Origin of the sequence: Fictibacillus macauensis ZFHKF-1 (genome assembly GCF_000269865.1) — a bacterium.
Classification (GTDB): Bacteria; Bacillota; Bacilli; order Bacillales; family Fictibacillaceae; genus Fictibacillus_C; species Fictibacillus_C macauensis.
This window is the reverse complement of the sequence record NZ_AKKV01000042.1, coordinates 1-57,671: the sequence shown is the minus strand read 5'-3', so window position 1 is coordinate 57,671 and position 57,671 is coordinate 1. Positions and strand designations below refer to the sequence as shown.

General features: G+C 42.6%; 54 protein-coding genes (1 of these 54 running past the window's edge). 15 read left to right on the top strand and 39 right to left on the bottom strand.

What is annotated here, in order from left to right; translation table 11 throughout:
- The 4 genes from A374_RS19675 to A374_RS17790 form a co-directional block, all read right to left on the bottom strand.
- Window positions 1-1,130, bottom strand: partial view of a hypothetical protein gene (locus tag A374_RS19675; RefSeq protein ID WP_007203639.1) — the 5' portion only. 400 nt of this gene lie to the left of the window's left edge; the window shows 1,130 of its 1,530 coding nt (coding positions 1-1,130); the start codon lies at window positions 1,128-1,130; its stop codon lies beyond the left edge, outside the window.
- 218 nt (window positions 1,131-1,348) lie between these two features.
- Complete coding sequence (locus A374_RS17800; RefSeq protein WP_007203638.1) at window positions 1,349-2,281, bottom strand: pseudouridine-5'-phosphate glycosidase; 933 nt, start codon at window positions 2,279-2,281, stop codon at window positions 1,349-1,351.
- Window positions 2,282-2,302: 21 nt separating this feature from the next.
- Complete coding sequence (locus tag A374_RS17795; RefSeq protein WP_007203637.1) at window positions 2,303-3,391, bottom strand: carbohydrate kinase; 1,089 nt, start codon at window positions 3,389-3,391, stop codon at window positions 2,303-2,305.
- 139 nt (window positions 3,392-3,530) lie between these two features.
- Window positions 3,531-4,007 carry a sigma-70 family RNA polymerase sigma factor gene (locus A374_RS17790; RefSeq protein ID WP_007203636.1) on the bottom strand — a complete coding sequence of 159 codons (477 nt, stop codon included), beginning with the start codon at window positions 4,005-4,007 and terminating at the stop codon, window positions 3,531-3,533.
- Between the two features lie 274 nt (window positions 4,008-4,281).
- On the opposite strand from A374_RS17790, the gene A374_RS17785 reads away from it, so the two are divergent.
- The 4 genes from A374_RS17785 (at window position 4,282) to A374_RS17770 (ending at window position 6,022) form a co-directional block, all read left to right on the top strand.
- Window positions 4,282-4,497, top strand: coding sequence for a DUF1659 domain-containing protein (locus A374_RS17785; RefSeq protein WP_007203635.1), 216 nt, complete (start codon window positions 4,282-4,284; stop codon window positions 4,495-4,497).
- 27 nt (window positions 4,498-4,524) lie between these two features.
- The gene (locus A374_RS17780; RefSeq protein ID WP_007203634.1) at window positions 4,525-4,743 is read left to right on the top strand and encodes a DUF2922 domain-containing protein; all 219 of its coding nucleotides are present in this window, start codon (window positions 4,525-4,527) and stop codon (window positions 4,741-4,743) included.
- A gap of 65 nt (window positions 4,744-4,808) precedes the next feature.
- Window positions 4,809-4,949 carry a YvrJ family protein gene (locus A374_RS17775; RefSeq protein ID WP_007203633.1) on the top strand — a complete coding sequence of 47 codons (141 nt, stop codon included), beginning with the start codon at window positions 4,809-4,811 and terminating at the stop codon, window positions 4,947-4,949.
- A gap of 80 nt (window positions 4,950-5,029) precedes the next feature.
- A complete protein-coding gene (locus A374_RS17770) occupies window positions 5,030-6,022 on the top strand; it encodes a serine hydrolase domain-containing protein (RefSeq protein WP_007203632.1) in 993 nt (330 codons plus the stop codon).
- A 907-nt stretch (window positions 6,023-6,929) separates the two neighbouring features.
- Here the strand turns inward: A374_RS17770 and A374_RS17760 are convergent.
- The 4 genes from A374_RS17760 to manA form a co-directional block, all read right to left on the bottom strand.
- Window positions 6,930-7,292, bottom strand: a complete 363-nt coding sequence (locus A374_RS17760) for a DUF1304 domain-containing protein (protein ID WP_007203630.1) — start codon at window positions 7,290-7,292, stop codon at window positions 6,930-6,932.
- 105 nt (window positions 7,293-7,397) lie between these two features.
- Entirely contained in the window at window positions 7,398-7,691 is a 294-nt protein-coding gene (locus A374_RS17755) for a hypothetical protein (protein WP_007203629.1), read from the bottom strand.
- A 92-nt stretch (window positions 7,692-7,783) separates the two neighbouring features.
- Complete coding sequence (locus A374_RS17750) at window positions 7,784-8,659, bottom strand: ROK family protein (protein ID WP_007203628.1); 876 nt, start codon at window positions 8,657-8,659, stop codon at window positions 7,784-7,786.
- Between the two features lie 33 nt (window positions 8,660-8,692).
- On the bottom strand, window positions 8,693-9,646 hold the full coding sequence (gene manA / locus A374_RS17745; RefSeq protein ID WP_007203627.1) for a mannose-6-phosphate isomerase, class I: 954 nt from the start codon (window positions 9,644-9,646) through the stop codon (window positions 8,693-8,695).
- A gap of 169 nt (window positions 9,647-9,815) precedes the next feature.
- Between manA and A374_RS17740 the strand changes: the two genes are divergently transcribed.
- Window positions 9,816-10,142, top strand: a complete 327-nt coding sequence (locus A374_RS17740; protein ID WP_007203626.1) for a DUF4306 domain-containing protein — start codon at window positions 9,816-9,818, stop codon at window positions 10,140-10,142.
- A 24-nt stretch (window positions 10,143-10,166) separates the two neighbouring features.
- Here A374_RS17740 and panF read toward each other — a convergent pair whose 3' ends face one another.
- From panF to A374_RS17725, 3 genes are all read right to left on the bottom strand, one after another.
- Window positions 10,167-11,615 carry a sodium/pantothenate symporter gene (panF, locus tag A374_RS17735; protein ID WP_007203625.1) on the bottom strand — a complete coding sequence of 483 codons (1,449 nt, stop codon included), beginning with the start codon at window positions 11,613-11,615 and terminating at the stop codon, window positions 10,167-10,169.
- A complete protein-coding gene (locus A374_RS17730) occupies window positions 11,612-11,887 on the bottom strand; it encodes a YhdT family protein (RefSeq protein WP_007203624.1) in 276 nt (91 codons plus the stop codon). Before A374_RS17730 ends, panF begins: the two co-directional genes overlap by 4 nt.
- A 96-nt stretch (window positions 11,888-11,983) precedes the next feature.
- A complete protein-coding gene (locus A374_RS17725; RefSeq protein ID WP_050979775.1) occupies window positions 11,984-12,397 on the bottom strand; it encodes a CHRD domain-containing protein in 414 nt (137 codons plus the stop codon).
- A 292-nt stretch (window positions 12,398-12,689) separates the two neighbouring features.
- Between A374_RS17725 and A374_RS20240 the strand changes: the two genes are divergently transcribed.
- Window positions 12,690-12,851, top strand: a complete 162-nt coding sequence (locus tag A374_RS20240; protein WP_083842082.1) for an aspartyl-phosphate phosphatase Spo0E family protein — start codon at window positions 12,690-12,692, stop codon at window positions 12,849-12,851.
- Between the two features lie 19 nt (window positions 12,852-12,870).
- On the opposite strand, the gene A374_RS17720 is transcribed toward A374_RS20240, so the two are convergent.
- Window positions 12,871-13,266 (bottom strand): thiol-disulfide oxidoreductase DCC family protein, encoded by a 396-nt coding sequence (locus A374_RS17720; protein WP_007203622.1) that lies wholly within the window; start codon window positions 13,264-13,266, stop codon window positions 12,871-12,873.
- A gap of 227 nt (window positions 13,267-13,493) precedes the next feature.
- Here A374_RS17720 and A374_RS17715 point away from each other — a divergent pair, with 227 nt between their 5' ends.
- The gene (locus A374_RS17715) at window positions 13,494-14,078 is read left to right on the top strand and encodes a lysophospholipid acyltransferase family protein (protein ID WP_007203621.1); all 585 of its coding nucleotides are present in this window, start codon (window positions 13,494-13,496) and stop codon (window positions 14,076-14,078) included.
- A gap of 56 nt (window positions 14,079-14,134) precedes the next feature.
- Here the strand turns inward: A374_RS17715 and A374_RS17710 are convergent, their stop codons facing one another.
- The 4 genes from A374_RS17710 to A374_RS17690 all read right to left on the bottom strand — a co-directional run bounded on the left by A374_RS17710 (window position 14,135) and on the right by A374_RS17690 (window position 18,825).
- Window positions 14,135-15,613, bottom strand: a complete 1,479-nt coding sequence (locus A374_RS17710; RefSeq protein ID WP_007203620.1) for a sodium:solute symporter family protein — start codon at window positions 15,611-15,613, stop codon at window positions 14,135-14,137.
- Complete coding sequence (locus A374_RS17705; RefSeq protein WP_007203619.1) at window positions 15,606-15,806, bottom strand: DUF3311 domain-containing protein; 201 nt, start codon at window positions 15,804-15,806, stop codon at window positions 15,606-15,608. The genes A374_RS17710 and A374_RS17705 overlap by 8 nt, the downstream gene beginning before the upstream one ends.
- A 1,133-nt stretch (window positions 15,807-16,939) precedes the next feature.
- Window positions 16,940-17,902 carry an ABC transporter permease subunit gene (locus A374_RS17695; RefSeq protein WP_007203617.1) on the bottom strand — a complete coding sequence of 321 codons (963 nt, stop codon included), beginning with the start codon at window positions 17,900-17,902 and terminating at the stop codon, window positions 16,940-16,942.
- Complete coding sequence (locus tag A374_RS17690) at window positions 17,899-18,825, bottom strand: ABC transporter ATP-binding protein (RefSeq protein WP_007203616.1); 927 nt, start codon at window positions 18,823-18,825, stop codon at window positions 17,899-17,901. The genes A374_RS17695 and A374_RS17690 overlap by 4 nt, the downstream gene beginning before the upstream one ends.
- A 146-nt stretch (window positions 18,826-18,971) precedes the next feature.
- Between A374_RS17690 and A374_RS17685 the strand changes: the two genes are divergently transcribed.
- Window positions 18,972-19,448, top strand: a complete 477-nt coding sequence (locus tag A374_RS17685; RefSeq protein ID WP_007203615.1) for a GNAT family N-acetyltransferase — start codon at window positions 18,972-18,974, stop codon at window positions 19,446-19,448.
- 72 nt (window positions 19,449-19,520) lie between these two features.
- Here A374_RS17685 and A374_RS17680 read toward each other — a convergent pair whose 3' ends face one another.
- The 5 genes from A374_RS17680 to galT form a co-directional block, all read right to left on the bottom strand.
- Window positions 19,521-21,530: a beta-galactosidase gene (locus A374_RS17680; RefSeq protein WP_007203614.1), complete on the bottom strand. Its 2,010-nt coding sequence runs from the start codon at window positions 21,528-21,530 to the stop codon at window positions 19,521-19,523.
- Window positions 21,531-21,624: 94 nt separating this feature from the next.
- Window positions 21,625-22,704 (bottom strand): M24 family metallopeptidase, encoded by a 1,080-nt coding sequence (locus A374_RS17675; protein WP_007203613.1) that lies wholly within the window; start codon window positions 22,702-22,704, stop codon window positions 21,625-21,627.
- Window positions 22,701-23,705: a UDP-glucose 4-epimerase GalE gene (gene galE, locus A374_RS17670; RefSeq protein ID WP_007203612.1), complete on the bottom strand. Its 1,005-nt coding sequence runs from the start codon at window positions 23,703-23,705 to the stop codon at window positions 22,701-22,703. The genes A374_RS17675 and galE overlap by 4 nt, the downstream gene beginning before the upstream one ends.
- A complete protein-coding gene (locus A374_RS17665; RefSeq protein WP_007203611.1) occupies window positions 23,705-24,895 on the bottom strand; it encodes a galactokinase in 1,191 nt (396 codons plus the stop codon). The genes galE and A374_RS17665 overlap by 1 nt, the downstream gene beginning before the upstream one ends.
- A complete protein-coding gene (gene galT, locus A374_RS17660; RefSeq protein ID WP_007203610.1) occupies window positions 24,892-25,878 on the bottom strand; it encodes a galactose-1-phosphate uridylyltransferase in 987 nt (328 codons plus the stop codon). Before galT ends, A374_RS17665 begins: the two co-directional genes overlap by 4 nt.
- A 192-nt stretch (window positions 25,879-26,070) precedes the next feature.
- On the opposite strand from galT, the gene A374_RS17655 reads away from it, so the two are divergent.
- Entirely contained in the window at window positions 26,071-27,255 is a 1,185-nt protein-coding gene (locus tag A374_RS17655; RefSeq protein WP_007203609.1) for an ROK family transcriptional regulator, read from the top strand.
- 52 nt (window positions 27,256-27,307) lie between these two features.
- Here the strand turns inward: A374_RS17655 and A374_RS17650 are convergent, their stop codons facing one another.
- Both A374_RS17650 and A374_RS17645 read right to left on the bottom strand, forming a co-directional pair.
- The gene (locus A374_RS17650; RefSeq protein ID WP_007203608.1) at window positions 27,308-27,790 is read right to left on the bottom strand and encodes a hypothetical protein; all 483 of its coding nucleotides are present in this window, start codon (window positions 27,788-27,790) and stop codon (window positions 27,308-27,310) included.
- A gap of 492 nt (window positions 27,791-28,282) precedes the next feature.
- A complete protein-coding gene (locus A374_RS17645; protein WP_007203607.1) occupies window positions 28,283-32,035 on the bottom strand; it encodes a S8 family serine peptidase in 3,753 nt (1,250 codons plus the stop codon).
- Window positions 32,036-32,298: 263 nt separating this feature from the next.
- Between A374_RS17645 and A374_RS17640 the strand changes: the two genes are divergently transcribed.
- The 5 genes from A374_RS17640 (at window position 32,299) to asnB (ending at window position 39,023) form a co-directional block, all read left to right on the top strand.
- Window positions 32,299-33,855: a hypothetical protein gene (locus tag A374_RS17640; RefSeq protein WP_007203606.1), complete on the top strand. Its 1,557-nt coding sequence runs from the start codon at window positions 32,299-32,301 to the stop codon at window positions 33,853-33,855.
- Window positions 33,856-33,859: 4 nt separating this feature from the next.
- The gene (locus tag A374_RS17635) at window positions 33,860-34,552 is read left to right on the top strand and encodes an OmpA/MotB family protein (protein WP_007203605.1); all 693 of its coding nucleotides are present in this window, start codon (window positions 33,860-33,862) and stop codon (window positions 34,550-34,552) included.
- Between the two features lie 219 nt (window positions 34,553-34,771).
- Window positions 34,772-35,860 carry a response regulator aspartate phosphatase gene (locus A374_RS17630; protein ID WP_007203604.1) on the top strand — a complete coding sequence of 363 codons (1,089 nt, stop codon included), beginning with the start codon at window positions 34,772-34,774 and terminating at the stop codon, window positions 35,858-35,860.
- The gene (locus A374_RS17625; protein ID WP_007203603.1) at window positions 35,857-36,327 is read left to right on the top strand and encodes a hypothetical protein; all 471 of its coding nucleotides are present in this window, start codon (window positions 35,857-35,859) and stop codon (window positions 36,325-36,327) included. The genes A374_RS17630 and A374_RS17625 overlap by 4 nt, the downstream gene beginning before the upstream one ends.
- 875 nt (window positions 36,328-37,202) lie before the next feature.
- Window positions 37,203-39,023, top strand: coding sequence for an asparagine synthase (glutamine-hydrolyzing) (gene asnB / locus A374_RS17620; RefSeq protein ID WP_007203602.1), 1,821 nt, complete (start codon window positions 37,203-37,205; stop codon window positions 39,021-39,023).
- 385 nt (window positions 39,024-39,408) lie between these two features.
- Here the strand turns inward: asnB and fabZ are convergent, their stop codons facing one another.
- The 8 genes from fabZ to spoIIID form a co-directional block, all read right to left on the bottom strand.
- A complete protein-coding gene (gene fabZ, locus A374_RS17615) occupies window positions 39,409-39,837 on the bottom strand; it encodes a 3-hydroxyacyl-ACP dehydratase FabZ (protein ID WP_007203601.1) in 429 nt (142 codons plus the stop codon).
- Between the two features lie 76 nt (window positions 39,838-39,913).
- The gene (locus A374_RS17610; protein ID WP_007203600.1) at window positions 39,914-40,876 is read right to left on the bottom strand and encodes an alpha/beta fold hydrolase; all 963 of its coding nucleotides are present in this window, start codon (window positions 40,874-40,876) and stop codon (window positions 39,914-39,916) included.
- Window positions 40,877-40,930: 54 nt separating this feature from the next.
- Complete coding sequence (locus tag A374_RS17605; protein WP_007203599.1) at window positions 40,931-41,218, bottom strand: DNA-directed RNA polymerase subunit beta; 288 nt, start codon at window positions 41,216-41,218, stop codon at window positions 40,931-40,933.
- A gap of 15 nt (window positions 41,219-41,233) precedes the next feature.
- The gene (locus A374_RS17600) at window positions 41,234-42,040 is read right to left on the bottom strand and encodes a flagellar hook-basal body protein (RefSeq protein ID WP_007203598.1); all 807 of its coding nucleotides are present in this window, start codon (window positions 42,038-42,040) and stop codon (window positions 41,234-41,236) included.
- A 17-nt stretch (window positions 42,041-42,057) separates the two neighbouring features.
- Entirely contained in the window at window positions 42,058-42,852 is a 795-nt protein-coding gene (locus tag A374_RS17595) for a flagellar hook-basal body protein (RefSeq protein ID WP_040340725.1), read from the bottom strand.
- 873 nt (window positions 42,853-43,725) lie between these two features.
- Window positions 43,726-44,061 carry a hypothetical protein gene (locus tag A374_RS20740; RefSeq protein ID WP_007203595.1) on the bottom strand — a complete coding sequence of 112 codons (336 nt, stop codon included), beginning with the start codon at window positions 44,059-44,061 and terminating at the stop codon, window positions 43,726-43,728.
- Between the two features lie 115 nt (window positions 44,062-44,176).
- The gene (gene mreB / locus A374_RS17580) at window positions 44,177-45,178 is read right to left on the bottom strand and encodes a rod shape-determining protein (protein WP_007203594.1); all 1,002 of its coding nucleotides are present in this window, start codon (window positions 45,176-45,178) and stop codon (window positions 44,177-44,179) included.
- 185 nt (window positions 45,179-45,363) lie between these two features.
- Complete coding sequence (spoIIID, locus tag A374_RS17575) at window positions 45,364-45,630, bottom strand: sporulation transcriptional regulator SpoIIID (RefSeq protein ID WP_007203593.1); 267 nt, start codon at window positions 45,628-45,630, stop codon at window positions 45,364-45,366.
- A gap of 398 nt (window positions 45,631-46,028) precedes the next feature.
- On the opposite strand from spoIIID, the gene A374_RS21330 reads away from it, so the two are divergent.
- Window positions 46,029-46,817 carry a M23 family metallopeptidase gene (locus A374_RS21330; protein WP_007203592.1) on the top strand — a complete coding sequence of 263 codons (789 nt, stop codon included), beginning with the start codon at window positions 46,029-46,031 and terminating at the stop codon, window positions 46,815-46,817.
- A 45-nt stretch (window positions 46,818-46,862) separates the two neighbouring features.
- On the opposite strand, the gene spoIIQ is transcribed toward A374_RS21330, so the two are convergent.
- The 8 genes from spoIIQ to A374_RS17530 form a co-directional block, all read right to left on the bottom strand.
- Window positions 46,863-47,687, bottom strand: coding sequence for a stage II sporulation protein SpoIIQ (gene spoIIQ, locus A374_RS17565; protein WP_007203591.1), 825 nt, complete (start codon window positions 47,685-47,687; stop codon window positions 46,863-46,865).
- A 94-nt stretch (window positions 47,688-47,781) separates the two neighbouring features.
- Complete coding sequence (spoIID, locus tag A374_RS17560) at window positions 47,782-48,798, bottom strand: stage II sporulation protein D (protein ID WP_007203590.1); 1,017 nt, start codon at window positions 48,796-48,798, stop codon at window positions 47,782-47,784.
- A gap of 154 nt (window positions 48,799-48,952) precedes the next feature.
- The gene (locus tag A374_RS17555) at window positions 48,953-50,554 is read right to left on the bottom strand and encodes a M4 family metallopeptidase (protein WP_007203589.1); all 1,602 of its coding nucleotides are present in this window, start codon (window positions 50,552-50,554) and stop codon (window positions 48,953-48,955) included.
- 277 nt (window positions 50,555-50,831) lie between these two features.
- The gene (locus tag A374_RS17550; RefSeq protein ID WP_007203588.1) at window positions 50,832-52,958 is read right to left on the bottom strand and encodes a bifunctional glycosyltransferase/CDP-glycerol:glycerophosphate glycerophosphotransferase; all 2,127 of its coding nucleotides are present in this window, start codon (window positions 52,956-52,958) and stop codon (window positions 50,832-50,834) included.
- A gap of 160 nt (window positions 52,959-53,118) precedes the next feature.
- On the bottom strand, window positions 53,119-54,669 hold the full coding sequence (locus tag A374_RS17545) for a glycosyltransferase (RefSeq protein WP_007203587.1): 1,551 nt from the start codon (window positions 54,667-54,669) through the stop codon (window positions 53,119-53,121).
- 118 nt (window positions 54,670-54,787) lie between these two features.
- Window positions 54,788-56,107: a UDP-N-acetylglucosamine 1-carboxyvinyltransferase gene (murA, locus tag A374_RS17540; RefSeq protein ID WP_007203586.1), complete on the bottom strand. Its 1,320-nt coding sequence runs from the start codon at window positions 56,105-56,107 to the stop codon at window positions 54,788-54,790.
- Window positions 56,108-56,137: 30 nt separating this feature from the next.
- Window positions 56,138-56,887, bottom strand: coding sequence for a YwmB family TATA-box binding protein (locus A374_RS19670; protein ID WP_007203585.1), 750 nt, complete (start codon window positions 56,885-56,887; stop codon window positions 56,138-56,140).
- Window positions 56,888-57,041: 154 nt separating this feature from the next.
- On the bottom strand, window positions 57,042-57,245 hold the full coding sequence (locus tag A374_RS17530; RefSeq protein WP_420794954.1) for a DUF1146 family protein: 204 nt from the start codon (window positions 57,243-57,245) through the stop codon (window positions 57,042-57,044).
- Window positions 57,246-57,671: the final 426 nt, after the last annotated feature.

Genomic DNA, 57,671 nt, shown 5'->3' with positions numbered 1-57,671 from the left:
TCACCTTTTGAATACGACCATTCATCACCTGTATACGATGAGTCTCCTTCCCGTTCGCCAGTGCTATAGGACGTGTCGCCTCCCCATTCGTCTCCGCCGATGGTTTGGCCGCCGTCCCACTCGCCAGTGCTTAAAGACGTGTCGCCTCCCCATTCGTCTCCACCAATGGTTTGGCCGCCGTCCCACTCGCCAGTGCTAAAGGACGTGTCGCCTCCCCACTCGTCTCTGCCGATGGTTTGGCCACCGTCCCATTCGCCAGTGCTAAAGGACGTGTCGCCTCCCCACTCGTCTCTGCCAATGGTTTTGCCTCCGTCCCACTCGCCAGTGCTAAAGGACGTGTCGCCTCCCCACTCGTCTCTGCCGATGGTTTGGCCGCCTCCCCATTCGTCACCGACAAAGGTTTTGCCTCCATTCCATTCGCCTCCGCTAAAGGATGTGCCGCCATCCCATTCGTCACCGACAAAGGTTTTGCCTCCGTCCCAATCGCCTCCGCTAAAGGATGTGCCGCCATCCCATTCGTCACCGACAAAGGTTTTGCCTCCGTCCCAATCGCCTCCGCTAAAGGATGTGTCGCCTCCCCATTCGTCTCTGCCAATGGTTTGGCCGCCATCCCACTCGCCTCCGCTAAAGGATGTGCCTCCGTCCCATTCGTCACCGACAAAGGTTTTGCCTCCGTTCCACTCACCAGTGCTAAAGGACGTGTCGCCTCCCCATTCATCGCCAGTGAAAGCTCTTGGATCGGTTTCCCACTGTTCTCCAGCATTAACTTCTTGATGAGTCGTAGCATTCATGTGATTTCCATATAAACGCTTAGCCCAATCATCGTCATGTGACGCAACATGATGACCACCTGACTGCTCATCCTCTGCCTGGTACCGCCCATTTTCACCATACGACCCATTGTAGCTTTCTCCACCAGAATCTACGATGGTTTTGCACTTACTACTATATCCTCCACAACCGTAGTCTGTTTTGGCTGGTTTGTAATATTCCCACTTCGTATTTGAACAATATGTTTTCGATGCTTCTTTCGTTCTTTCTTTACTTTTTCTGTGTTTACGGTGTGATTTGCTAGCATGACGATCTTTTCTATAATCATGCGATTTTGATTTTTTTTTCGAATTACTCATTATTAACCTCCTACTATAAAATTGATCGGAGAATAACCAAAGAATCACTTTGTTCTTAGACGCCTGTCTGTCCTTTATCTCTTTTACAAACATTCTTTGGCATTATTCATATTGCATACTATTCTCGTCACCCTTTTTGGTGTGGGTAGCCGCCCCCCGTGCGTACCGGATTTTAAAGCGCAAAAAAAGCACCCGAGATTACTCGGATGCTTGTTCATTTAGGCTAGTTGATGTGTTGTTTTCAATGCGCTATAGGCAATGGCAATCTCGGCCGCTACAAATGCATTATGTTTTACGAGTGCTATATTTGTGGCAAGGCTTGCTCCGCCTGTCCGTTCCTTCAGTGCATTTAGTAAAAATGGCGTAACCGCTTTGCCCGCAATCTGCTGTTCGTCCGCATCGTTTAATGCTTGAACGATCACTTGTTCAATCTCATGAAAAGCCATAGCATAACCCGTTGGCACCGGATTAGCAATGACCGCTCCTCCTTGTAAGCCTAATGCCCATTTCGTGTGCAGTAGCTGTGCCGCCTCTTCTGCCGTTTGACACGTAACGTCCACACCAAAGCCACTTTCGCGGGCAAAGAACGATGGAAAGTCACTCGTCTGATACCCTAAAACGGGAACGCCTTGCGTTTCTAAATATTCTAATGTACGACCAATATCTAAAATGGACTTGACCCCAGCACATACGACCGCCACATCACTTTGTGCTAACTCTGTTAAATCTGCTGAAATATCCATCGAAACTTCACCACCACGATGCACCCCGCCGATACCTCCCGTTGCAAAAACCGCAATGCCTGCAAGTTTAGCAGCAATCATCGTAGCAGCTACCGTTGTTGCGCCAATTTTCCCACTCGCAACGACGGCTGGCAAATCGCGCCGACTCACTTTTTCCACGTAGGGATTTGTAGCAAACTCTTCTAACTCTTCGCGCGTTAAGCCGATTTTAATCACACCATTCATAATTCCAATGGTTGCTGGTATGGCACCTTGATCGCGTATAATTTGTTCAACCTCTAGTGCCATTTCTACATTTTGTGGATACGGCATGCCGTGAGAAATAATCGTCGACTCTAAAGCAACAACAGGCAATCCTTCTGTAAGCGCTTTCTTTACTTCGTCTGTATAGCTTAAAAATGGCTTCATTTCTCTGTTCCCCCTTTTTACTTACAACGCAACGACATGATTGTGAATCTTTTCTTTTGAAAGATGTACATGAACAGATGTACTCGTTTGAACAGTTAATGCAGCAATCGTCATGCCGTACCGACATGCTTCTAGTAAGTCTTTATTATGAGATAAGCCGTATAATACACCCGCACTAAACGCATCGCCTGCACCAGTAACATCTACAACTGTTGTTGCTTGAACGGGAAGATGTTGCTTGACCGTTTTGGAGGCTACATATGCACCATCACCACCAAGTGTAATAATTACATTGCGCACACCCATTCGTAGCATGCGCTGCGCTGCTTGCTCACAATCAGCGATTGCGTTAATTGGCATGCCTGCTAACACTTCCGCTTCTTCTCGGTTCGGTAAAATCGTATGAATATGTTTCAGACGCTGATGTAGCTTTTTCGCTTTTGCACTCGAAACCGGATCAATAACGACTGGAATACTTTCCTGAGCGGCGCGATCAATGCAATAGTGCAGCGTATCTTCTGGTATATTCGTATCAAGAACCATCCATTCAGCATGAGCAATATGTGACCATTTTTCTTCAATAAAAGCAATCGTCATTTGCTCATAAATGGCCATATCCGCCATGGCGACGGCCAAGTCTCCTTTTGCATCCAGCAAGGCCGTATACGTACCGGTTGCCTCCTGACTCAGTCGTTTTACTTGCGTGGTATCTACGCCTGCCTGCGCGGTCTTCTCAAGAACAATGTCTCCTGCCTTGTCTTTTCCGACAGCGCTAATGAGTGATACATTGCTTCCTAGGCGCCCTAAATTTTCACTAATATTACGCACAACGCCTCCACACATTTCTGACACCGATACGGGATTCGATGTTTCATAGCGAATCGGTGCCTTGCAGCTTGCTTTACGATCAAGATGCGCGCCGCCAATGCAGACAATGCCTTTCATTTCTGGGAGCACGTATGCTCGCCCTTTAATTCTGCCGCTTTTCATTAAGTTTGAAATATGCCCAGCCACCGCTGAACGCGACATGCTCAGCTCATCGGCAATCACTTGTTGGCTAATAAACGGGTTTTGCTGAATCATCGCAATAATTCGTGCTTCTTTTTCCATGTTAGCCACCCCTATCCCCTTACTTTTTCCAATTTCTCAACAACAGTTTACCTCCGCAACTTTTGTTTGTCATTATATTTTTTCAGAAAATTTTAAATAGTGTAATTTTATTTAAAAGTGATCGAACAGCGCTTTTCTGTTATGCGTGTAGTAACTTTCGTAAATGAGTCAGTGCTTGTCTGCGCCACGATTTAACGGCCCCGATCGTTACTCCTGCTGCTTCAGCAATCTCAGACTCTTTCATGCCATAGATGATTTTTTTTATCACCCATTGTTGTTGGTTTGCAGTTAATTGAGCTAAATAGTAGGACCACTCTTCAAGATCCGAAGGCATGCTTACAGATGGTGCACTGATTGCATCAGCTTGTTCAGCCGTAAGCGTTGTTTCCTGCTGATGTTTACGCTCGTTTCGTAAATGTGAGAGCATCATACCTCGCACGGTTTGATACGCAAAGGGACCGAAATCTCCTTTTTCTTCCTTAAATCGTGTAGAAGCCTGCCATAGGGCAATGAGACCTATTTGATAATACTCTTCGAATTGACGAGCCACACCGAGTTTACGAATTTGTGATTTTATCAATGGTTCAAACTGCTCCGCAAGTGTTTCAAACTCCATTCTTGCATTCCTTTTGGAAAAGGCCTTTTCATATATTCCGCCGGTATCTCTACGATAGCTTGTTCGTTAGACAAGGTCATTTTTACAAATGGAACAAAATGGACATTACAAGAAACTGCATATTCCAGTAACTGTAATTTCGACATTTTTAGCAGAACAGGTAGGTAACGGACGACGAAGCCCCTTCTTCTTTTCCATATCTAAAAAGTTTTTTAACGAGATGCTACTTTTTTTACGTAAGCTGCTACTTATGAATTGAAAGGAGGTGATACACATGGCTTCAATCAGCTTAATGGGTTCCGATCTTCGTCTCGTCTTTGACGCTGGCATGAAAGGTGAAAAACAAATTTTCAAAAGTAAAAACTTGCCGCACATTAAAACAACCGCTTCGCCACAACAATTAGTAGATACAGCAAACGCCATTGCTTCTCTACAAAAACTGCCATTGTTTAGCGTAGAACGTAACGACACAAACAGCATTCTTGCTTAATCATTCTTTTAAGAGGAGGAACAACTCATGGCCAAAACGTTAGAGCTTCAATTTATTAACGAACAAGAAAAAGTCGTCACACTGTCAATTGACTCACCAAAAGAGCCGGTGAACGGCGCTGCTGTTAAAGCGGCGATGGAGACGATCATCGCGCAAAACGTCTTTAACTCCAAAGGCGGCAATTACGTAAAAGCCAAAGGCGCACGTCTCGTCGAACGAAACGCAAGCGACGTCGCTTTTTCATAAACCATAAAGAAACCCGTGATTTCTCTACATCACGGGTTTCTTCTTATAGAAAGGAGGCACTTCTCATGGAATCTTGGCTCTCCATTATAAGTGACGTCGGCTTTCCAGTCGTCGTCACCTTATACTTGTTGCACCGGATTGAAGGGAAGCTCGATACACTTAACACCTCAATTCTCGCCATGGCTGAGCAACTGAGACGATCATGAAAAAAGAGGAGATTTTCCTAATAACGGGAAATCTCCTCTTTTTTCATGATACACTATCGAGTATTACAGGAGGGAAATCCATGCAACAGTTACTGAATTTTGTTGAAGATCTTAAGATTCGCAACCGCTCATCAGCTAGCGCACTACTACTCATTCACAACGGGCAAATCATTCTTGAGCATTATAGTGGTTATCATGATTTTCGTAAAAATAGCCGTCCCATTGATCAGCGTTCACTCTTTAACGTTGCCTCTGTTCGAAAAAGTTATTTAGGACTTGCCGTTGCTTTTGCTCTATATGATGAGAAAATCAAAAGCTTAGACGAGCGCGTCGCTCCCTATTTTCCAAACGTTGATGAACAACTGCTCGGCGACACTACACTACGCCATCTACTTACGCATTCACACGGCTTAGAAGAAGATGAACATGGGCACCTTTTTCGCGAGTTTCCACCTGGTACAAACTGGGCCTATCGCGATGTGAACGTTGAAATGATGGCACAACTTCTAGACCGTTTGTATGGCATACCGTTTACACAGTTGCTTGCACAACGTGTATTTCAGCCATTGCAATGGCATGATACGCGCTGGCCTCAAGCCCCTTCGAATGACCTCGTACCCATCATCGATCGCTTAGATGAACCAGCTACAGTTCCCCTTGGCAATCTACAAAATGGACGAGGCCTATACGTGAGTACCCGTGATCTCGCAAAGTGGGGCATGCTTCATCTAAATCAAGGCGTTGTTGATGACGTACAAGTCGTACCGAAAGACGTTATATCACTCGCAACCTCTCTACAAAGTCCAACGTATTCTGATGAAAGTTTACCGCAAAATGGCTTGTTCTGGTTTCTTCAACATAAACCTGCTAGCAAAAGTGAAATAGGTGAAAAAGTTCCGATTGGCTCCTTCCAAATCATCGGCGTCAACGGTCCAACTCTTCTCGTCATTCCAGAACAGCGCCTTGTTGCCGTTAAAATGTATAACAAACGCTACAATTACGGTCAAAGCAACTATCTTCATTATTTGCGCAAGTTTAGTAACCTAGTGAGCGAGAGTGTCGGCAAGGGATGATGCTCAACAATCCAAAAGAACTTGGATCATGATTTGCTCTCTTTTTGATTTCTTGCACACACGTAGAGGCGGCCATTTGTTTTGTTTGCGCGTGAACTGAGTGCGCCTGCGCGCGAATCGCGATTCGGAGCTTAGCCTCTAATTCGGTCCTTCTTCCACATGTTATTTGGAGCTTTTTACGTGAATTTGATGTGCTTTATGCGTAATTTTGAGCTCTTTTTTTGAAATTTTGATACGATGTACTCGACATCCGGGCCTTTGAAGGTGATTGGGAGGTCTCTGCGTGTGAATTGAAGGTCCCTGCGCGCGAATCGGAGGTCCCTGCGCGCGAACAGGAGGTCCCTGCGCGCGAACGGAGTGCGCCTGCGCGCGAATCGCGATTCGGAGCTTAGCCTCTAATTCGGTCCTTCTCCCACATGTTATTTGGAGCTTTTTACTTGAATTTGATGTACTTTATGTGTAATTTAGAGTTCTTTTTTGAAATTTCAATACGATATACTCGACATCCGGGCCTTTGAAGGTGATTTGGAGGTCACTGCGTGTGAATTAAAGGTCCCTGCGCGCGAACAGGAGGTCTCTGCGCGCGAATCGAAGGCTCCTGCGCGCGAACCGGGGGTCTCTGCGCGCGAATCGGAGGTCTCTGCGCGCGAACAGGAGGTCCCTGCTCGCGAATCGAGGGTCTCTGCGCTCGATCCGACCACTCCTGATCGCGATCCAACTACCCCTGCACACAACTCACTCCCGGCACTCTTTAAAGAGCTTGCACCCTATTTTTACACCTATATGGGGCGTTGCGCGTTCACGACAGGAAACTTGCATCCAAGACAATCTATCCTTAAACGAACAAGCAACATAAAAAAATGGCTTCACCACCAAAATTGATGATGAAGCCCTGTTCTAGTGTCTCTTATGGTGTAGCGTATACGACAGCAAGCAATGCTAGTAATGCTGGAATTCCTTGCACAATGAGAATGCTTCGTTTGATTGTTAATGAGCCATAAAAAGCTGCAATAACGATACATACTAAGAAAAATGTTTGTAGTTGGAGCGCAAACTGCGGGTTTGGGTGCACTAAGCTCCATGCAAGTGCTGCAGCTAAAAAGCCATTATACAATCCTTGGTTAGCGGCCATTGCCTTCGTTTCTTCTGCAAGCTCTTTTGAAAGGCCAAATGCTTTTAACGCACGCGGGCTCGTCCAAGCAAACATTTCTAAATATAAAATATAGAGATGCTCTAATGCTACGAGTGCTACTAATATGGTAACGATCATGCTGTATCCAATCTCCCATTCTTGTTAAATTCCTACCTATTTTACAACAAAGATAGAAAAAACATACGATGAGAGAAGCAGAGATTATGACAGCTTTCTTAATTCTTAGTGATAACCAACAGGTTGTGCAAAAAACAAAATGCCCACTTTTTTCACTTTATAATTATGTTGAGGCAATGCGTCATCATGGGGTTCATAAGTCATATGATATGCTTCTTCATTCATAGAAAGATCCTTAACAGAGGCTTCATACCAGCCTTGTTCAATGGGTGCAGTCACCGCTGCAATAAGATGCAAATCACTAGCGGCGTTACTTCGAATTGCTGCGTGCGGCGTTATGTGAAGCAAGAGAAAGGCAAGAAGCAATGTAGAAAACAGAATTAGCAATCTTTTTTTCATAACAAGCCTACCTTCCATTTATTTCTAAAAATTATATCAAAAAAAGCACAATGCGTATACTAGAAAAATAGCATACCATTGTGCTTCTTTCTTTAAAACATGACCGTTTTTGCTAGAGCAAGTCCACCACATAAGCCAGCCTGATCGCCAAGCGCCGGTGGCACGATGTAGTCACCAATGTTTTCTGGTGTAAGCTCCGAAAGGTTTAAATACCCATTTAACGCTTCTAAAACATGATCATGAATGAGCGGAAACAGTTGTGTTTGCTTCATCACACCGCCACCAAGAATGATTTTTTTTGGAGATAGTGTAAGCATATAATTAACGAGTGCTTGTGCTAAATAATACGCTTCAAATTCCCATGCTTGCTTATGATCGCTCAATTCTTTACCCGCTACACCCCAGCGTTTTTCTAATGCTGGACCGGCAGCCATTCCTTCTAAGCAATCTTTATGAAACGAACAATTGCCGACAAAGTCATCATCGGGATGACGGCGTGTATAAATATGACCCATCTCTGGATGCATTAAGCCGTGGACGAGCTTGCGTTCAGTAATCGCACCAACACCAATTCCTGTCCCAACCGTCATATATAAACAGCTATCAAGCCCTTTGGCTGCACCCCATTCCAATTCACCAAGCGCAGCCGCATTCACATCGGTATCAAAGGCAAGCGGAACGGAAATGGCCTTTTGGATAGTACCCACAAGGTCAAATTGCGACCAATGAGGTTTCGGCGTGCTCGTAATATAACCGTATGTGTCACTTTTTCTATTTAAATCCACAGGCCCGAAAGACCCGATTCCAATCGCACTCACTGCCTTATGACGGAAAAAATCGAGAACATGTGGAATCGTCTCTTCAGGAGTTTTCGTTGGAATGGTAATCTCTTCGTGAACATTTCCTAGATCGTCACCAATTCCACAAACAAACTTCGTCCCTCCAGCCTCAATCGATCCTAATTTCATATGGAGATGCTCCTTTCATTTTTCCGTAGTGTCTTAGTTGCTCTTAGAAGCAATCATCGTTGCATTGCCGCGTAACGTAAACTTTTTCACAGTTGATGGGATGATAAAATGATCTCCTTTTTTAATAGAAGAAACACCATTTTGCGTTTCAATTTCCCCTTCGCCATCAATGACGCTGACAAGCATGTATAATGGGTTATCCATCACGTGAGACGTACCATTAATGTGCCAATGATACACGGTAAAATATGCTTCTTGAATTAATTTCTTAATATGAAGGTCCCCTGCTTGGCGCTTCACGGGCGCAAAATCCGCATCTTCATGTGGAATCATCGCCACTTCAATGGACTTTTTAATATGGAGCTCGCGTTTGTTGCCATGCTCATCGCGGCGGTCATAATCATAGACGCGATAGGTAACGTCTGAGCTTTGCTGTGTTTCTAAAATCATCGTTCCAGCACCAATTGCATGAATCGTCCCATTTGGCACATACACAAAGTCACCTGGTTTAATTTTCACAGTGCGCAATAGCTCATTCCACTTACCTTCATTCACGAGCGTTTGAAATTCATCGCGCGATTTAGCATGATGGCCGTACACAAGCTCGGCACCTTCTTCACAATCAATAATGTACCAGCACTCGGTTTTGCCAAATGCTTCGTTTTCCACGCGCTGCGCATAATCATCATCAGGATGCACTTGAACCGACAAGTCTGTCTTGGCATCTAAAATTTTAATTAATAGCGGAAAATCCTCACCTGACTGACCACCAAAAAGACCTCGGTGCTTTTGCCATGCTTGATCGAGTGTCATTCCTTGCAGCGGTCCATTTAAAATAGTGCTCGGTCCATTGGGATGCGCAGAAATGCCCCAGCATTCTCCTGTTGTATGAGAGGGAATGTCGTAGCCGAATACATCTTTCAGCTTCGTGCCTCCCCAAATTCGATCTTTAAAAACTGGCTGTAAAAAAAGCGGTTCCCCGTACATGCATTACGTCCTTTCATTTATCATCCAACATACGTCTATTTTAACGCTACACCTCTCAGAATGAAACCGAAAACAAAATGCTCATCCTTACTTAGGAATATTTTAACTATACGATGAATTTTTCGCATGGTACAGTTTAACTAACATCATTTGTATTAGGAGGTGTACAATGAGTCGTTTATGGCTTATGGTCCATTGTCTCTTTTCACTGTTTCTTTTTGTACTTTTTACGCTTGTCAATTGGTATCAGGGAAGTGCACTCGTAGAAGATCCTTTTGAATGGCAATATACCGCGAAACTATCAAAGCTCCTGAACGGTAACCCTGTTATAGCAACCGCTGATCAAATTTCTCAGTTCGATTATTTTATCTATTCAGCGAAGCACTATCCTGTCATTACACTGCTTATGCTTGGCGCTCTTTTGTATTTGCTCATCTCACTCTATGGCATTGTAAGAACCAGGCATGTGAACACAGCTTTAATAGATTCGAAGTAAAGTTACATCAGCAAAACATCCGCCCTACAGAAGTTCTGAGAGCGGATGTTTTTTCGCAAATAATAAGCTGCCGACAATATAGGCAATCAAGGAAAGTAGCACGGGTAAAACGACCGTGTGCATACCAAAAGCATTTGGATAAAATTGATCAAGTGCAATGTAGGAAAGCACGCCAACGAGAATGGAGCTTAAGGCTCCGGAGGCATTGCCTCTCTTCCAATAAAGACCGAGAACGACTGGCCAAATAAAGGATGCTTCTAGGCCGCCAAATGAAAATAAGTTTAACCAAATTAATAAATCTGGTGGTTTAATGGCTGCCAAGAACACTAAAACACCAATAGCGGCAGTCACAGAAAAACTTAACTTCTTAATATGAGCTTCACTTGCATCTGGTTTAATGTAGTTAATGTATACGTCTTTTACAATCGATGAGCTAACAATTAATAAGATGGAATTTACTGTCGACATGACGGCCGCAAGTGGCGCGGCAAGGACGATGCCGGCAAGCCATTCTGGTAATACTTTTAAAGCTAATAGTGGCATAACTTTGTCACCCACAGTAATACCCGGCATGACTACACGTGCAAATACACCGGTTAAATGCATACCAAGCATGATAAAACCGACGACGAAAGTCCCGATGATCATAGCTTGATGCATGGCTTTCGAGTTGCGATAGCTCATGGCGCGTACCGCAATTTGCGGCAAGCCAACCACACCAATTCCTACTAATAACCAAAAAGAAGATACATACAGTGGACTTAACGAATGATCCGCTCCAAATGGCGTAATGAGATTCGGGTTTTCAATCGAAAGCTTGTGAATAATAGTTGGTACACCGTGACCGGCAATGATCGTCCCTGCCAATATCACAAGTGTCCCTACAAACATGACAATACCCATGAGCGTATCGGTAATCACAACAGCCCGAAAACCACCCGCAATCACATAAACGAGAACTGAAAAAGAAAAGATAAAGAGAGCAACTCCATACGATACACCTGTAAACGATTCAATTAAACGGCCACCGCCCACCCATTGGGCTGCTGTTGCTGAAAATAAAAAAATACTAATGCTTGCGGCTGCTAAAATAACAACCCATTTGCTTTCATAACGCGCTTTTAGAAAATCAATGAGCGTTACAGCATTAATTTTGCGGGCAATAATCGCAAATTTCTTTCCTAACACAGCAAGTGTAAAATACCCCGTCACAAGCTGTGCCATGGAAAGAAGTACCCAGCCAAGGCCCATATTGTAAGCAATCCCTGGTCCTCCAATAAAGCTTGAGGCACTTCCGTACGTGGCAACCATCGTTAGCGCCAGTACAAATCCACCTAAGTGGCGACCTCCTAGAAAATAATCTTGTAAAAAGCCTTCGCTCCCGCGCGCCGCTCTTGCTGTATACATGCCAACAAGAAACATTAACACTAAAAACGCAATGAGCGGAACAATCACTTGCCAGTTAGCATTCATCGCACGCGCTCCTTCTCTTTCTCTTCGGGTTCATCAAAAGGTACTTCTTTAAACAGAAACGTTACCATGAGAAACACGAGAAATGAAAACAATAAAAAGCCCGCTACACAGCTATAAAAAAACCATGCAGGAAGCCCTAAGATATATGTATATTCCTTAACCGGCTTGCTGCCAAGGCCATAAGCAAAGGCATACCACCATACAAAGTTCAAAACAGCAAGACCTGTTCCGAGCCATGCTTCACGACGAGAAATTTTAAATCGATGATCCATCGCTACAACCCCTTTTCGTAGTTCATTATGCCACAATCTCTATAAAATCAAAACAGGAGATGTGCAGGGGCTGTGCCCCATTCCTGTAATCATTTATTAAGATTGGGGATGAATTGGGCCGCGCAGCTCACCGCTGCTACAAAATTCACTATAAACAATCACATACGCTCGACCGGCTTTAATCTCCTCTAGAAGCTCGCTAATCGAAGCTCCTTGAAGAGGGCCAATTAAGTCGGCGGCCATTAGTTGTCCAGTAATAATGCCAGATGTTACACTAATTCCGGGCTTTGTATTGCCAAATAAATAAGCAACAGCTGGACCATTTTTCCAATGATCGCCAAGGTGAATTCTTGCTTGCGTAAACTTTTTCATATTTTTCACTTGTAAGCGAAAATGAAGCTTGTTCCCATTTGAGCTCAACACAAATTCTGTACTGCCGCTAGCTCTTGTAGCAACCGCTGGCACTGCATGCTCGCCTTTTAGTCTACTGAAAAATTGTTTTAACATCATCTAGCCACTCCTTTCCTCAAGTACTGACACTATATGTCGTGCAGAGGAAAAGGCTTGTTCATTTAACTATCTTTCTAAAGTTTTTTTCATAAATAGCGTGCGCCCTCTAAATTTCTACAAAAAGATACACCATTCCTGTCTTTACACTCTTTTTCGCATTGAAAAATACGTAAAAAAATACTATATATAGGTAAAATTCAATAGACTTTTTTCAATATATAGTATAAAATGAAATTAATATAATATTCTGATAGAAAATAATTGATAGATACCTGTATAGGGGGAATGGTTCATGGTACAAACAAATACACGCTCGTTAACTCAAGAAATTGATGCGATTCGCTTAACGATGTATGTCATGAGCACCCGTGTTGATACCCTCACAGACCCGCTTCTTGTACAGTTAAGCCAACTCTTAGATCAAAAGTTAAATGAACTGAATCAATGTGCCTAACCTACATAGCAAAGGCCACTCACTTTAAAAAGCGATGGCGAACGTTAGGTGCCGGCAGCATGCAGTGCTCGTTTTTACCAAACCACTTATAACGGTTTCGTGCAATTAAATCGTACACAGCATCGCGAACCGGTCGGGGAACGACCCGAAAAAGGCGCATCGGCTGCCACCATACGCCCAGCTCTTGCACAAGCTCTAGCGCTGCATCTGACTTTTTGTAAATGCGATGATCTTTTATAACAAGTAACGATTGAAATTCTTGTTGTGGCAAGCCATATGTTTGCAGCAGTGCCTGTCCTTCTTCTGATTGAAGCGCACCGAACTGCATGCGCTCTTTACGATCATGCCGCAATAAAAACTGCACGGCTCCGTTACAAAACGTACATATGCCATCAAACAATACAATGGGTGCCATGAAAGCTCCCTCCTTTTTTTATAATGAAAACGGCTTTAATAATGGCTGTAGATTATCCCACTTCGATCCTATCCTTTCATTATAAATCAATGGATTTGAAAAGCATGCTTTGGCGCTTATTTCCTTATTATTTACTGTTTTTAAAGGATTTGTACTTGTAGTATTACCCTCATTTTCTGTATAATTAGTACCAGGTATTAAAATCTGGTGTTACAGAAGGGGATTCTATGTATACGTTTGTTGCAACAATTGCTAAAATCATTCTTCGTCTTTTTGGAAAAATAGAAGTACGAAACAAAGAGCTTCTACCAACTGAAGGCGGCTATATTATCGCTTGTAATCACCGGGGATGGGTGGAAATTATCGTATTAGGTACGAAATCACCAAAACCCGTTCATTTTATGGCAAAAAAAGAATTGTTTACGAAACGTCTGATTGGCTGGTTTCTTACGAGCATTAAAGCCTTTCCGGTTAACCGTGAAAATCCATCTCCAGGTAGTATTAAAAAGCCTGTTAAATTATTAAAAGAAGGACACGTCGTCGGCATTTTCCCTAGTGGAACGCGCACTGCTGAAGATGCCTCTTTAAAGCGCGGCGCCGTAACCATTGCCAACTTAGCAAAAATGCCAATCGTACCAGCTATTTATGAAGGACCTGGCACTCTTAAAGGGCTATGGAAAACACGCAAAGCAACGTTAACTTTCGGAGAACCGTTTTACGTTTCATCGAAAAATAAAGACGAACTTGCCGCCTTTACGGAACGGCTTTCACGCTCCACCAATGAAATTAACTATTTAAACAAAGCCCAATAACGAAATGGCCCCCGAAAGATTGCATATCGCGATCTTTCGGGGGTTTGTTTGATGTTCTAGGTTGTTCGATTCATCTCTTTTAGTGTGGATTGTGAGGCAGTGCGTGTGATGATGCTGACCGTAAACATCAGTAAGAGATTAACGAACAGCGCGATGATTCCGATGTTTAGATCTTTAATGACTTGCGGCAACATCGGCACCCATTGTGCAATCGTCGTTCCTGTTATATACACATACGCAACAATCGCCACGCCGCTTGCCACACCAGCAAACGCTCCATATTTATTCACAAGGGGCGTTTTGCCCAATGAGAACAACAGCGGTGGAAATAGCTGCGTGACGAGGCTATAGCCCATGAGAAGCAACATGACAATCGCTTCGCCACCTTGTAACGTAAAGTAAACCGCAATCAAGGCAATAACAGGAACGAGCCATTTAGCAAGGATAGCGACTCTTTTTTCAGTCGCACTCGGTACGATTACTTTGAAAACATTTTTGGCAAACAGCGTGCTTGCAGCCATTAAAATCATGGAACCCGGAACGAGAGCAGTTAAAAGACCAGCAGCACCGATCAGCCCAATCACCCAAGGATCAAAGGTTTGAAGCGTTAGCTTAAAGAGCGAGAGATCCCCCGCCGCGCCTTGTAACCCAGGCACTTTTAACACAGCGGCAAAGCCTACAAACATAACAAATAATAAAACGAGTGAGTAAAGCGGCATGAAGACGGCATTTTTTCGAAATACTTTTGCACTTTTCGCTGTAAAAGCAGAAGCAAACGTGTGCGGCCACATATAAAACCCAAATGCCGTAAGCAAAACGGTTGAAATAAACCAGCTAATGCTCATTCCTTCACTCGGCAACGTTAAAAATTGTGGCTTTACTTCTTGGATAGAAGCAAACATCGGCTGAAAACCACCATAATAATGAAGAGGTAAATAAATGCCGAGAAAGACAACAATACCAAGAATCATAAGATCTTTTAAGGCAGCGGTCCATGCCGAGCCATGAATCCCAGAAATCATGACATATACAGTGATGGTCAGTACCCCAATCCAGACAGCTGTTGAAGAAGAAATTTTTCCGTAGGAAGCTTCGGATACGATAATGCCAAGGCCTTTTAGCTGAAGCACGAGATAAGGAATCATCGCAACAATACCAACAAGCGATACGAAAACACCTAAATACGGACTTTTGAATTTACTCACAAAGAAATCCGATTGCGAGACTAATTTATGTTGATTGGCGTAGTTCCAAATAGCGGGTAAAAGAAAATACGAGATTGCATACGCAAGAGCACCGTACACGAGAATATAAAGGGCCGGACCTCCTTTACTATACGCCCACCCGCTTCCACCTAAAAACGTAAACGTCGTGTAAATTTCACCAGCCATTAATAAGAAAACGAACAATGTACCAAAGCCACGGCCCCCAACTGACCATTGCTCTAAATTCATATCTTTACCCTTTTTCGCTACAATGCCAAGAACAAGCGAAAGCACTAAGAAAAGCCCTAAAATAACGAGTGAACTATTCATCGGCACCCTCCTTATTAGCTGGATCGAGCTTGTAGACGCACGCCATCACAACAGACGTTAAAACAACCCACATGACGACCCAAAACATAATAAAAGGCATTCCTGCTACATAAGGCTCTACTTTATTTGCAAATCCAAGACCACCGAATAAACCAACAAACGGCAGCAGCGCTAACCAGTGAATTCCTTTCATTCCCATCCCCCATTTCTCTTTCTGCCATTATAGAGGAAATACATGCCGTTGAAAAGTCGAAATATTCAAAAATAAAGGAGTTAGGACACACTATTCCCTCTGTTTTGTGGCGTATTCGGGTGGTCTTGTGCGCGGAATTGGGCTGGTGTGCGTAGGATTCGCGCTGGGCTGCGCGCGAATCGAGGTCCTCTGTGCGCGATTCGCGGGATTCTGCGCGCGATTCGAGCTGGGCTGTGCGCGAATCAGAGGCTCCTGCGCGCGAATTGAGGTCTCTGCGCGCGAATTGCGATTTGGAGCTTAGCCTCTGATTCGATCCTTCTTGCGCATGTTATTTGGAGCTTTTTACGTAAATTTGATGTGCTTTACGTGTGATTCTGAGCTCTTTTTTTGAAATTTTGATACGATTTACTGACATTTGGGCCTTTGCAGGTGATTTGGAGGTCCTTGTGTGCGATTTGAAGGCCCCTGCGCGCGAACCGAGGGTCCCTGCGCGCGAATCGAGGGTCTCTGCGCGCGAATCGGGGGTCCCTGCGCGCGAACTGAGATCCTCTGCGCGCGAACAGAAGGTCTCTGCGCGCGAACCGAGGGTTCCTGCGCGCGAACCGAGGTCCTCTGCGCGCGAATCGGAGCTCCATGCGCGCGAATCGAAAGCTCCTGCGCGCGAACGGAGGTCTCTGCGCGCGAATTGCGATTTGGAGCCCAGCCTCTGATTCGATCCTTCTTACGCATGGTATTTGGAGCTTTTTACGTAAATTTGATGTGCTTTAGGTGATTCTGAGCTCTTTTTTTGAAATTTTGATACAATTTACTGACATTTGGGCCTTTGCAGGTGATTTGGAGGTCTTTGTGTGCGATTCGAGGGTCCCTGCGCGCGAACAGGAGGTCCCTGCGCGCGAATCAACGCCCCTGCGCGCGAATCGGAGGTCTCTGCGCGCGAATCAAGGGCTCCCGCGCGCGAATCGACCTGGGCTGCGCGCGAACCGAATCCCCCTGCGCGCTTCCTCTTTTCACGACGAAGGCTTGCAACCTCCGAAGGCTGCTTACATACAGAAGAACCTACAAATGCCATAAAAAAAATGGCTTGATCACCAGAACTGATGATATAGCCATTTTTAATAAGTTAGGGTCTTTCCTTAAGAACGCACATCGCGTCGTTGGAAAAATATAAACATGATCGCTAAAAAGAGTACACTATAGAGAGACAGTACGATTAAGGAATACGAAAGAGTTACACCTTCAAAAGGAGCACTTCCATCTAAGTAGCCCGTTAAACCCATATGAGCGATAAAGATATATTTTGCCCAAGCTTTTGCTGATAGTAGTATAACTCCGATGTTACCGATAAAAAGTGTACATATGGATGTTGTAATAGCAAGAGCACTGCTTTTAAATAGGGTAGAAATCATAAAGGTTAACAGAATTAAAAAGACAAACTCGATGACTTCTAAACCGATACTTTTCAACACATAGTGAGAATAGATCGCAGTAGCTACCTGACCATGATCTTCTATAACATACGGCTGTCCAAAGCCCCCAAAGCCATACAATAGGCCTCCTACTAGCCAAGAAAATACTAGTACAACCATAAAGGCGCTAAGTGCAAACAGAATGACCGTCACTAGCTTTGATAAAAGAATTTTCCAGCGATGATAAGGGCGAATCAGCAGCATTTTAATTGTCCCTTGCGAAAATTCTTTCGATACACTTTCACTGGCAATAATAAGCACAAAGAGGCCAATTAAGGAGTTAATATAGCTCGTGTCTTTAACAAACTTCCAAACTGTCGTTTCAAATGGAGAAATATTGTGCTCTAATGCATATTCGTTTTGCTTAATGCTGCTCTCCGTCATTTCAATAAATACCGGATCTTCTTTCTCTTTCTTCTGTTTTTGTAGTTCTTTTTTATCGATAAGAATCTTAGCTTGAATGGTTTCACGCCACTCTTTGCCACCTTGTTGACTTTCGGATTGTTCATACATCTTACTCATAATCCCTAGCACTACGATACATAAGAGTGGAATCGCTAAAAAGATATACGTACGTGGGCGGTTAAATAGCTTCAGCCATTCATTGATGATTAGTTTATGAAATCTCATACTACAGCACCTCCGTCTGACGTCATTTCAATAAACTGATCTTCTAGTGACTGTTTCTTCGTTTCGATGCGGTGTACTATGAATCCGGCGGTAACGAGTGTTTTATTCACAGCACCGATTTCTGCAGGAGAACTTACTTCAAGAATTAGCTCTTGCTCGGAATGAAGCACGTTCACATTTGGATGCTGCGCTTGCAGAAGGTCGCGCGCTTTTTCTAGCGAGCCTTCGATTCCTATGTGCGTTTTCGTCTTATTTGCCTCCACCACATTTCCTACTTCTGCAATAGAAATCAGCTTTCCTTTTTGAATTACGGCCACGCGATCACACATAAGCTCCATCTCTGCTAATATATGACTTGAAACGAGAACCGTCGTTCCTTCATCTGCTAGTTTTCGTAAATAACGGCGCAGATCGCGCATTCCTTGAGGATCTAAGCCATTGGTAGGCTCATCTAAAATGAGTAGGCGCGGACGGTGTAAAATAGCTTGGGCAACACCAAGTCGTTGTCTCATTCCGAGAGAATATGTTTTTACCTTTTTATGAATGGCATCACTTAGCTCGACAATTTGTACAACTTCATCTACACGCGCTTTGTCGACACCCATCATGCGCGCATATTGCATTAAATTTTTATAGCCAGTTAGATAGCCATATAGTTGGGGGTTCTCAACAATCCCACCTACATGCATGATGGCTTCTTCAAACTGTGTTGTCACATTTTTACCCATAATAAAAATTTCGCCTTCACTTAGCGAGATCAAGCCAACCATCATACGAATAGCTGTCGTTTTTCCTGCACCATTGGGGCCAAGCAAGCCAAAAATCTCTCCTTTTTTCACAGAAAAAGAAAGCTGATCTACAACATTTACCCCTTTTAACTTTTTTGTTACTGCTCGCAACTCTAATGTTAGTTCGCTGTCCATAAACCCTCCGTAGTTTCCTAGTTTTGGAATATTCTATTCTATTATAAAGTAATACAAACAACTGTCTACCTTTCTATGCAAAAATATACAAATAAAAGGAATTATGGTGCAATTTCCGATAAACTTTCATAAAAGCAGGTGGCAATTTGGACGTTTCCTTAAAAAAAGCAACTGAACATGATGCACGGGCCATTTTTGATATGCAAGTAGCATCTTTTATGCCTTTGTTAGAACGGTATAAAGATTATGACACGAACCCAGCCAATGAAAGCATTGAGCGCGTTCATCAACGCATCCAACGAGAAGACGGTGAATTTTATAAAATATATGCTGCCCATCAACTAGTCGGCGCCATCTATATCCGTTGGAAAGACAAAGGAGCCTTTTGGATGGGTCCGCTATTTATCTTGCCGGCCGATCAAGGAAAAGGGATCGCGCAAAGAGCAATCGGCTTAGTCGAAGAGATGTTTCCACATGCACAAACGTGGGAGTTAGCTACTATTTTAGAAGAGAAGGGGAGTTGTTATCTCTATGAAAAAGTAGGTTATGAACTCACTGGAGAAAGCCACCCGTTAAATGAGCACGCTACCCTTATTTTCTATAAAAAAACACGCCACTTATAAGGAACAAAAAAAGAAGACCTGTCTACGGCGAAGAATAAAGTTCTTTACCCTACAGGTCTTCTTGTTTTAATCTTATCGTTCAATTAGCAAGGTTGCGCCAAGAGAGGGCATGCGGACATCACCTTGGAATTTCTCACCGCTGATGGCATCTTTCCATATTCCTTTAGGCAAGGTAATGCGGTGACTTGCCGTTGTCGAATGGTTCAATACGCAGAGATAGCGTTTGCCGTTTTCTTTTTTGCGTATGATAATTTCCACATCCTCTGGCATGTCATACGTTTTGACGTTGCTTTCGCGAAACACATCCCGATATAAGCGGGCTAAATAATAGTCTTCCACAGCCGTTCCGATGTAATAAACGAACCCTTTGCCGTATTTATTTTTCGTAATGGCTGGTGTTCCTTCATAAAAGGCATCACGGTATTTCGCAATCACTTCTGCAGTCGTTGTTTCAATTAAATCACACCAAACAGTAGCCGGAGACATCACATCTGCAATGTGCCCCGCTGTGCCAACGACGCGGTGTTGTTGACCTTCTTGCAGTGGTTCATATTCATGAACTTCAATACCTGCTAGTTCAGCAAGCTCACCGGGTAACGTGCGGTCTGTAACCGCATTATCTTCATTCTTTACGCCAGAACGATATGTTAAAACAACCGTTCCGCCGTCATTTACGTATTCTTTTAACTTTGAAGTAAAGCTCGAATTATTAAGGAAATAAAGCGGCACAATAATGGTTTTTAATCCTTCAAGTGAACTTTCCGGATGTACAATCGTTGTCGCTGCATTCAATCGATAGGCTCCGTTATAAAAACGAACGAGTTCCTCTTTATAGCGTAACGCACTGCTTTGAGGTTGAATCTTCCAAGCCCACGCATTTTCCACATCATAATAGACGCCGACTTCGGGCTCATAATGCGAGGCAATCCAATCATCACCCATCTCTTTAAGCTCTAGAAAAACTTCCTTCACTTCTTCAAATTTGCGTCTCGGCTTGCCATCATGATCAAGAATGCCATGACAAAATTGTTCTGTGCCATAACGAGCTGCGCGCCACCGGAAATAAACAATCGCTTCGGCCCCGCGCGCAATTGCTTGATACGTCCAAAGCTTAATATGGCCTGGGCGTGGCAAGTAGCCAATTTGGCTCCATCCTTGAGCGCCGGCAAGCTCTTCCATGACCCAATAGCCTTTTCCATCTTTCGTGGCGCGACATAAATCATGTTGCTGGGCTATGGCTGCTGGAGGAATTGGCTCAGCTAATCCTCCCCACACAGGATAATTATCATACGAAACGAAATCCAAATCTTTTGTCATGTCGCGTTGCTTGATGGCTTGTTCATTAAATACAAAGTTATGTGTAATAAACTGATCTTCGGAAATATGGTGTCGTAACACATCACATTGTTCTTTATTGTACGATGTATACTGATCGCTACAAAAACGATCCCAATCAAGAAGCAATCCTGGATTATGCTCTTGAAGTACCTTCTTAGGGGCCGGAATTTGCTCCCACTCTGTATACGTTTGGCTCCAAAAGGCGGTACCCCATGCTTCATTTACATGTTCAAGCGTTTCATACTTGTCTTTAAGCCATTCATGAAACGCGACACGGTCTTGTTCACCGTAGCTGCGATCTGATTTTTCATGACCGTATTCATTATCTGTTTGCCAGCCAATGACAGTTTCGTTTCTGCCATAGTGTTTGGCAAGCTGTTCTACAATTTTCACAGAAAAGGCACGATACCGTTTACTATTCACCGAATAATGACGACGGCCGCCAAATGAAATGGTTACACCTTCCTCATCTACTGGGAGAATGTCTGGATAGTTATGAATCATCCAAGCTGGCGGTGTCGCGGTCGGCGTACCAAGCACCACTTTAATGTCGTGTTGGCTCATAAGGTCGATCACTTCATCAAACAATGAAAAGTCATATACGCCTTCTTTTGGTTCCATGAGCTGCCAACCAAACTCTGCAAGCCGCACCACATTGACACCTAGCTCTTTCATGAGCGACACATCTTCTTGCCAGCGCTCCTTTGGCCATTGTTCTGGATAATAATCTACACCTATATACATAAATTTTATATAATCTCCTTTATATAGCATTGTAAGAGGAATAGCATTCTTAGCCACTTCTCCCTTTTCTATTCCCCCCACAGACTGCATATAATCACCGGATCAGGATGTCCGGTCGATAAAACACGTTACCGTCCCATACTGTTTGAATGCGCGGCCACTTGTTTGTATCTGTTAATACTTCGTTTCCATTTTTCGTGACAAGCAGTGTATCTTCTGATTTCACCCCCGGTAATGATGGGTTCCATGTAAACACCATATGTTCTTCAATCACACGGGTTGTTTCTTTGTCCGCAATAAGCTCTCGCGAATCAAAGCCCGTCTGCCCTCCTTGATGAAGCAACCGCCAATCTTCTTTATGTCCTTCTTCATCATATTGCCCGATTCCTTGCAAAAAAACCTCGCCGATTGTTTTTCCTGGAACTGTTGTAGCAACAAAGGCTGTATCAATGCGCGCCAGCTTTTCTTTATGCTCCTGCAAGAGAGCTGGTAACGGTCCAAAGTGTACGACGCGAGTCACGTTGGCAACGAGACCACCGCGCTCAGCACAAAGCACAAGCAATGCATGCTTTTCTAACGTCTTATTCGTTGGCAGCGGATGACGGTATTTATAAATACGCTCATCGGTTGCAACGAGTAGTACTTGCACGTTCATACCGCAAGACAGTGCGCGTTGTCCGATCATACTCGCAATGTCATGTTCACTTTGACCTGGCATTAGAGCGTAACAAACTTCTTCCACAATTTGTGCTGTTTCTAAACATAACCGACGATATCGCTCTCGTTCTTTTGCAGTGAGCACGGCGCGAATGCGGGATAGTTCTTCACTCATTAGACGAAAAGGTGGAAAGAAATCATCACTCCCCATTTCTTTGCCGAGACATAGCTCATGAATCACCGGTTCTGTGGGCGTAAACCAGTCAACTGCCACGATATTTACCTCATAAGGAAAAGAAACAAGCTCTTCTTCCAAGATTCTGCGCTCTTCTTGTTTTGTCGTGACAATCGTAATCGTATCGGGAAAAACAAGCACATCCGCTACGCCAATTGGTGAGGTGAGAACAATTTCATTTTGACTGCCACCCGTAATCCATGAAAAATTTTGTCGCTTGCGCAATAAAAGACCATCTAGCTGTTCTTCATGTAGTAGTTGTCGGACTTTTTCAATACTCATAACGTATCTTTTCCTTTTTGATAGCCTGTTGGATGATGAACGTGCCATTGCCACGCATGTTGAACAATGGTTTTTAAATCGGGATACTGTGGAATCCAGCCTAGTTCTTCAGTCGCTTTAGCACTAGAAGCAATTAAGACGGCAGGATCGCCCGCTCGACGCGCTGTCTGTTCGACTTGAATGGTGCGTTCTGTGACTTGTTTACACATATCAATTACTTCTTTTACAGAAAAGCCCGTGCCATTTCCCAGATTATAAACAGCGCTCTTCGCTGTTGTTTCTAGTTTTTTTAGCGCTAAATAGTGGGCGTGCGCTAAATCCATCACGTGAATATAGTCACGAACGCACGTCCCGTCTTGCGTATCATAATCATCTCCAAAAATAGCCACGTGTGATCGTTGTCCTAAGGCGGTTTGCAAGACAATTGGAATTAAATGTGATTCTGGTGTATGATCTTCCCCAATTTCCCCATCTGGATCCGCTCCTGCTGCATTAAAATAGCGAAGCGCCACATAGTGAATACCGTATGCTTGCTCGCTCCAGTGTAACAACCGTTCCATCGCAAGCTTCGTTTCACCATAAGGATTCGTCGGATTTGTTGGACTGTCTTCTTTAATAGGTATACGTTGCGGTTCTCCATACACTGCGGCTGTTGAAGAGAAAACGATTTGCTTTACATCAAACTCAAGCATTACTTCTAGAAGCTTCATCGTTCCTGCCAAATTATTTTCGTAATAGCGCAGCGGCCCTGTTACACTTTCACCAACAAGAGAATGAGCAGCAAAATGAATGACCGCTGTAATATCATGTGCTCCAAACACCGATCGCAGCATTGCTTGATCATGAAGATCACCTGCATAAAAGGGGACATCTGTAGACACAGCGTCTTTATGTCCTTGACCTAAATGATCATACACTACAACACTTTCACCTTGTTGTTGAAAATGGCGGACTGTATGACTACCAATATAGCCTGCGCCGCCTGTAATTAATATGGCCATCACTCATCACCTCTCACAACTTGAATTTCTGTTACACCATTACCGCTATCACACACATAAAAGGTCGGTACTAGCCCTGTTTGCTTTTCATATTGAGCGGCCACTTCCTCCTGAAAGGATGCCGTTTCATCCTCTTTAACAATGGAAATCGTACAACCGCCAAAGCCTGCGCCTGTCATTCTCGTTCCAATACAACCATGATGCGCTTTTTGACACTGAAACAACGTATCTAGTTCTCTACCTGTTACTTCATAATCATCGCGTAATGATTCATGCGAGCTCATCATATAGTGTCCAAATCCAATTAGATCCTCGCATTCTAGCGCAGCTACTGCTTTTTGCACACGATCATTTTCCGTAATAACATGGCGCGCTCTTCTTTTTAACACATCATCCGTAAAAAGGTCTTCCCACATTTTCCACTGAGCTAGCGACACATCACTTAGTGTTACTAAGTGTGGTTCTTTCTCTTGTAAGAAGGCTAGCGCACGCTCACATTCTTGCCGACGCTCGTTATATTTTGAAGTCGCAAGCGTTCTTTGTTTATTTGTATTCGTAATCACAAGCTTATAGTTTCCGAGTGTTAATGGGATGCTTTGATACTCATTTGTGGCACATTGTAAGAAAAGAGCGTGATCCTTTTTACCAAAGCCAATTGCAAACTGATCCATTAAGCCGCTGTTTACGCCCATAAATTCATTTTCCATACGCTGACACAGCTTTGCGAGCGTTAACGGATCAAAGTGAACACCAGCAAGTTCCGAAAATCCATACGCACTCACCATACCAATCGCAGCAGAAGAAGAAAGTCCTGCGCCATGAGGTAACGTACTGCTATACAATACATCTGCACCATGCAAAGGAACGCCTACTTGCTGCAGTTCTCGTAAGATCCCTTTCGGATAATTGCCCCACTCATCTTCTTCTCGGTATAACAGTGGCTTCGTTGCATCCATCTCTATTTTTTTCGAAAACTGCTCACTAACGAAGTGATACGTACCATCTGTTCGAGGCGCAACTACCATATGCGTACCGAGTGTAATGGCTGTTGGAAAAACGTAACCGCCATTATAGTCTGTATGTTCACCAATTAAATTGACGCGACCCGGCGCAAAGAAAAGTCGAGCCTTGTCGCTATTTCCCGGAAAATAGGTTGCGAAACGCTGTACAATCGTAGCTGTCGTTGTCATTTTTCCTCTCCCCTTTCGTTGCGATAGCGTTCAATACATTGACGAAGCACGCGGGCATTTTCTTCTACTGCTGTTGGATTAGCCGCTGCCCAGCCGCCTGTTTCTGAAGAAGCATTGTATTTGATTTTATCAGGCGCACGTAAGGGTGGATAAAACTCAACATGAAAACGATAAAAGTCATCATACGATTCCTCTTCATTATTGGGTTTACCATGCATCGTCATCATATATGGAAAGACGCGATCATATAGGAGATCCATTCCTCCAACAACATCCTGAAGTAAATAGCCAAGCTCATATTTTTCTTGCTCTGTAAACTGTGTCAGACTTGTTTTTTTCGCTTTACTGACAACGTAAACACCAAATGGATAGTCGGTGAAAAAAGGAATAAACGCAAGAAAGTGAGCGGTTTCTGCGACAATTCGTTCACCAAATCGCTTCTCTTCTTGTATGATGTCATCAAATAAATTGCGGTGATGCCTTTCATAATGTTCTTTACACGAGGCAAGTTCCGTTTTTACCTTTAATGGAATAAACGGATAGGCGTAGATTTGTCCGTGTGGATGTGGCATTGTCACACCCACCTCTTCGCCACGGTTTTCAAAAATCATGACATACTCATGCTTAGCGTCTTGCAGCAAGGATTCATACGTCTGGCTCCATAAATCAACGAGCTTATTCATATGATTGCGCGATAAATCTGGGATCGTATCATGATGACCTGGCGAATATAAAATAACTTCGCACGCACCATATGCTTCTCTTGTTTCGTAAATCCCTCCACCAACGGCATCCGGTGTAGGTGGCTCTGGCGATAGCACCGGAAAGTCATTGTGATAAACATGCACATCATAATGATCCGGTACCTTACCAGATCCAGGACAAAATGGGCAATAGTCTTTAGGCATATGAGGACGATTTTGCCGACTGCTTGCTACCATCGTCCAATCTTTTAATAGTGGATTGTAGCGTAACTCTGCCATAATTAAACACTCCTTTCGTATGGAACGCTCCTTTTGTAACCGCATTCATTTGCAATGGTAAATACTTTGTTAAATTAAATTATAAAGTTGTACAAAGCGTATCATAAATTAAAGCGTTTGCAAAGAAATACTCCTCTTATTTCATGAAGTCCTGTATACTATTAATTAATTAAATTTATTTGAGGTGTTGATATGCAGCGTGGAACGTTTCAACTCATGAAATCACTAAATCGGACCATCATTTTAAATAAAGTTCGCTTAGAAGGTCCTATTTCACGAGCTCAAATCGCCAAAGATACATCCCTTACACCACCAACTGTGAGCTCAATCGTTAAAGAGTTAATTAGCGATGGCTTAATTATGGAAAGCGAGCAAGGTGCCTCCAAAGGTGGACGGAAGCCAACGATGCTCATCATTAATAGCAATTCCTTTTACGTGATTGGTGTAGACGCAGGTCCTACGGATATTACAACGGTCTTAACGAATCTTGAAGGTCATATTTTAACGTCCTTCAAGCGCGTGTTGCCCTTTCCGCTCACGAATGACGACTTACTTGCCATGATGATCGAAGAAATTCAGAAAGTGTTTGTACAGGAAGATAAACTAATCGGTATTGGTGTTGGCATGCACGGCGTCGTCGATAGCCACAATGGTCGTGCACTTTATGCGCCTAATTTAAATATAAGAGACGTCAACATAAAAGATGTATTAGAAGCGACGTTCGGGTTGACGGTAATGGTTGAAAATGACGCTAAAGCACTCGCACTTGGGGAAGTTTGGTTTGGTGAAGCCAACCGTTTAAGTCACATTGCAGCTGTGAACGTTGGAAACGGCATCGGTGCTGGCATGATTGCAAATGGTAAAATTGTACAAGGTCATCACTTTATTGCAGGAGAAATTGGCCATATGACCATTGATATTGGTGGTAAACCTTGTAGCTGTGGTAATTACGGGTGTTTACAAACGTTAGCAGCCGGACCAGCCATAGCAGAGCGCGCGCAAAAAGAAATAGCGATTGGTCGTGAAAGTGTATTAAAAGAAATGATGGATGGGGATTTGCAAGGAATTGATGGACAGCTTGTGTACGAAGCCGCTAAACAAGGTGACGAATTAAGTATTCATGTCCTGCAAACGACGGGAAATTACTTAGGCATCGGCTTAACGAACCTTATTCATATTTTAAATCCTGAACATATTATTATAGGTGGCGGGGTAGCCAATGCAGGTGACTTCCTCCTTAACGCCGTAAGAGAAACCGTTGCTAAAATGGCGCTAACCGAGCAAGCGAAGCAAACAACGATTACACTTTCTACACTCGGTGAAAAAGGAACCGTGCTTGGTGCTGTTGCTCTCGTGTTGCAAGATCTATTTGAATAACCCGCCATGTAAGCGCTTAGCAAAGACGAGAGACGTCCGCTCTCGTCTTTTTTTAGTCTGCTTTTGTCGGATGAGGAACGAGCAAATAGTATATATTGGTTTTGCGATTCATATGAGGGGTTACGTGTTCATCTGTCGTGGTTTCGATCGTTTTATTCTTATTTTTTGTCATTCCTGCGTATAAATCATATTTATAACCATTATGACTTTTAATGACAGCATTAGCATCAGGATTAATTGTAAAGCCATTTCCATTTAAAACCCAGCCTACTTGATTGCCTTTAGAAATCATGCTTGCTGTACCAATGCCAATGTCATTGTTGTTCTTAAACGAGTAAATAAGAATTTTCTCATTGTCTACATATTTTGATTCCCCGATAATCTCTGTTATTTGCGGAGATTGCTTCATCCCATACGCAATAGCCTCGGTTTCAGAATCAAATAGTTTCATGGCAGGTTCTTTTTGTGATGAGCTACAACCAGTCATGAACAGCAAAAGGGCAAGTAACGGAATACCTACATAGTTTATACGCAACGCAGAATGGCCCCCCATCTCTTTTTCTTTAATTTTACCATTATTTAGCTTAATAGCAATATACGACTACTCCTTTGTACCTATTCACCGGAGAAAAAAAGCCTTGGGATACAATACTTCTTCTGACTTGATTGACTTGTTTGTGTGCCGAGTCAATTCTGTTGCGCTTCACTCTTTTCGTAATTATTAAAGAGCTTTTACGCTAGTTCTTCTCATTTTTGAGCGCATTTACGAGATGATCTCTTCTTTTGCTCTATTTTTCATCCCTTACCTACGTTGTTGGAGGCGATTTATCTGGTCTGCGCGCGAATCGGGGACTCCTGCGCGCGAACGGACTTGATCTGCGCGAATCGGAGGCTCCTGCGCGCGATTACAGAAGAGCTTCATGCATTCGATGACATAAAAAAATGGCCTGATCACCGCAACGGATGATGAAGCCATTTTTTTATGTGTTAAGGCTGCTTATGTCCCAGCCTCTAGATGAATTACTGCTTATTTTTTTGTAATCGTAACGGTTTTACGAACAATGTTTCCGCCAAGATCGACTAATTTTAAGTTAAATGTGTTTTTACCTTTTTTCAATGATACTTTTTCGCTATACGTGTGTTTAAGAGTTCTCATTTCGTAAGGCTCTTTAAATGTATGACGATATTTCGCATCATCGTTTACATAAAACTTCATTTCATCGTAATTGTCCCAAAGCGCTACTTTAAGAGTAGCAGTCTTTGCTGTTGTTGTAGTCGGTGCTGTTACTTTCATCGTCGGTTGTGTAGAATCAACGATGACTTGACGACGGAATGCAACACGGTTGCCGTACGTATCAACAGCTTCTACTTTAAACGCATGGACGTCATCTTTTGAAAACGTAAGCGTTTGTGAAAACATATATTTCTTTGTTTTTTCATCGTAAGAGATTTTTGCTGGCTTTCCATCAATGGAGAATGATTTTAAACCAGATTCGTCCGTAACACTTCCTTTTACTTCAACCGTTTTGGACGTTGTTGTTGTTAATGCTTTTGGCGTTTCTACATCAACTGCTGGTACGTTTTTATCTTTATTACCGTTTGCCATATAACGAGCCGTATTTCCTGCATAGTCATAAGATACGACTTCGATTTTTGCATTGCTTGATACATCTTCAAGCTTGTATTCTTTTTCTGATGGTGCAAGTTTCTTAGAAAGAACACTTTTGCCATCTACTAAAATATCTGTGTAAGCAACGCCTGTTCCGTTATCTTTTGCATTCCAAGATACCGTTTTGCTAGTGTTATCCCATTTAGCTGACACTTCAGGAGACTTCGTATCTACATAGAATGGTAGCAATAGTTTTTGTTCTTTTGCTCCTTTATAATCCACCACTGCTTTTACTTCATAGTAGTAGAGACCGTCTTTCACTGTTTTACCGTTTACCGTGCCATCCCATGCTGCATCTGTCACAGTATTGTAGCCTGGCTCTTTACCACCATCATAGTAGTTTTTAATCACATCTTGTTGTGTTTCAATCGTACGTACTTTCTTTTTGTTGCGATCTAGAATAGAGTATTCTACATTCTTCGCGTTGCGCAAGAAGGATAGAACAGGGAACATCTTATCATACGATCCATCTCCATTTGGAGAGAAGGACACTTTATCTTTATTCACGTCACCTTTAACGTCCTCACCAAGGTGTGTAAATGTACTACCCTTTTCTGTTGCAAGTCCAGTTGCTTTGTAGAAAGACTGATCTTGGTCGTAAAGTGGTGCATCGATAATTGGTGCTTGATCCCATTTACCGTGGAAACCAACATAAGGAACCGCTAAGTTAGGATTTTTGCCTTTTACGTCAACAAAACGAACAAATCCTTCTACGAAGTTACCGTTTTTGAAGATCTTCTTAAGTGGTTCATTGTTAATCCAGTCAACTGTATCTTTTAAGTCTACAGAAACTGTTACTTTCGCTGTGCTATTTGCTTTCACTTTTACTGAATCTACTTTCTTCGATCCATCCATAAAGGAGATTGGGAACTGTGCTTTGTTCGGATCATCGCTATCGCGTGTCCCTTTTTTGAAAATACCATCTGCTTCAAGTAAGTTCATTCCTTCAATCGCAAGATCCGTTTGAACGTTACCAGCAACTTTATATTCTGCATCTTTTTTGCTGTAGTTTTTCAATTGAAGCGTAAAGCTAAATTTGTCGCCTACTTCTTTCAATGCCGCTTTTCCTTCACCTGATTTCGTTTCTGTAACGATGACCGGTGTTTTCATTGCTGCATGTAAGTCCATAAGACCTGCACCCTCACGACGTGGTGAGTAGAAGTTGCCTGTTTTTCCAGACTTATTAAACAATCCTTGGTCCATTTGTGGACGAGATGTATTCATTAAGATGTTTTTCGCAAGCGTTACGCGATTGGCACCTTTTTGGTTAAAGTCTTTATCAACACGTTCCATTACGAGTGCCGCACCGCCAGCTACGTGTGGAGCAGCCATTGATGTTCCACTCATTACACCGTACTTATCATCGTTTAGTGTGGAGTAGATTTTTCCACCTGGTGCTGTAATTTCCGGCTTGAAATCAAGGCTTGGTGTTGTACCCCAAGACGTGAAGTCAGACATCTTTCCTGCATTTGGATTTGGTAAACTTACCGCTTTTCCTTCAAATGCTACTTCAATTTTCTTGCCTTCCTTCGCCATACCTTCTAACTGATTTCCTTGTGCAATGCTTAGTGAAACGAGCGGAATTTTCGGGTTATCAAGCGCCATGTTTACATAGTCGCCATGCTCTACTTTCCCACGAACGATTAGACCCGCAGCTCCTTGCTTTTCTGCTTCTTTTTGGATCATTGTATAGTTGAAACTACCGTTACGCACAGCAAATACTACTTTATCTTTAACGCTTTTTCCTTTATAGCCATCTGGGCTACCGTCGCCAACGTAAATAACTTCTTTCTTTTCTTTATTAAATACTTCAATTGGGTTTGGAGAAGATTGCTTTTGATACGCAATCGTACCTGTATCTTTACCGTCAATCATAAGCCCCATACCATCAAGTGATAGCTTGCTATTTTCGTAGGAAGCGACTTGAAGTGACTTATCCGCTAGACCCGGTGAACCAACAACGCCTGTATCAGGATTAGAAGGAAGCGGACTTCCAGCACCATTACCTGCATGCGCTGAGTTACCTGCAGAAATGGCACATAAAATACCATTGTTTACGGCATTAACAATCGCTTTTTGTTCAGGCTCATCCGGACGAACGAATGCCGCTGTTGAACCTAAACTCATGTTAATAACGTCTGCTCCAAGGGCAATCGCATCATCAATTGCTTTTACATAAATATCGCTGAATGTAGATGGCATCCCAGGATCGTTACCAAATACTTTCATTGCTAATAGTTGAGCTTCTGGCGCAACCCCTTTAATTCCACCGTTATCTTCATCACCATTGGCACCAACTGTACCTGCAACGTGCATACCATGCATGCTTGCGCCTGGACCAAGGTCACGGATTTCGCTATCATGATCGGCATAGTTATACCCATAAGGTACTTTTTCAGTGTAATATTTTCCTTTTAATTTCTTAGATTGCTTAAGGCTGTCTACTTTACCGGAAGTAAGCTTTACTTTCGTACCTTCGCTTAGCTTCATATCACGGTGTGTAGAATCGATGCCTGTATCGATGACCGCAACGACTTCGCCTTGTCCTTTATAACCGTAATCTTTCCATGTTTCTTTTGCATTGATTAAATCTTTGCTATAAATCATTTCAGGCTTTGCGCCTTTAAACGTTTCTGGACGTTTATATTCATGTGAAATATGTACGTCTTTTACGCCTTCTAATTTCTTAATATCTTTAATGTCACCATACTTCATTTCACCACTAAAACCATTAATAACCGTTGTAAAGTTTTCTTTATACTTTACAGCGATGTCTTTCTTTTCAATATCTTCTTTGATAGTATCTTGCTCTTTTGTGATTTTTTCTTTAAGAGAGGATTTTTCAGAGGCGCTTAAGGCGCTATAGCGCATGTTCTTTTCTTGGGCATATTGGATGGCAGGCTTTTGCTCAAGTTCTACAACAACACGAACTGTATCATTCTTACTATAGTTCTCTTCTTCCTTCGTTTGCTTCTTTAAGTTAAGACCAGTTGGCTTAGTGCCACCGGCTGCTTTTATTTTACTTTTAGATGGTAATGTCCCCTGCGCGCTCGCTACACCACTTGTAAGCGTCATAGCGATCGCGGTCATTAATGCGACTTTTTTCTTCATTCAGCTATCCCCTTTTCACTATATTTTTTCTAAAAAAAGGTGATTACAGGCTGCATCTGTAAACTCCCTATTTATCAGTTTAATCTTACAATTCAGAAATCGCAATTGAATTTTAAAAAGTTTGTAATGTTTTGTTGAAAATAGGCCAATAAATTTAATTTTTTTGCAACAATACTAGAGCTTTAGACCCAGTCTTGTTTTTTTGTACTAGCCTAGAACGCGTCCGAATATGCTTTCCATGTAAAGGAGAGGGGAGCAAGCATATGGATACAGTAACAATGATTGTTGTAGGAATCATCGCCTGTCTTACCTTCATTGGCATGATTGGCCACCTACAAACGAGCAGCAGCTTGCGGAAATGGCTTCGTGAACTAGATGACATAGCATCCGGTCGCCTGCAAGCACCACATTCGCCTTGGCTTCAAAAAGTGTGCGATGACTATCGTCAGCATGAGCGCTCAGGTATTGAGCCCAATACGCAAGCATTAATTGAAAAATATTATTTAAAAGAGAAACTAGTGATTGTTGGGTTGTGGCGTGTTCCGGTCGGAAATGTTCAACGACTGCTGCAACAACTACCGTCCTTTACAATTATATTAGGCGTATTAGGAACGTTTGTCGGTCTAACAATGGCCTTATTTTCTATGCAATCAACACTCTTTGCGCTTGGAGGTGGCGCTTCAGCGGGGGTGACGATGAATTCTATTATTACGTCCTTAACTGCACCGTTCCAAGGGATGAGTACAGCTTTTATTACGAGTATTGCTGGCGTGAGCGCTGCGCTTTTGTTAACGGTCCTTTCTACCGGCTTTTTTTCCAGAGGCACTTCACTTTCTTATTTACATGGAAAAATTATGACAGATTGTGAAGCGTATTTGGATCATACGTTTCGTACCCTTCTGTTACAAGAGAAGCCTCAAGACTCTGTTGAACGCTTACTCGATCGCCTTGCCACAAAAATTGAAGAAAGCTTTCATTCGACGATTGGTCACTTTGGCGCTGTTTTGACAGAGCTTACCTCAGGCTTACAGCAATCGGTCACCGATGTAAAAACCATTTTTGAAACACAGCGTGACTATACTCATTCATTCGCTGCTTCAGCTGGGGCACTTGAACATTTTGGCGCTCGATTTCGCGAAGCTGCCGAAAAGCAAGAGAATATTGCACGTTCTTCTGAAAGCAGTGTAGCCGCACTTACTGGACAAATTTCTACATTTGAACAACAGATTAAAAAAGTGAGTGAACAACAGCAAGCCGGACAACAAAAATTCGAAATGCTCTTAAAACGGTCTGATCAAGCACTTGTTGACGCTGGACGGCGCTCTGAGGAATTTGGTCAACAACTGCTTCGGATCGCACAAGAACAATTGCAACATTATTCCTCTGTGCACGAGGCACTTGAAGGTCGCCTTCAGCAAAAGCAAGAGGAATGGTATTATCGCTATGCGGAAAAACAAGGAGATTATGGGCGCGCAGCCAATGACTTTGCTTCTTCTGTTGGTCAGTTAGAAAAGAGCTTCTATCACATGCTAGAACAGTTAAAACGCGATCTCCCCGAACAGCTACGAACTATTTTGGAACGAGAACGCCAGCTTCAGCAACCTACGAACCGCGATGATGATCGCCGCGAGCTTGCAAGAATGATAGAAACCATTTATCACGGTATTACACGAGAGTTATCGACTTCTACACGAACGCTTGATGATATGCATCACTTACTACAGCGCATGTATCAAACTGCTATGGATCGCCAAACTGTTTATTCGGCCCGCGATACGACAGAGGCGCTTATTCCGCCAACCGATCCAAGAAGGCGGTGAGGACATGCGAGGACGAAAACGGCGTTATGAAGATCCCGTAAACGAAGAGATTTATTGGCCGAGCTTTACCGACATGATGTCGATGATGGTGCTCATCATGCTTTTTGTAGCCATCCTTGCCTATGTACAAAGCATTTATAATGCGTATGATCAACGTCAAGTAAAACACGAGTTACAGCAAGCCGCTCATGTTAAAAAAACGATTTCTGATAAAATTCAGCAGCAGCTTGAAAAAAATGTAGGCAAAGATAAAATTGTCCGCGGCCCGAACAATACCATTTCCTTAGAAGGGAATATTCTTTTTGACACTGGCAGCGCCACCGTTAGTGCTTCCGGAAAAAAAGTGTTAATACCGCTCGCCAATGCGCTCGCTGCGATTATTGATGAAAAAGAGATGAGCAAGTTTCTCTACATTATTTTAATTGAAGGTCATACCGATTCAGTTCCTTATGATAACTGGTCGCTTTCAACCGAACGCGCCGTTTCTGTTGTAAAGTATTTAGCACAGGCGAATCCGAAGCTTGGTCGCATGCCTTATGCGCAATATTTAGCAGCGACTGGCTATAGTGAATTTAAACCAATTGCCAAAGGATCCTCTGCTACCGCTCTTCACAAAAATCGTCGCATTTCCTTTCAAATTATTCTCGATGATAAAAAATGGCAAAATAAACTTAAACAAATTGTTGATCGCAACTAATAAAACGCTATTCTACAATTGAAAAAACGGGAAAATAAGCACCTTATTTTCCCGTTTTTTGTATTTATTTCTCTAAAACAATACGATTTTTGGGAAAACCGAACATATTATCCCATCATAACGACACTGTTTTCGATGTATTTTCCCAATAAGTTTTTGTTCCAAATTATGTTATTATTAGATTAAATTATTTATCGCAAGATGAGGAAGGAGCATCTTATGGGCATTGAGACACTCAGCAAGGAACAGACACTCTGGCCTTTACTTTCAAACTGGTATTTTGAAATTCGCGTTCGCGACTTCACAAAAGCCGGGCAGCTAAAGGATGAGATCGACGACCGGCTTCGGACCATGGAGATCGCTCATAATAAGACACTGTTCATGTATTACACCCTGCTCGAATTTCGCTACCAGCTCCTATTGGAAAACATGGAAGTCGCATCACAGCTACTTGAAACCATCGAAACGCTACAAGCAACCGAAACCTTTCTTTCCTACTACTATCATTTCTTTAAAGCCATCTATGAAATGATGCTGGAAAACTACGATGAAGCTCATCAACAATTCGACAGAGCGAAAGTGCTTCTTATGAAGCTACCAGAAGAAGAAGGCGACGATCGCGCAGAGTTTTATTATAAGGTGGCAGGTTATTACTATCAAATTAATCAACCCTTATTGGCACTACATAGCGCATCAAAAGCGGCCGATTTGTTCGAAACTGAAAATGTAGAAATTTTAAAAGCTGGCTGTGAAAATATAATGGGACTAGCTTGTGTCATGTTAAAAGAATACGCGCAAGCAGAAGAGCATTTTTTCTCAGGATTAGATCTTGTTATAAAGCATAACGATCAAGAGCTTGTATCTTGGTTTCGCTTTAACCTTGGATTTCTCTATTCTGAGCAAAACCTATTACCCGCAGCGATCCGACATTTAAGCGAAGTATATCAGCATCAGTTCCGCCCTCATAAAACAGCCTATCTGTTAGCTTTAAGTCATTACAAAATGGGTGATAAGGAATATGCTGAACAACTAATTGATGAAGGTTTAATTCATTGCTCTCAAAATAGCAGTGATGAATATAAACATCACTTACTCTTGCTTCGTATGTTCCGCTCGAAGATATCAGAATCGACTTTGTTAGAAGCCTTACAATACTTTGAAAAAGAAGAATTATGGGCTTTTATTCAGCAATATGCTGAAGAAGCTGCGATTTATTATCTTAAAACGGATAAAGAGCGATCATGTCACTATTTCGAGATTGCCTACGATGCAAAACAAAAAATTATAGAAAAAGGAGCGTTAAAATGAAAAAGAAACTATCTGCTCTCAGCATTTGTACACTAACTGTTGGTGCGCTAGCACTATCTACTGGAACAGCACAAGCTAGTCCAATCATTTCTAACCAACATGGGGAAGTTTTCTCTAAGGGCGCTACTACTAACCAACATGGGGAAGTTTTCTCTAAGGGCGCTACTACTAACCAACATGGGGAAGTTTTCTCTAAGGGCGCTACTACTAACCAACATGGAGAAGTTTTCTCTAAGGGCGCTACTACTAACCAACATGGAGAAGTTTTCTCTAAAGGTGCTACTACTAACCAACATGGGGAAGTTTTCTCTAAAGGTGCTACTACTAATCAACATGGAGAAGTTTTCTCTAAAGGTGCTACTACTAACCAACATGGGGAAGTTTTCTCTAAGGGTGCTACTACTAACCAACATGGGGAAGTTTTCTCTAAGGGTGCTACTGCTGAACAGCACGGGGAAGTTTTTTAATAGAGATATAAATAAGAGATTGGCAGATATACTAGTCACAAAAAAAGACCCAACTATCATTAATTACAATGAGGTTGAGGTCTTTTTTGTTTCTTCTTCTTTTACTGCGATTCAAGACCAAGTATTCAAGTACATGTTCTATAATCTCTTCTTACTAAATCCAAACACATCTGTATCAATAGGAATTTGCTCTCCAATTTTTGTTGTTAAATATAAATGCAATCGACGTTTCATAATCTTCTATGCATAAAGTTATATCAGATTCCTTTTACACACCTTTATCATTCCCTCTCAATCTAGCAATTCACATTTTTCACAAAAAAAAGCCGCCTCAATCCGAAGCGGGGGGTTAATAAAGATTCTATTAAAAAGGGGGTACTTTTATTATTCCCACTGCACTAGATTTTAATCCTTTTTTATTAAAAATTTTTTCAGTAGAAGGATGTTTTTTTCTGGAAAGCGGGTAAGAGTAGATACAGTAGATTCTATTTCGCCAAAATAGGAATAAAGAGGGTGGAACTTTAGAATTATAAAAAGTTGGGTAACAGGTGATTGACCTACCTATTTCCCAAATACTAGATTGCTTAGGTGGCGTGTTCCTGTCTTTCATGCATATTGAACTAAGAGAAGGAAGAAATCGAGGATTTAACAACGTTTTCAAGAGAACGTCCATCATTAAAATTAGAGATAACCACCCTGTTTAGGCGGTTTTATTCCAATTTTATCCTCATAACGACCTATTGAATGTCTTTATGGAGATGTGGCAATAGGAAAAGTAGGAAAGTAAGAGATGAGTATTTTTTCACGTTCACGTTAACGTTAATATATGCTACGCTTTTCCATGCATTATAACTTAAACGTAAGGAGTGGTAACTATGTGTGGTATTGCAGGCTGGGTTAACTGGTCAGAAGATCTTTCACATCAACAGTCTATTCTTCGAAATATGACAGATTCTATTGAACATCGCGGGCCGGATGCAGACGGTTTTTATTTTTCAACGAAAGCAGCTTTCGGTCATCGCCGCCTCATTGTTATCGATCCTGAGGGCGGACTACAACCTATGCTTCATGGTGAAGGCGAACAAACATTAGCCCTAACCTTTAATGGCGAAATTTATAATTTCTTAGAATTAAAGAAAGAATTACAAGAACGCGGTCATAAATTCCGCACGAATTCGGATACAGAAGTACTTCTTCATACTTATATCGAGTGGGGAGAAGCATGTGTGGATCATCTTAATGGGATTTTCGCCTTTGCGATTTGGGATGAGAAACGTCAAAAGTTATTCCTCGGTCGTGACCATCTAGGTGTAAAACCGTTATTTTATGCACAACGAGGTAACTCCATTATTTTCGGATCAGAATTAAAAGTATTGCTCGCTCATCCTGCCATCGAGCCCGAAGTCACAAAAGAAGGTCTTGCGGAAATATTCGCACTCGGACCTATGCGTACTCCTGGGGTAGGTGTCTTTAAAGACGTAACGGAAGTTCGTGCGGGACATACCGTTACTTTTACAAGTAATAACAAAAATGTTCGTCGCTATTGGAACCTTGTCAGCAAAGAGCATCGTGATGATCTTGCGACAACAACGGAAAAAATTCAAAGCTTACTTGAAGATACAGTCACACGCCAGCTTATTTCTGACTTACCACTCGTAACGATGCTATCTGGTGGTCTTGATTCTAGTGGTCTTACAGCAATGGCTGGTAAAGACTATCATGAAGCTGGCAAAATTCTTCATTCTTATTCTCTAGATTTTCAAAATAGCGCCGATCACTATAAACAAGATTTATTGCACCGTGATCGTGACCAACCATGGGTATTAAAAGTGGCTGATCATGTTGGTACAGAGCACCATTCTACGGTGCTAGGACCGGAAGCCTTACTTGATAACTTCCTAAAACCGCTTTACGCTCGTGATTTACCAGGTGCAGGAGAAATGGAAACATCACTTTATTTACTTTTTAAAGAAATGAAAAAGGATGCGACCGTAGCACTTTCAGGGGAATCAGCAGATGAAGTATTCTCTGGCTATCCATGGTTCCACCAAGATGAGTATTTAAACGGACATACCTTCCCTTGGTTACAAAGTCGTGGATTTTATGCTGACTTCTTATCAAAAGAAGCTGCTCAGCAAATTCAGCCAATGGAATATTTAAACAGAAGATATCAAGAAACATTAGCTGAAGTACCGAAGCTACATGGAGAAAGCGAACTTGGTGCGAAACAGCGTCAAATGTCGTATCAATTTATTACACGTTTCCTACCATTCATGCTCGATCGCAAAGACCGCATGAGTATGCAAGTGGGATTTGAAGTACGTGTGCCTTTCTGTGACTATCGTCTTGTAGAATACTTATGGAATGTACCTTGGGAGATGAAGAGTGTCGACAATATCGAAAAAGGTATTTTACGTCGCGCCTTTAAGGATTATTTACCTGAAGACGTTCGTTACCGTCGTAAATCTGCTTATCCATTTGCTCAAGATCCAATTTACTATAATTCCATTCGAAAATGGCTTATGGATATTCTTTCAAACACTAACTCTCCTGTTACGGATCTCATCGATCGTGACCATATCTCTTCTATTGTAGAAGGTAAAACCGATATTGAAGAAGGTCAAGCAATTAAGTTAATGGAATACTTAATTCAAATTAACACGTGGTTAAAAGATTATCATATTAAGCTAGTCTAACTACAACGTTCGAGCGACACCTGCTGTCGCTCGTTTTCTTGTATTAAAAAAAGCATGCTCCCTTGAGCACACTCCTTCTTAATCTTACAATCAAGTCAGGCAACATCCTTCTCCATATGAGCAGATGTAAGGATCATGCTGTCATCACCATAATTACGACAAGAGAAACTATAACTTTTACGATAAATGTTTTTTTCTTCATGGAAAGCTCCCCCTTCGATTGGCCCATAGATTGGGATGTTGTCCTTCTTTAAGAAGGTTTCTATTACTATTATACCAGCTTTTGTTACAAAATTGTCACTATTTACAGAATCTTTACACTTTTATTTTTTTTCATAAAAAAAGAACTAAACATAACGTCTAGTTCGTTTCCATTCCATTAAGATTATTTACCTACTGCAAACGTAATTTCTGCTTCCATTGCCTTTTCTCCATCAACGGTTGCTACCACTTTTCCTTTTCCGATTCCACGACGAATTGAAAGAAGCTCAACGTCCATCATCAGCGTATCACCTGGGCGAACTTGACGTTTCCATCTCACATTGTTTGCACCGGCAAAAAAAGCAAGTTTTCCTTTATACTCTGGTAGCGATAAAAGCGCTACTGCACCGGTTTGTGCGCATGCTTCTAATGTTAGAACACCTGGAAATACAGGGTATTCAGGAAAATGACCATTAAAAACATCTTCATTGGCTGTAATATTCTTTTTACCAACGGCACGCTTACCAGGCTCTAATTCCTCAATCGTGTCTAAAAGCAAAAACGGATGACGGTGCGGAATAATTTCTTTAATTTCATCAATCGTTAATTTCATAGGAAAACCCCTTTCATGCGTTCGACTATTCTGTTTCGTATTATACCGCATTCCGTAATGATATACAAAAAGCCCTTTATAGCACACTCCGACGTTGGTGTGCAGCATAAACGACGCCTGCAAGTTTTTGAGGTTCTTCTAAAGGCAACGAATGAGCAGACTGCTTAAACCAAATCCATTCTTTATCTGGAGCCTGTAACTGCTCATAAAAAGCATATACAGGTGGAGAGGGCACGACTAAATCATAGGTTCCAAACATAAACGTTACCGGCGTTTGTACAGATGTCACATCATGCACGTGAAAATGAGCAAGATCATCCGCTAATGCTTTCATGCTAAATGTATAGCCCTTCCATAAAGAAATCCAATCACGCAAACGATATTCTTTACTGCGCAATGCTCGCCAAAAGATGGACCATCCTAAATGGCCATGATGCTCTCGCGCGTCATACGCATTAATATACTTGTTATACGTGCGCACGTGCCGTGCCTTGGACCATGGAGGTGGACCAATGCTATGTAATGCTTGAGCACCTACAGCATCTTGCCGTTCGTTAGCAAGCCGTAGTAGCTGTTCATAGGACTGTCGCTCTGCTTCATTAATATTCAATACTTGCGAAACGCTAAAATAATGGTGATACAGCTGTGGTGCGCGTGCAATGGTTGCCATTCCTAATAGACCGCCCCAAGAATGGCCGAGTAAGTAAATGCGCTCTTGTTTGAATCGCTCTTTGAGGTAGCATGTCAGCTCGATTGTGTCTTCTATGAGTTGATGCGCTGTAAGGTCACTTGCTGAAAGATGCTTATGATACGAGCGTCCCGCCCCTCGTTGATCCCAGTTCACTACGATAAAATGGTTTTCTAACGCTTGTTGAAAATGGCGGATGTATCCCATTTGTGCAGCACCAGGCCCACCGTGCAGAAGAAGTAAAAGTGGTGCATGACGCTTTTTCCCCGCAATGCAAATCCATTGCTCAACACTTCCAATTGTGAGTGGGAAACGTTCATATATGCCATCTGAAGAATGATCAAGCGTCATGTTCTCCACCTTCTCCTTTGCCCTAAATAGAAGAAAGAGGGCCTAGCGCCCTCTTTAATTTTTTTTATTTATAATATCTGAGATGTGTGTCCACGTTTCTTTTTTAAACACATCCGAAACATCGCCATGTCCGACGATGGAATAGCCAATCATTGTACCGATTACTAAGAAAATAGCCATAAATACAAGCGTTAAAAGGACACGAAGCCAGATTGGAAAACGGCGTTTCTTGCCACGAGAAATAGCCTCCCCTTTTTCTTGCACTTCTAGGTCGGCTCCTTCCTTTGTTTCTTTCGTATGGTTAGACTTATGGAATTCAGCACTCTTGATTTCATTCGTCATTCGATTCATCACCTATTATCGAATTCCGTTGATGAGTCCCATCATTTGATCAGACGTAGTAATGGTACGAGCGTTAAACTGATACGAGCGTTGCGTTTCCATGAGATCTGTCATTTCGTCACCCATGTCTACGTTTGACATTTCAAGCGCTCCTTGTTGAATTGCGATGTCTTGATTGACTACGCCTCGCATTACTTGTCGTGCAAATACATCAGGCGGAATTCTAAAATTATGCCCCACTGCTTGCAGCAGCTGAGGATTGATCGCATCCACAACGGCAAGATTGCCATTATTGATGACTCTTCCATCCTTTAACGTTACCGAAATATTTCCGTTTTGTCCAATAGAAATTTCTTTATATTGAGATGGAATTGTAATGGCTCCTTTGTTACCAAGGACTTTCTTTCCATCCGACGTAACAAGCTGCAATGTATTCGCTCCTGTTGGCCTTAAATAAAAGGCACCATCGCGCGTATATTCAATAACCCCGTCATCTCCTTGTACTTGGAAAAAGTGACTTGGCACTGCTAATGCAACATCGAGTGAACGATTCGTCGTTTGAAGAACACCTTGTTTCATATTAAGGGAGGTATCGCTCACACGTGCGCCGCTACCTACACGAATACCCGTTGGCGTCAGTCTTCCCGCTTCCCCTTTTTGATTGTAACGATTGTACACTTGCTGCGCTAATAAATCTGTAAATGACGTATCGCGCTTCTTAAAGCCTGTACTTTGGCTATTAGCCATATTATGAGCAAGTGTATCTAGCCGCTTCTGTAACTCACTCATCGTTACACCTGCATTAATCATGCTACTATTCAAGAGATTCTCCCCCTTTCTTATACTCTACCAACCTCATTTACCGCTTTCTCCATGCTGCGGTCATACGTTTGTAACACTTTTTGATTCGCTTCAAACGTTCGATAAGCACCCATCATGTCTGTCATGGCACGCTGCGGATCAACGTTTGAGCGCTCAATAAAGCCTTGCTTCACTTCGTATTGTCGTAGGGGTGTCGCTTGTCTTGCTTGTCCGCCTTCTGTTAATCGCAATAAGCCAGTCCCTTCTTTAACGAGTCTATTCGGTTGATTGATCTCAACGACGGCAATTCGTTGTGTCGTGCCATCTTCATTCGTCACCGTTCCATCTGCAGCAATTTTAATAGAAGCATTGTTGATCGCAATGCGTCGGCCGCGCTCATCCACTACATACTGACCATCTTGCGTCCCAAGAAAGCCATCACGCGTCATTGCAAAATGCCCATTGCGTGTATAGCGCTCTTGCCCATCTGCTGTTTGTATTTTGTATACTAACGTCCCACGGGTAGCTCCTGCCACTTCCTGCAAAGCAGCATCTGTCGCAATAGCCGTTTCGCGGAGGTCTCCTTGAGCGAAGTTTAGCACGCCCTCTTGCATATAGACCCCTGTCGCTAACGTACCAATTGGCGTTTGACGATGTCCCCCTTGCGGCGAGCGCTCAATTGCATGCAGTAACATCTTCGGGAATGCCCGTAACGTCCCTTGATCTTCTTTATAGCCTGGTGTATTCACATTAGCAACATTGTTACTGATCATTTCATAGCGTCTTTGCTGGGCAATCATTCCCGCACCCGCTGTGTAAAAGCCTCTTAGCATCATACACACTCCGTCCTATATTGTTATTAAGTATATCGGCGTTTCTCAGCTAGTTTTTACATTAATAGAAAAAATCAAACGATACACACGCTGTGACGATAGTGAAGTGAAATTTAGCAGAGGGGACTTCTATTTATTTGAGGTGGGTGGAGAAATCGTTGTTTTGAATTGGGGAATATCTCGTCTTGTTTAGTGGGCGATTTTTTTGGGATGGGGGTGCGGGTGCGGGCGGCAGCGCGGGATGATTGAGAAGGTGCGTGATTTGAGCGGGGCGCGGGTAATGGCGGAGGACGCGGGATGATTGAGAAGGTGCGTGATTTGAGCTGGGCACGCGGGATCCGAGCGCGGCGCAGGCAAGGGCACCGGCGTGGGATGATTGAGAAGGCGCGTGATTTGAGCTGGGCACGCGGGATCCGAGCGGGGCGCGGGCAAGGGCACCGGCGCGGGATGATTGAGAAGGCGCGTGATTTGAGCGGGCACGCGGAATTGAGCGGGGCGCGGGTAATGGCGGAGGACGCGGGATTGCTTTTCTTGCGCTTATTTTGAGATCAAGGAGGAAGTTTCGGTGAATTTCATCTTATTTTTGGCTCTTTTGAGGCCACAGTGCAGAATTTTTCTCTTTTTCAATTCATTCCTCTGACTTTTGAGCTTGATTTGTCTCTCCTGCGCGCGAATCGAGGGCTTCTGCGCGCGAACGGGATGCTTCTGCGCGCGAATCGGGCACTCCTGCGCGCGAACGGGATGCTTCTGCGCGCGAATCGGGCACTCCTGCGCGCGAACGGGTGCTTCTGCGCGCGAACGAGATGCCTCTGCGCGCGATTAGCTTTTTGCGTTTATTTTGAGATTAAGGAGGAAGTTTCGGTGAATTTCATCTTATTTTTGGATCTTTTGAGGCCACAGTGCAGAATTTTTCTCTTTTTCAATCCATTCCACTGACTTTTGAGCTTGATTTGTCTCCTCTGCGCGCGAATCGGATGCTCCTGCGCGCGAACGGGATGCCTCTGCGCGCGAATCGAGGGCTTCTGCGCGCGAATCGGGCACTCCTGCGCGCGAATCGAGGGCTCCTGCGCGCGAATCGGGCACTCCTGCGCGCGAATCGGATGCTCCTGCGCGCGAACGGGATGCTTCTGCGCGCGATTCAAACACTCCTGCGCGCGAATCGAATCCTTCTGCGCGCGAACCGAATCCCTCTCCCCGCGATTCAAACACCTCTGCGCGCACCCCCCGCACGCACCAATGCGCAACCCTCACACGCCCACTCCCCCGCATTATCCTCACTCACAAAAAAAAGACCTACATTCTCTGTAGATCTTTTCGAAACTTTTTATTTAAATTTACGCTTTGGTAGCTTATCAATATGTTCTAACATGAGGCCTGTACCGTTTGCGACTGCTTTCATTGGCTCTTCGGCAATGACGATTGGTACTTTAAGTTCTTGAGCAAATAGTTGATCGATCCCGTGTAGCAATGCGCCACCGCCGGTTAGGATAATGCCTCGATCAATAATATCAGCAGACAGTTCTGGTGGTGTTTTTTCAAGGACGCTTTTCGCTGCCTGCACCATCATCATAACAGGCTCTTGGAGGGCATGGGTAATTTCTTCAGAACGAATCGTAACGGTGCGTGGAAGTCCGGTCACCATATCACGACCGCGGATGTCCATTTCTTCGTCACGTGCGCCTGGGTATACAGTTGCTACGTTTAGCTTAATATTCTCTGCTGTACGTTCTCCAATTAAGAGCTTATACGTTTTCTTAATATAGTTTAAAATTTCGCCGTCGAGCTTATCTCCAGCCATTTTCAAGGAGGAGGCTGTTACGATATCACCCATAGATAGTACGGCGATATCTGTTGTTCCACCACCGATATCAACGACCATGTTTCCACTCGGTTGGAAAATGTCCATGCCTGCCCCAACAGCAGCCACTTTCGGTTCTTCTTCTAGATAAACCGCTTTCCCGCCGCACTTCATAGCCGCTTCACGGATCGCTTTTTGCTCAACAGACGTAATGTTTGACGGTGTACAAATTAAAATTCTCGGTTTAGCAAACATGCCTTTAACGTTAATCTTGTTAATAAAATGGCGCAGCATTTGCTCTGTTACCTCAAAGTCGGCAATTACGCCATCTTTTAATGGACGGATTGCTACGATATTTCCTGGTGTTCTTCCGACCATTTTAAAGGCTTCTTCTCCTACAGCAAGTGCTTTTCCTGTATTCGTATCAATGGCAACGACCGATGGCTCGTCCAATACAATTCCTTTACCTTTAACATATATCAGTACGTTAGCTGTACCGAGATCAATACCGACATCCCGTGAAAACATTTTTAAAAATCCTCCCTGTTATGCATATAACATATCATTAGTAATAATAGTAAATTTTCGAAGTTCTATCCATTAGAATATTCTATCATAATTTTTGTGGGACAGGGATAAATTATGTTAACTTTTTCATATTTTTATTATAAAACGAAGATCAGCGTGCACATAAATGCACGCCGAACATCATTCTATTGAACGACTTCTTCTGTTCCTTTTTTGTACTTTACGCGTGTTGCTTCGCCTCCTCTTAAATGACGAATTGATTTATGGTACTCTAAAATTTCTTTCACATTGTTCGCCAAGTCTGGATTAATCTCAGGTAATCGTTCGGTTAAATCTTTGTGTACAGTACTTTTCGAAACCCCAAATTCTTTTGCGATCATACGCACTGTCTTTCTTGTCTCCACGATATACCTTCCTATCTTGATGGTTCGTTCTTTGATGTAATCGTGCACACCACTCGCCTCCCCAAATTGGATGTGAGAGATGCGATTGAGACTTCTATGTTCAAGCTACGCGACATGTCCTTGTGTGTCTTCTCGGATGATGTTTAAAGTGTCCCGTCCCCTTTTCATCGCAGCCATACTACGTCTTCTCACCGCTCACCCTCTAAAGAATTGTAGGTTTGTAACATCTTATTATGGAGTGAAGCGTTATATGCCTAAAAGAAGAGCAAGCGTGATGATTCTATCTGTTTCATATGTTGATCCTTCATTTCAATATGGCAAAATCCCTACTTATTACTGCGTTAAAACTTTTAAAAAACATGTCTTTTAGCACGGTGCAAACGCTCCCTTCTACATTATGATAAAGATGTTATTTATTAGGATGTAAAAAGAAAGGGTGTTTTTGAATGAAAGGGATTAAACTATCTATTTTTGCAGTAGCTATTCTCATTATTTCGAGTGTTCTTGGCTACTTTGGTGCTGAAAAAGCAGAAGCAGCGCCGTTGTTTCAAGTACCATTTCCATGTGGTCAAAAATGGGCAGGACAAACGCGGACCAACCACAGTCCAGCTAATTCCGTTGATTTAAATCGTGCGAACGACGAGAATGATGTTGTTGTCGCCTCTGCTCCTGGAACCGTCGATCGTGTTGAAAACCTTGGTAATCGTAGCTACGGAAAATTTATTGTCATTAATCATGGTGGTGGTTGGAAAACATATTATGCTCACTTGAATCATTTTTCTGTAAAGCGTGGCCAAAAAGTAACCTTTGGACAAGCTATCGGAAAAGTCGGCAACACGGGTGGCTCTTACGGTGCACATCTTCATTACGAACAACGCTATAACGGCAACGTGATGAAAATTCGTTGGAACGGAGCACAAATCCATTATTGGGGTGAGCGCACGTACACGAGTAAAAATAAATGTAGCAACGGCAGTGCTACAGGTACGGTCAAACTTCCCAAAAACATGAAAGCGCTAAATGCTCACCAAAAAGCTTCAACCAAAAGCAAAGTAACAGCTTCATTCAAAAATGGTGCTAAAGTAAAAATCTCTTGCCAAACGACAGGTGACACTGTTAAAGGAACGTATGGAACGAGCAAAATTTGGAATAAAGTCGGTAAGGACCGTTATGTGCCAGATGCGTATATATTCACTGGATCCGACGGACGTGTCGCTCCTCCTTGTAAAAAATAACGCAAAACGACCTTATCATCGCTTCTGATGACAAGGTCGTTTTACTTAATTGTCGTTTGTCTTATTTTCACTCGTAGAGGAAGACTCTTTTTCTGTGTCTTTTTCAGTAGCATTGTCGCTACGATTTTTTTGAGATTTCTCTGTTGTTGAAGTAGCTTCATTTTGCTTTTTCTCGTCCTTTTTCATGCTGTCAGCTAATTTTTGAATTTGAGCTGTCGACTGTTCCCAAGCACTTACAGGATCAATCTCCATGCCGTCTTTACGAATTTCAAAATGAGCGTGTACTTTTGCATCTTTATCGTAGCTGTTCTTCCCAGCTGTTCCAACCATATCACCTTGCTTAATACGGTCCCCTTCTTTCACTTTAATACTAGCAAGTGAAGAATAGTGGGTAATGACACCGTTAGAATGCTTGACTTCAACAACGAATCCGAGTTCAGGATCTTTTGCTGCTTTTACAACGTTACCGCTCATAGCTGCTGTTACATCAAAGGAATTGCCGCTCTCTGTTCCAATATCGATGCCTTTATTTTGATAGTAGATATTATTATAAAATACGAGAGCTGCTTCTTTTTCTTTAGCGGAGGCTTCTGCATTGTAAAATTGTTTCTTAATGACAACGTCTTTCGCTGGCATCTTGAATACTTCTTTTGTCATGCTAGCCGGTACTGCTTCTTGCTTTTCATACGGTGTGTTTGGTGCTGTTTTTGGTTTAGCTGATTCATTTTGATACCACAGTACAGAGATTAGAACGATGGCTGCAAATCCTAAATATACGGCTGGATACACCCAACGTCTTTTCATGAATTTACCCATCTTCCTGCCTTTTAGCGGGACGGTTTTTTTGGGTTGTTTTTCTTCATCTTTCATTTTAATCATCACCTCAGCAATCATTCTGAACACTTTTTCAGAAATATATACGGAGGTTCCGAAAAATTTTTATTATTTGTGTAGAAGGGCTTTTCTATTCATTCGGTTTATACGTAGCTATGGTTACGCCTTTATAGTAGTGTTTTACAATTTCTTTGTATGACTTTCCATCTGCGGCCATTCCATTGGCCCCATATTGACTCATGCCAACGCCATGACCAAAACCTTTCGTTATCACCGTCACGATGTCACCACGCTTCATCAGCGTAAAATCAGTAGAGCGTAAGGCTAGCTTTTCACGTATTTCTTTTCCGCTAAATTCGTGGTGATCAATGACGATTTTTGCAATTCTTTTACCTTTTGTTCGTTTTGTAATGGTCCCAACGGCTCCCTCTTCACGAAGGGACACCCCTAGCTTTCTTTCTACTTCTTTTAGTGGCAAATCTACTTTTGCGGTAAATTTTTCTGCTGAACGATCCCAAGGACTGCTTACACTTTGTAAATAAGGTAGCTTATCTCCCCAATAATCGGCGCTATCTTCGGTGTATCCATTACTCGTAGAAAAAAAGCTTGCTGTGATCGGCTTTCCGTCATAGGTTACTATTTTCCCTTCCGTTGCCTGTACCGCTTCTGTAATGCGTTTCATTTTTTCTTTGTATGTTCCTTTCCAAAGCGCCTTTAATTCTTGCTCATTTTTGTACACTTGATCGCTTGTCGAATCGGTTACTAAGGCACCTTTTGGTAGTGATGTAGTGTGTCGTTCTAATGCTTTTGCAACATACGTCCGCGCCGATAATGCCTGTGCCTTCAGTGCCTCCATTTCAAATTGTGCGGGCATTTCCGAAGCTACCACACCCTTTACATACTCCTCCATCTTTACTTTCTCTATCTTTTTCTCCGTTGAACGAAAAACAGGAATTGAAAGGTTGGATGTGGGAGCTGACTCATGAACAACCTTTTTTTTCATTCCTTTCAACGTTTTCACCAACTCTACTTTTGAGCTCGAAGAAGAGGCAGACGAGTATGGTAGCACGAGAAAAGTAGGAATTAACACAAAGCTAACGATAAAAAGAGTAATAATCACAACAAGTGGCTTCTTATTCTTCAACATCTCATGATCGTCCTCCACTTCTTAATAGTTTCTCTCTACTCTATGAGAAAAGGGCGCTTCATAGAACTAGTAGATGCAGAAGGATGCCGCGAGAGCTTCGTCGTTTTCAACCTTACAAAACAAGCGAGCTGCACACTAGGCAGCTCGCTCGTTTTTATTTTACGCCAACGGCATCAAATGATTTGTTGACGGCAGTTACTTCTGCTGAAGAAGCACCGTACAGATCAGAAGCCGCTTTAATTAGCGCCTGTCTCGCTTGGCTAAAGGTTGCATTGGATGTTAAATACACAGTGTTTGCTCGGTAATAGATCGCACCAAGCTTATCGTTGCCAATGCCTGATACTGTCACACCAGAGAATGTGCCGCCTACTGCTAATAAGTACGCTTGCTTGTTAATAATACCGCTGTTCGTATGAACGCCACCGTTATCGGAGCTGCCTGTGTAGCGCTTCGAGTAATGATCAGGATCGCCATACTTAGCTGGATCTCTCATAGAGCGAAGGGCATCGCCTGGTGTCCCCGGCGTATAAATATCTTCACCAATTTCATAGTCTGGGTTACGATTATCATAAAATTCGGCAAGTGTACCAAAAATATCTGAAATTGCTTCATTTAATGCGCCTGATTCATTTTGGTAAACAAGATTAGAGCTGCGTTCCGTAACCGCATGAGTTAGCTCATGCGCCACTACATCTAAACCGCCTGAGAACGTTGTAAATGTACGACCGTCGCCATCGCCATACACCATTTGTGTACCATCCCAAAACGCATTATTATAGTTACGACCATAGTGAACGATAGCTTTTAATAGGCCGCCCTTATTATCATAGGAGTTGCGACCGTATTTATTTTTATACATATCATAGGTGACACCTGCGTAGTAGTGGGCGTCTACAGCAGCCCGATCATACGTGGCATTAAATTTGTTATCTGCATCTGCCCAAAGTGTGGATGAGAAGGAAGAGTTTTTCCCATCGTACGTTTTAATGCCGCCTCCGCGCGTATTATCTTGCAAATAATATTTCGTCCCTGATTGATACGTACGAAGCGATTTAGAATCGCCAAGCACGCCTGTTCCTGAGCCAACTGTATCTGCTGTATCGATACTATTAAAGCTATGCAATACACGGCCTGTAGCCGCATCGATAAAGAGATGATAGTTTCCTGCTTGTGGCGCTAAAAACCGAAGATTCACATGATACGCATAGGCTAGTTTTTTACCAGGAAAAATTACATATTGTGAAGTAGGCTTAGTCGTAAAAGTTGGCGAGAAGCCGAGATGCTTAATTGCCTTTTTAATTGCTTGCTTAGTGCCAATTCGGTCCTTAGCCGAAATCTCCTGTAAACCATTGATTGGAATGGTTGAGCCAGACACAGCTGTTAGTACACCATGCTGATCTACAACCGCTGCTTGATCGGAGCTCCAAACAGGGACTCCTTTATATACTTGCTGAAGCCGGAGAGCTGTTCCACCTAACCGGTCCTTCGTTGATGATGAAATAGAGAAAGATTTGGAGGCTTCACTACTTGAAAGTTTGTAGTCACTGGAATGCTTACTTAAATAGTCTAAAACAATGGACTCTGCACTTCTTCCTGAAGCTTTCGTTAAGTTTCCTGCTACAAATTCCGGAGTTCCCATTTTCTTATTAAGCTTGTAGCTAGAAACTTTTTCTACTGCAGCGGAGCTCGTTGCCGGTAAGATAGAAGTTGCTGCCAAACCGATTGATAGACCAAATGCCAGTGCTTTTTTGTTCACGCGTTTACCCTCTTTCACTTTTATTTTTTATTTGGTAGTGCATAGTAATTTTTACATAAAATTAACAATAATTCAAACTATTCTTAAGATTTTGATTATATATGCCTAACGTCCTTTTTTATACTAGTCTTTATGTACCAATTTCTGTGAATTTTCCTCATTAAAAAGTAAAAATATACCTTATCCATTACCTTAGCCATGCTTATTCCTAGTAAATCCATAGGATAAAAAGCGGGGAAGACCTATAAAAACAAAAAAAGCACTGTATGTACAGTGCTTAGAGAGATGATCCAAAAACATGGTCAATCACCTTTTTCGTTGCATTCCCTTGTTCCCAACCACAAAACTTCTCATAAAACCGCTCATAGTTCGCTTCATACGCCTTGACCGTCTCATCCAGATTCAAAAGCGTAGCAATGACGGCTTCGCTGTCACGCAAAAGCGGACCTGGTACTTCTTCCTCAATATTGATGTAAAAGCCACGTAATGTATCGCGGTACTTTTCTAAATCATACGTATAAAATAAAATCGGACGCTTTAAGTTCGCATAATCAAAAAAGACAGAAGAGTAATCAGTAATCAAAACATCTGATAGTAAATACAAATCCGCAATGTCATTGTACGTTGAGAAGTTGTACGCAAACCCTTCTGCTCCCGATGTATCAACATGATCAGCGATAAAATAATGCATGCGTAATAAAATAACATATGTATCGCCGAGTTTTTCCTTCATTCGCTGCAAATCAAGGCGAAGCTGAAACTTATACTTTCCTGGCTCATAAAAATCATCATCGCGCCATGTCGGTGCATATAAAATGACTTTTTTATCAAGAGGAATGCCGAGTTTTTGCTTTAAGCGATACGCTTGTTGATCACGATCTTTGTCATGCAATACATCATTACGCGGATAGCCGTACTCTAACATTTGTTTATCAAACTTAAAGGCTCTGCGAAAAATTTCGGAAGAATAGTGATTGGCCGCAATTAAATAATCCCACCGTCTTGATTGCGTATAGAAATGCTTTTTATAATCAGGATTGGCTGAATACACTTCATTCATATCAAATACGAGTTTCTTTAACGGCGTTCCGTGCCACGTTTGCAAATAAACATTGTCAGGACGCTTGTCCAAATGCATAGGTAACCGTGAATTTGTCACCCAGTATTTTGCGCGGGCCGTGTAGTAATAATAGCGCAGACTAAAGCGTTTGACTTGCTTAGCTTTTCCCGGAATACGGCGCTTTTCATTAAAGACCCATACACATTGATACCCTTGCTTTGAGCGCTGTAATTCTTCATAAATATTTTTGGGGCTATCCGAATAGTTCTTCCCAAGAAAGCTCTCAAAGACGATTAGCTTTTTCTTTACCGGCATTTTCAAAAACCATTGGCGGTACAAAAAGATAAAGGCTTTTCGCTTACTTTTCAAGGCACGCTTTGCTTGACGCAAAAAATGATGCAAGCGTATTAAAAAGCGATACGTACGTTGTTTTTCTTTATAGAGCTGTTGCAGCTCTGCTTTGACAATTGGATTCGTCGTACCCATTGCGAGCTGATCCACTTGTTTCACCGCATGCGCCACATTGGCAAACATCTGATCCACTTGCTCTGGATCTTCGAGCAGCATAATGACTGTTTTACGGTAATAGTTTAAAAACTGGCGATCGAGAAAGGTCGTCACTTCTTGGTGCTCTCGGTATTGTTCTTTTAACAGATTAAACATACAAAGAAAATCAGCAACCTTTATTTGACGCTCTCGTTGAGAAAGGGCTGGATTTGTAATTGGATCATTGCGCTTCCGTTTGTAGTAAACACATCCGGTTACATACGGTACGTACTCGATGTGAATGAGTGCTGGCACAAGAAATGCTAAGTCGCTATACCCTTCCACTTCCTGTGAAAAACGCAGAGTATGCTTTTCAATAAAGGGACGAGAAATAAGACGATTAAGCACAGAATTATTACGAAATAAGCGCGCACGATTGCGATTTCGGAGCACTTTATGATGCTGCTCCTCTTCCTCTCCTAACACCGGCTTTACCGTCATTTTCTTTAAACGACCGGATAACATTTCATAGTCACCAATATGTTCTACAAGACACTGAATTGTAGCATGCGGCAAACAATCATCGCTATCTAAAAAATATACAAAGTCACCCGTTGCTGTATCTAAGCCCACATTACGCGCATGACCTACCCCTTTACGTTCTTCCGAAAAAATCGCATGAATGCGTGAATCTTTAGCGGCATAAGACCTTATGATGCGGCGACTTTCCTCATCTGCTCCATCACTTACTACAATGATTTCTAATGCATTGTACGTCTGCTTCCTCACTGATTCTAAACATTCTTCTAGAAATTCCAGCGTACGGTACACTGGAATAATAACCGATACCTTTTTCATTTTAGTCCCCACCCTTGTTGTGTAAAAAAATAAAGGAATGGCTCGTTACTAGAGTCATTCCTTGCTATGTAAAATGTTTATTCTTACACTAATAGTCGATACAACATGAGAAAAAGTTACAAAAAATCCTGAAGGATAGATTCAGGATTTTGATTGGTTCCTATGAATGAAACGCCTTATTTTTACGCGCTACGGCGGTTTGGATGATCTGCTCCCACGCCTCTACGTGTTGCTCTCGGCTATACATCGTTCGCACCCGCTCTGCCGCTCTCTCACCAAAAGCCATTGCTTTCTCAGGTCTACTGTACATTTCTTTCATCGCTGCTGCCAGCGCTTTAATATCTCCATTCGGAACGAGGATGCCTGTTTCATCTGTCATCATCTCGGCTGGTCCATACTGAATGTCGTAGCTGACAACCGGCGTTCCATTCCCCATACTTTCTAAAATACTAAGTGGAAACCCTTCACTTTTACTCGCAAGAATAGAAAAGAGTGCCTTTTGATAAATCGTTTGCGGATCGCTCGTAAAGCCTTTAATTGTCACATGCTCCGTGAGCCCTTCTTTTTTAATAAGTTGCTTTAGTGCTTTTTCTTCTTCACCATATCCCCATAGCTCTAACCGTGCCCGTGGAACATCACGAACAATAAGTGAGAACGCCTTAATGGCATGATCTAATCGCTTCCCACTAGCAAACCTACCAATAATAACAGCAAGATTAGGGTCTTTATCAGAAACGATTGGAGATGGACTTTCTATAAAATTCCCAATTACTGATGCATTCGGAAGCGGCTTTCCTAAAAGCGCTTCTACGTCGTTTTTTTGTTGCGCTGTTAAAAAAAGCGCCGCATCCAATGTATCAATGACATCAAGTGTTGGTTTTACTTTAGGAAACACCGTTTTCGGTACTTCCTTTTGCAAATGATGACTATGCAAACGCCATATTTTCACTGCACCTTCATAGGCTACATTGACTAACACAGGATCGGCTGCCCGAGCATCACAGAGTAACACAGGATTCTTATATTTAGAAATGAGCGATTGTAGCCAGTGTTTTTTTAAATCCAGGTCACTTTTAAATACCTGCTGAATGTTCTGCTCACCGAACCAATAGATTTTATCCGCTTCGTCTGTTTCTTTATTAATCCACTTCGTTAAAAAAGGCTTGCCCTCTTTATTTTGATAGACAAGCTCTCGCCCTTTATTCGTTACATAGTCCATGTAGGTTGTACGCTTTACATAGCCATATTCATCATAGTATTCACGTTTCGTACGATAGCGCCCTTCAATAAAATGGTCAATGAACAAGACGTCTTCCTCATTATCTGCATAGCGAATATACGTTTTGCCCACACCTTCTTCAAACACACGATAAGACCGCTTGGCCGGAATGGCTTCAACGATCCGCTTATTTTCTTTCATAGCCTGTACGATGGCAATTTCCTTTGGTTCTCGAAACCCGCCATCGCGCTCTGAGGCTCTTTCTAATTCATCGTACATCGATCGCACCGTTACATCGCGATGCAATTTGCCACTTTGTTTTAGTTGCTGAACAATTTTAGTATGATGGGGATTAAACTTAAATGAAATAAGAAACGTTTCATAGCCTAATTCGGCAAACATACTCGCCTGCATCATCGCCGCCTTTGTCATACCGCCACGTTGTAATTCTAAAGAATTTAACATACAAAAAATCGTTTCATTCCGCTTCACAAAAGGTTCCTCCAAGTCGTTACTGCTTATCCCTTTAGTCGACTTCACCATTCAATAAGTTACAGAACACAAAAAAGCCTTTCACTCTTATTACAATAAGAGCGAAAGGCTTTCTAACTTAAGCAAGATTTGATTTTAGTGACGCTTGTGAAGTTTCTTCTGTAGATACAGAAGGTGCTTCTTCATTTACACGTTCAATATCAGCACCAAGTGCAGACAGTTTTTCTGTGAAACGAACATATCCACGGTCGATGTGCTTCAGTTCAGTAACGCGTGTGTAACCGTCTGCGACAAGCCCAGCAAGTACAAGTGCAGCACCTGCGCGCAAGTCTGTTGCAGCTACTTCTGCTCCTTGAAGAGAAACAGGTCCGTTAATAACAGCAGAACGACCTTCGATTTTAATATCACCGTTCATGCGGCGGAATTCTTCTACGTGCATGAAGCGATTTTCAAAAACAGTTTCCGTAATCACACTTGAGCCGTTTGCACGAAGCAAGAGCGCCATCATTTGTGATTGTAAATCTGTCGGGAAACCAGGATGTGGCATCGTTTTAATGTCAACTGGCTTTAATTCTTTTGGACCGATGACGCGTAGCCCTTTGTCTTCGTCAGTAATGGATACGCCCATTTCCTCCATCTTAGCGATGAGAGGACGAAGATGTTCAGCAATCGCTCCTTCAACAAGAACGTTACCTTCTGTAATAGCAGCTGCTACCATGTACGTTCCTGCTTCAATACGGTCTGGAACAACGGCATGCTCAGCACCAACAAGCTCTTCTACACCTTCAATACGAATCGTTCCTGTGCCTGCACCAACTACTTTACCACCCATAGAGTTAATGTAGTTCGCAAGACAAACGATTTCAGGTTCTTTAGCGACGTTTTCGATGATTGTTGTACCTTCAGCAAGCGCTGCTGCCATAATAATATTTTCTGTTGCTCCTACACTTGGGAAGTCTAAATAGATCTTCGCTCCTTGAAGACGACCATCAATGCTCGCTTCAATAAAGCCATTTCCTATTTTCACTTGTGCTCCCATTGCTTCAAAGCCCTTTAAATGCTGATCAATTGGTCGAGATCCGATCGCACAGCCACCAGGCAGCGCGATACGCGCTAAACCAACACGCGCTAACAACGGTCCCATTACTAGGAATGAAGCACGCATTTTACGAACATATTCGAATGGCGCTTCTGTTTTTAATGCACCTGAAGCATCCACTTCAATTTGCCCATTTTCAAACGTTACTCCAATATTTAAATAACGCAGTACCTCGTTAATTGTGTATACATCAGCAAGGGTTGGCACATCTTTAATCGTGCTTGTGCCTTTACTGGCTAAAATGGATGCTGCGATGACAGGAAGTACGGCATTCTTAGCTCCCTCTACCTTAACAGAGCCTTCTAACCGCCTACCACCACGGACAATGATTTTTTCCAACGAAATTCCCCTCCGCGTCCAATTTCTATATTAATATTCAGACGTAATTATTGGTGTTCCTATTGTGACGACTGTTTTGCCGCCTATTCCTTCACTTCTTATCGCGATCTGTAAATTCATTGCTTGATGAGCGGTAATGAGCTGATCATTCCACTCTTTATTATATGCTGAAATTGATACAAACGTCTCTTCTTTCAGTTCCTCTACTGGAACAGCAGAGAACGTTGTCATGAGCTTGAGCGCACTATTATACAAACCAACATCCATTGTACCATTATGTACCCCGGATATACAAGAGAAAGTTGTGCTTTTTCCAGTAAAATAAGTATTGACCTTATTTTGGAAATTGGATTGAAAACGGGCAAATTCATTCCCATTCCAGCCCTTGCCTTCCACTTTATAAACAAGATACGCCACAAGCTTGTCTTTTTGGGGGTAGCTAACGAGCGTTAACCTTTCAACCAAACGACCTTCATTTGATTTTCGCACCCCGACTACTTTGTTATGTTCTTTTTCATTGATGGCACTCCACGAAAAGCCCGCAGCACGTCGCTTAAGATTAGATACCACTTCTACGTACCCTTTCTTTCCTTGAACGAAACCTGCCGTTCCTTTCGTATAAACAGACCACTTCGATATAGCAAGCTTGGACTGATCGAGCGCACGTTTCATCTCTAAGAGCCGATGAACTTCAGAAACGTTGCTTCCAATGGCATCTGCCTTTGGCAATACATGCACGCTCCCTAACAACAAGAAAAAGATACATAACCATTTTTTCATCATCCACACGTCCTCTCTTCTAGCATTCATTCTTGCCAGAGAAGAAGGAGCTATTCAGAAAATCGACCGTCATATTCCGACGTTTTCTTTCTTCTTAGTGTGTGCAACATCGTATCATTTTTATAAGCTGTAATGATTGTTTCGACGAATTGGTTTAAAATAAGTATTTTAACTGTGTGGAATACTTTAAGTACGAAAGAAAGAAGTTGCTTACGAGGCTCGCGATGGCAATGGTCACTAGAATAAATAATATTCTCGCTTGAATGACCTTTCCTTTTTTTATAAATGTATCGAAGCGAACGGCTAACAAAGCCCACCACGTCATTCCTAAAAAAAGCAAATATACGAACAAATTCAATAACGCTTCTTGACCCTCGAATTGAAACAACAGTGTTCCTCCTTACCGCATGATGAAGCTACTATGCACCATCGTAACACATTCCTCAACAGTGAGTAGCATAAACTGAATTTTACCATAATGTAACGGGCAAAAGGCCTATTTTTATAGGTGTTGCGAAAATCGACAAATTTCCTCAAATTGTAAGCGTATACATTTTGTGAAAATACATTTGAGACACACTATTCCTTCTGTTTCGTAGCGTGTTCGCTAGTTTGGTTCTTATGCGCGGACTGATCCTAGTTGCGCGTGAATCGGGTGCTGCTGTGTCGGGAATGAGTATCTTTACGTGCTAACGGATGCTTCCGCGTGAATCGGGTGCTCCTGTGTCGGGAATGGAGTGATCTTGCGTCGCGAATCACTGACCTTTTCGTAAATTGCCTTTTT

Coding starts and splice junctions, on each gene's coding strand:
- A374_RS17800 (WP_007203638.1), bottom strand. CDS start 2,281: ATGAAGCCATTTTTAAGCTATACAGACGAAGTAAAGAAAGCGCTTACA.
- A374_RS17795 (WP_007203637.1), bottom strand. CDS start 3,391: ATGGAAAAAGAAGCACGAATTATTGCGATGATTCAGCAAAACCCGTTT.
- A374_RS17790 (WP_007203636.1), bottom strand. CDS start 4,007: ATGGAGTTTGAAACACTTGCGGAGCAGTTTGAACCATTGATAAAATCA.
- A374_RS17785 (WP_007203635.1), top strand. CDS start 4,282: ATGGCTTCAATCAGCTTAATGGGTTCCGATCTTCGTCTCGTCTTTGAC.
- A374_RS17780 (WP_007203634.1), top strand. CDS start 4,525: ATGGCCAAAACGTTAGAGCTTCAATTTATTAACGAACAAGAAAAAGTC.
- A374_RS17775 (WP_007203633.1), top strand. CDS start 4,809: ATGGAATCTTGGCTCTCCATTATAAGTGACGTCGGCTTTCCAGTCGTC.
- A374_RS17770 (WP_007203632.1), top strand. CDS start 5,030: ATGCAACAGTTACTGAATTTTGTTGAAGATCTTAAGATTCGCAACCGC.
- A374_RS17760 (WP_007203630.1), bottom strand. CDS start 7,292: ATGATCGTTACCATATTAGTAGCACTCGTAGCATTAGAGCATCTCTAT.
- A374_RS17755 (WP_007203629.1), bottom strand. CDS start 7,691: ATGAAAAAAAGATTGCTAATTCTGTTTTCTACATTGCTTCTTGCCTTT.
- A374_RS17750 (WP_007203628.1), bottom strand. CDS start 8,659: ATGAAATTAGGATCGATTGAGGCTGGAGGGACGAAGTTTGTTTGTGGA.
- manA (WP_007203627.1), bottom strand. CDS start 9,646: ATGTACGGGGAACCGCTTTTTTTACAGCCAGTTTTTAAAGATCGAATT.
- A374_RS17740 (WP_007203626.1), top strand. CDS start 9,816: ATGAGTCGTTTATGGCTTATGGTCCATTGTCTCTTTTCACTGTTTCTT.
- panF (WP_007203625.1), bottom strand. CDS start 11,615: ATGAATGCTAACTGGCAAGTGATTGTTCCGCTCATTGCGTTTTTAGTG.
- A374_RS17730 (WP_007203624.1), bottom strand. CDS start 11,887: ATGGATCATCGATTTAAAATTTCTCGTCGTGAAGCATGGCTCGGAACA.
- A374_RS17725 (WP_050979775.1), bottom strand. CDS start 12,397: ATGATGTTAAAACAATTTTTCAGTAGACTAAAAGGCGAGCATGCAGTG.
- A374_RS20240 (WP_083842082.1), top strand. CDS start 12,690: ATGGTACAAACAAATACACGCTCGTTAACTCAAGAAATTGATGCGATT.
- A374_RS17720 (WP_007203622.1), bottom strand. CDS start 13,266: ATGGCACCCATTGTATTGTTTGATGGCATATGTACGTTTTGTAACGGA.
- A374_RS17715 (WP_007203621.1), top strand. CDS start 13,494: ATGTATACGTTTGTTGCAACAATTGCTAAAATCATTCTTCGTCTTTTT.
- A374_RS17710 (WP_007203620.1), bottom strand. CDS start 15,613: ATGAATAGTTCACTCGTTATTTTAGGGCTTTTCTTAGTGCTTTCGCTT.
- A374_RS17705 (WP_007203619.1), bottom strand. CDS start 15,806: ATGAAAGGAATTCACTGGTTAGCGCTGCTGCCGTTTGTTGGTTTATTC.
- A374_RS17695 (WP_007203617.1), bottom strand. CDS start 17,902: ATGAGATTTCATAAACTAATCATCAATGAATGGCTGAAGCTATTTAAC.
- A374_RS17690 (WP_007203616.1), bottom strand. CDS start 18,825: ATGGACAGCGAACTAACATTAGAGTTGCGAGCAGTAACAAAAAAGTTA.
- A374_RS17680 (WP_007203614.1), bottom strand. CDS start 21,530: ATGTATATAGGTGTAGATTATTATCCAGAACAATGGCCAAAGGAGCGC.
- A374_RS17675 (WP_007203613.1), bottom strand. CDS start 22,704: ATGAGTATTGAAAAAGTCCGACAACTACTACATGAAGAACAGCTAGAT.
- galE (WP_007203612.1), bottom strand. CDS start 23,705: ATGGCCATATTAATTACAGGCGGCGCAGGCTATATTGGTAGTCATACA.
- A374_RS17665 (WP_007203611.1), bottom strand. CDS start 24,895: ATGACAACGACAGCTACGATTGTACAGCGTTTCGCAACCTATTTTCCG.
- galT (WP_007203610.1), bottom strand. CDS start 25,878: ATGGCAGAGTTACGCTACAATCCACTATTAAAAGATTGGACGATGGTA.
- A374_RS17655 (WP_007203609.1), top strand. CDS start 26,071: ATGCAGCGTGGAACGTTTCAACTCATGAAATCACTAAATCGGACCATC.
- A374_RS17645 (WP_007203607.1), bottom strand. CDS start 32,035: ATGAAGAAAAAAGTCGCATTAATGACCGCGATCGCTATGACGCTTACA.
- A374_RS17640 (WP_007203606.1), top strand. CDS start 32,299: ATGGATACAGTAACAATGATTGTTGTAGGAATCATCGCCTGTCTTACC.
- A374_RS17635 (WP_007203605.1), top strand. CDS start 33,860: ATGCGAGGACGAAAACGGCGTTATGAAGATCCCGTAAACGAAGAGATT.
- A374_RS17630 (WP_007203604.1), top strand. CDS start 34,772: ATGGGCATTGAGACACTCAGCAAGGAACAGACACTCTGGCCTTTACTT.
- A374_RS17625 (WP_007203603.1), top strand. CDS start 35,857: ATGAAAAAGAAACTATCTGCTCTCAGCATTTGTACACTAACTGTTGGT.
- asnB (WP_007203602.1), top strand. CDS start 37,203: ATGTGTGGTATTGCAGGCTGGGTTAACTGGTCAGAAGATCTTTCACAT.
- fabZ (WP_007203601.1), bottom strand. CDS start 39,837: ATGAAATTAACGATTGATGAAATTAAAGAAATTATTCCGCACCGTCAT.
- A374_RS17610 (WP_007203600.1), bottom strand. CDS start 40,876: ATGACGCTTGATCATTCTTCAGATGGCATATATGAACGTTTCCCACTC.
- A374_RS17605 (WP_007203599.1), bottom strand. CDS start 41,218: ATGACGAATGAAATCAAGAGTGCTGAATTCCATAAGTCTAACCATACG.
- A374_RS17595 (WP_040340725.1), bottom strand. CDS start 42,852: ATGCTAAGAGGCTTTTACACAGCGGGTGCGGGAATGATTGCCCAGCAA.
- mreB (WP_007203594.1), bottom strand. CDS start 45,178: ATGTTTTCACGGGATGTCGGTATTGATCTCGGTACAGCTAACGTACTG.
- A374_RS21330 (WP_007203592.1), top strand. CDS start 46,029: ATGAAAGGGATTAAACTATCTATTTTTGCAGTAGCTATTCTCATTATT.
- spoIIQ (WP_007203591.1), bottom strand. CDS start 47,687: ATGAAAGATGAAGAAAAACAACCCAAAAAAACCGTCCCGCTAAAAGGC.
- spoIID (WP_007203590.1), bottom strand. CDS start 48,798: ATGTTGAAGAATAAGAAGCCACTTGTTGTGATTATTACTCTTTTTATC.
- A374_RS17550 (WP_007203588.1), bottom strand. CDS start 52,958: ATGAAAAAGGTATCGGTTATTATTCCAGTGTACCGTACGCTGGAATTT.
- A374_RS19670 (WP_007203585.1), bottom strand. CDS start 56,887: ATGAAAAAATGGTTATGTATCTTTTTCTTGTTGTTAGGGAGCGTGCAT.